This is a genomic window from Paraburkholderia sp. BGA-UO-ETr-F21, from assembly GCF_059567925.1.
This window is the reverse complement of record NZ_JCAQOY010000029.1, coordinates 56,724-109,514: the sequence shown is the minus strand read 5'-3', so window position 1 is coordinate 109,514 and position 52,791 is coordinate 56,724. Positions and strand designations below refer to the sequence as shown.

The following is a 52,791-nucleotide window of genomic DNA, read 5'->3' as shown; positions in this document are numbered from 1 at the left end:
GCGCCGCAGCAATTCCAGCGGCGGCAACTGCGTCTCGCGGATGAAGTAATACGCGCCCGGCAGCAACACGGCCACCATGCCGGCTTCTTTCATCGCGGCCACGCCGGCTTCGTCGAGAAATTCGAGGTGGTCGGCGGACAGCGCATGGTGGCGCGCCGCGAGTGCCGTGCCGCCGCCGTTCGACAGTTGCTCGGCGTGCATTTTCACGGAAAGTTTGTAACGTTCGGCCGCCTCGAAAACGCGCTCGCTTTGTTCCAGCGAAAAACCGATTCGCTCGCAGAACACATCGACTGCGTCGACGAGACCCTCGCCGGCAAGCGCGGGCAGCATGGTATTGCAGACTTCGTCGATATACGCGTCGGCGCGGCCGGCGAATTCGGGCGGCAACGCATGCGCGCCGAGAAACGTCGTGTAGACCGTTACCGGATAGCGCTCGCCCAATTGCCGCGCGACGCGCAGCATCTTGCGCTCACTGGCGAGATCGAGGCCATAACCGGACTTGATCTCGATCGTCGTCACGCCTTCGGCAAGCAAGGGTTCGAGCCGCGCGGCCGACTGACGCAGCAGCGAGGCTTCATCCGCGGCACGCGTGGCGCGCACCGTGGAGACAATGCCGCCGCCCTGGCGCGCGATTTCTTCGTAGCTGACGCCCGCGAGGCGCTGCGCGAATTCGTCCGCGCGCTGCCCGCCGTACACGAGGTGCGTGTGGCAATCGACGAGACCCGGCGTGACCCACGCGCCGTGCAGATCTTCGCGCGGCCATGCGGCGTATTCGGCGGGTAAATCGGGGGCCGCGCCGAGCCACACGATCGTGCCGTTCTCAACGGCGAGCGCGGCATCCGGCAGCGTGTGTTGGGGATCGCCCTGCGGGCAAAGTTTCAGGTGATGCCAGACGGTTTGCTTCATCGCGTGCTCTTTGCAGCTTGTTGCGTGTCTGTGGTGGTTCGCATGCGCGCGCCGTGACGGATCTGGGCGTGCATACGAATCGTCGTCAGCCTTGTGCGTAGCGGATACTGATGGCGAGCAAGGCGCCCTCGCCTTCTACCACGCATGACAGCGCGTTCGGTGTGTCGATACGCAGCGTGTCGCCCGCTTCGAGCGATAGCGGTTGCGCGGCGCCCGGCGTGACCCGCACGGCGCCTTGCGCGCAGTACAGCAGGACCACGTCGGCGCAAAGCGTGCGCCGCGCTGCGCCGCGCCATACTTCCACCTCACCCTGCGCCGCATCGCGACGCACCATCAGGTTGAAGTCGCGCGTCGCGCCGTCGACAAGGCGCGCGTCGATGTGCGCTTCGCCGGCGAAGCGCGCCATGTCGAGCGCTTGCGTCAACGCGTGTGTCTTCTCGCCGCCGGCTTCGTCGAGCAGCATGCCCGCACCGGACAACAACACGAGCGTGCGATCGATACCGGCAAAGCGCGAGAACGGCCCGGCTTGCGCGACATCGGCAACGCTCACCCGCCACACGAACGCGTCGAGCCCCGCGCCTTCTGGAAAAGCCGCCACTTCGCGGGTGACGCCGCCGCCGTTCTTCCACGGCGCCGCCACGAGGTCGGCGCCGCGAATCAGCGTGAGGGTAGCCCCGCTGCCGATTGGCGTGCTGTGAAGCGTGCCATGAAGCGTGCCGTGAAGCGTCACGATCAGCGGCCCAGCATCGGCAGATTGAGACCGGCCTCGCGCGCCGTTTCCTGCGCGAGTTCATAGCCCGCATCCGCGTGACGCATCACGCCGGTTGCCGGATCGTTGAACAGCACGCGGCCGAGGCGCTCTTTCGCGGCATCCGTGCCGTCCGCGACGATCACGACGCCCGAGTGCTGGCTAAAGCCCATGCCCACGCCGCCGCCGTGATGCAGCGACACCCATGAGGCGCCGCCTGCGGTGTTCAGCAGCGCGTTGAGCAGCGGCCAGTCGCTGACCGCGTCAGAACCGTCCTTCATCGATTCGGTTTCGCGATTCGGGCTTGCCACCGAACCGGTGTCGAGGTGATCGCGGCCGATCACGATCGGCGCCTTCAGTTCGCCGTTCCTGACCATTTCGTTGAACGCCTGGCCCAGACGATAGCGGTCCTTCACGCCGACCCAGCAGATCCGCGCCGGCAAGCCCTGGAACGCGATACGTTCGCGCGCCATGTCGAGCCAGTTGTGCAGATGCGGATCGTCGGGAATCAATTCCTTGACCTTGGCATCGGTCTTGTAGATATCCTCGGGATCGCCCGACAGCGCGACCCAGCGGAACGGCCCCTTGCCTTCGCAGAACAGCGGCCGGATATACGCCGGCACGAAGCCCGGGAAATCGAAGGCGTTTTCCACACCCATTTCCAGCGCCATCTGACGGATGTTGTTGCCGTAGTCGAGCGTGGCGGCGCCGCGTTCCTGCAGCGTCAGCATGGCTTGCACCTGTTTGGCCATCGACTGCTTGGCCGGCAGGATGATGCTGTCCGGCGCGGTCTTCATCCGCTCACGCCAGTCTTCAACGCTCCAGCCTTGCGGCAGGTAGCCGTGAATCGGATCGTGCGCGCTGGTCTGGTCGGTCACGCAATCCGGCGTGATGCCGCGCGTCACGCACTCGGCGAAGACGTCGGCGGCATTGCCCAGCAGGCCGATCGACACAGGCTTGCCGGCCTGCTTCGCTTCGTCGAGCATGGCGAGCGCTTCGTCGAGCGTCTTCGCCTTTTTATCGACGTAGCGCGTCTTCAGACGGAAGTCGATGCGCGTCTCGTCGCATTCCACCGCGATCATCGAAAAACCGGCCATGGTGGCCGCGAGCGGTTGCGCGCCGCCCATGCCGCCCAGACCGCCGGTCAGAATCCAGCGGCCCTTCGGCTCGCCGTTGAAGTGCTGGTTCGCTACCGAGAAGAACGTCTCGTAGGTGCCCTGCACGATGCCCTGGCTGCCGATGTAAATCCAGCTGCCCGCCGTCATCTGGCCATACATCATCAGGCCCTTGCGATCGAGTTCGTGGAAGTGTTCCCACGTCGCCCAATGCGGTACCAGATTCGAGTTCGCCAGCAGCACGCGCGGCGCGTCGGCATGCGTGCGGAACACGCCGACCGGCTTGCCCGATTGAATCAGCAGCGTTTCGTTTTCTTCCAGATCCTTCAGCGACTTGAGAATCTGATCGAAGCAATCCCAGTTGCGCGCGGCACGGCCGATCCCGCCGTACACGACGAGCGCATGCGGATGCTCGGCGACTTCCGGGTCCAGATTGTTCTGGATCATCCGGTACGCGGCTTCCGCGATCCAGGTCTTGCAGGTCTTTTCCGCGCCGCGCGGTGCGCGGATCGTGCGGGTGGGATCAAGACGCGGATCGATGTGTTTCGGGTTGTTCATGATGGCCCTCGGAATGCTTGTAGATAGTCGAAAAAGAATCGGATTCGGAAAAGACGGCGTGTTAGAAGTGTCCGGTAAAGCGATAACGGCTGCCGGGATGCCAGAGATTGGCGATCGAAGCGACCTGGCTTTGCGACCATGTGCGCCGATGCAGCACAAGGCACGGTTCGAGTTCGTCCATGGTCAGCAACTCGCGCGTATCGCCGTCAGCGGCGAGCGCTTCGATGCGATACTCGACGCGCTGCAGCGGCGCCACGCGCACGAGATACTGGTTCGGCGTGGTGTTCGTAAAGTCCTGCAACGCGTATTCGGGCGCAACCGCCGGATTGACCCAACGCTCTTCGAGCTGCACCGGCTCGTCGTTTTCAAAATGCAGCACGCGCGAATGAAACACCGGGCTGCCCGCGCTCACCTGCATTTCCTCGGCGAGCGCTTCGTCGGCGATACTCGCGCCGATGTGCAGCACGTTCGCCTGATAGCGATGACCGCGCGCGACGATTTCGTCGGAAATGCTGCGGATCGCCACCAGTGTCGATTCGTACTTGGGACGGGCCACGAAGGTGCCCGAACCTTGGACACGCGTGAGCACCTGCTCCGAAGTCAACTCGCGCAATGCGCGGTTGACCGTCATGCGCGCAACGTTGAATTCGCGCGCCAACTCGTTTTCGGAGGGCACCTGGTCGCCTTCGGCCCATTCGCCCGCATGGATGCGCGCGAGGATGAAGTCCTTGATGCCCTGATAGGCCGGTGCGTTCATTGGCTTGATATGCGTGCTTGAGACTTACTGTTCGGACACGAACGAGAACGGGCTCAGCTTCGAGATCGTGCCGTTCTGCACGAGACGCGTGACCGCCGCGATATCCGGTGCGAAGTAGTGGTCGAGCTCGTAATGCGCGACGTCCTTGCGCACTGCGTCCATCGCCTTCTGCAGGCTCGGGCTGGTCTTGTGCGGCGCGCGCAGATCGACACCTTGCGCGGCGGCGAGCAACTCGATCGACAGAATGTTCGCGGTGTTTTCAGCAATGTCGCCCAGCTTGCGCGCGGCGAACGTTGCCATCGACACGTGGTCTTCCTGATTCGCCGACGTGGGCAGCGAGTCGACCGATGCCGGATGCGCGAGCGTCTTGTTTTCCGAGGCGAGCGCGGCAGCCGTGACGTGAGCGATCATGAAGCCCGAATTCACGCCACCGTCGCGCACGAGGAACGGCGGCAGGCCCGACAGCGTCGCGTCGATCAGCAGCGCGATGCGGCGTTCGGCCAGCGCGCCGATTTCGGCGGCGGCGAGCGCGAGGTTGTCGGCCGCGAAGGCAACCGGCTCCGCGTGGAAGTTACCGCCCGACAGCACTTCGCCGGTGTCGGGGAAAATCAGCGGATTGTCGGAGACGGCGTTCGCTTCGAGCAGCAGCACGTTGGCGGCGTGGCGCATCTGATCCAGACACGCGCCCATGACTTGCGGCTGGCAGCGCAGGCTGTACGGGTCCTGCACCTTGTCGCAATCGGCGTGCGAGACGTTGATGCCCGAGCCTTGCAACAGCGAGCGGTATGCCTCGGCCGCGTCGATCTGGCCTTGATGGCCGCGCAGTTCGTGAATGCGCGCGTCGAACGGCTTGACCGAACCCATGGCCGCATCCACCGACAACGCGCCCGACACCAGCGCGGTGCGGTACAGGTCTTCAATGGCGAACATGTTATAGAGCGCGAGCGCGGTCGAAGCCTGCGTGCCGTTCAGCAGCGCCAGACCTTCCTTGGCTTGCAGCGTGAGCGGCTTGAGGCCGACGAGCGCGAGACCTTCGGTGGCCGCCATGCGCTCGCCCTTCGCGAACACTTCGCCGACGCCGAGCAGCACCGCCGACATATGCGCGAGCGGCGCGAGGTCGCCCGATGCGCCGACCGAACCCTTGACCGGAATCACCGGCAGCACGTCGGCGTTGTACAGCGTGATCAGCGCTTCCATCACTTCACGGCGAATGCCCGAATGGCCGCGGCCGAGGCTCGAGAGCTTCAGCGCGATCAGCAGACGCACGACCGGACGCGACATCGGCTCACCCACGCCAACCGCGTGCGAGAGCACCAGATTGCGCTGCAGCAGTTCGAGCTGGTCGTGCGGAATATGCGTGCTGGCGAGGCGCCCAAAACCCGTGTTGATGCCGTAGGCCGGCTCGCCCTTCGCGGCGATGTCGGCAACGGCTTGCGCGCAGGCGTCGATCGCGGCATGGCTGGCGGGATCGAGTTGCAGCGCGACGTGTTCGCGTGCGATCTGGCGCAGTTGCGGGAGGGTCAGGTGGCCGGGCTTCAGATTCATCATGGTTGTCGTCCTGTCTATACAATTTGAAAGAAGTCTAGCGGCGTCGGCTTGTATATACAACTTGTTTTTGGAGGTTTCGGCCCAGGGGTTTCCATTAGGGCGAGATGCAGGCTTGGCTTGGATCTTGCCTTTGCGATGTCTTCAATTGACCACCCGATGTGTAGCGTCTCTCCGCTTCCAAGATCTCAACTTGTATATACACGTTCAAAAAGCGAGGCGCGAGGCGGACAAAAAGATTCCGGCCTCGACCGGCGACGACTCCGCGGCCATAAGAGCGTTATAGGCGAGGCGGCTCGCGGCGTAAAAAAGCCCGCGGACTCTGGCAAGCCGCGGGCTTCGTATCAGGCGGATGAAGGGAACAACGCGGCTAAAGCTTCACGCGCGCCGCGATAAAGTCCAGAAAGCACTGCACGCGCCCCGCCAGCGACGCGCTCTGGTAATACACCGCACTCACCCGCTGCCGCTCGTCGGCGAGCACGTTGCCGAGAATCGGTACGAGACGCTTCTCGCGCACGTCGGCGGCACTCATGAAGTCGGCCAGACAGGCGATGCCCCATCCCGTCAGCGCCAGTTGCCGCAGTGTCTCGCCACTCGACGCGGTGATCGCCGGTTCGATCTTCAGCGTTTCGGAGCCGCCCTTGCGCCCTTCCCGCAACGGCCAGCGATTCAGATGCTCCGGTGCCGTGAAGCCGATCAGCCGATGTTCCCGCAAGGCTTCCACCGATCTGGGTTCGCCATATTCGGCCAGATACGCCGGGCTCGCGAGCACCCGCAGCTTGCTGGTCCCCAACGCACGCGCATGCAAGGTCGAATCCTGCAACTCGCCGATGCGGATCGCGATATCCACCTTCTGCTCCAGCAGATCCACGATCCGTTCGTTGCTGGTCAATTCCAGCCTGATCTCCGGATACAGGGCCGAAAACGCCGTCATATGCGGCGCCACGCAATGCAGCATGAAGGGCGACGCCGCATCGACACGCAAACGCCCCGAGGGCCGCTCGCGGCCGCGCGTGACGGACTCCTCGGCCTCTTCCATCGCGTGCAGGATGGCCCGGGCGCGCTGCAGGAAAGCTTCGCCCTCTTCGGTAAGCTGCAAACGGCGCGTCGTGCGCCGCACCAGCGCCGTATCCAGCTTCTTCTCCAGGCGCGTGAGCGCGCGGCTCACGCCCGAGACCGTTTGGCCCAGTTTTTCCGCAGCCGCGGTGATCGAGCCGCTGTCGATCACCGTGACGAACACCAGCAACTCGTCAGTCGAAGTTTTCATTGTTGATTTCAAATCAAGGTTGATTTGAGACTAACACGCTTTTTGCGAGAATCAAGTCGGTGGATACTGCCTGCATGTCATCGTGTTTCTCAACAAGGAGAACGACTTGAAGATTTTCATCACTGGTGCAAGCGGTTTTATCGGCGGGTCCATTGCAGCGCATCTTGCGCGCGCCGGCCACTCCGTCCGCGGTCTGATCCGCAACCCCGAACAGCGCGCCGAGCTGCAACGTCTGGGTATCGAACCCGTCATCGGCACGCTCGACGACAGCGCGTCGCTGATCGCCGAAGCAAAAGCCGCCGACGCCGTCATCAATGCCGCGAGCAGCGACCATGAAGGCGCCGTGAAAGCGCTGATCGAAGGACTCGCCGGGTCCGGCAAAACGTTCCTGCACACGAGCGGTTCGAGCATTGTCGGCGATGCATCGGGCGGCGAAGCGGGTCAGGCGCGCATCTATCACGAAGACGCGCTGCCCACGCCGACCGCCGACAAGGCCGCGCGCGTGGCCATCGATCAACTCGTGCTCGACGCCGCGCAGCAGAACATCCGTTCGGCCGTGCTGTGCAACACGCTGATCTACGGCCACGGTGCGGTGTCCGGCAGCGCGAGCGTGCAATTGCCGCGCCTCGTGCGTCAAACGCTGAAGAGCGGCGTGGTGCGCCATGTGGGCAGCGGCGGCAATATCTGGTCGAACGTGCATATCGACGACGTCGCCGAACTGTATCGCCTCGCTCTCGAGAACACGCCCGCGGGCACCTTCTACTTTGTCGAAAGCGGCGAGGCATCGTTCCGCGACATGAGCGCCGCGATTGCGCGCACGATGGAGCTCGGCGAACCGCAAGACTGGCCGCTCGAAGAAGCGCAAAAGGAATGGGGCTACGAAATGGCCTCGTATGGCCTCGGCTCGAACAGCCGCGTGCGCGGTGAGCGCGCCCGCAAGCTGCTTGGCTGGCAACCGAAGAGAACTTCCGTGATCGACTGGATCGAGCACGACATGATGTCCGCGAAGAAGGCTTCTACCGCGGCGTAATCCATGTAAGCGCCGCCGTTGCGAATCCGTAAGCTCAACTCGATAGAATCGCGCTCACCTGATCGCGCGGCTCGACAAACCGGGTCGCGCATGAGCCCGGATTTGATCGATGACTATGGCGCTGAATTTCGATTGGCTGACCAATCTGCTGGCGATTCTTTTCGTCGTGGCGTGTCTCTACGATGCACGCTACGACGAATACGGCACGTTGACGCTGTCGGCGGCTGCGATGGGGCTCGTCGTGATGGCGATCGAAGTTTTCCTCAAGCCCGCTTTCGACATGTCGCTTTGAAGCGACAGCGCTTCGCATGTGACGCCGTGCATCGCGACGTCACACCTGTCGCGGTTGCGCGCACAACGAGCGCGCAACCGTTTCATCACACCGCGACTTCCGGCGGCGCCTGGCGAAAGCAGCGCGTAATCCAGCCGAGATAGCACAAGCCCAACACGAACCACACCGCGCCTAGCACCAGCGCCGTCTTCTCCAGACTCACCAGCAGCCACACGTCGGCGAGCGCGCCGGCCAACGGCAACAGCAGCCCGCCGATCACGCCTATCGCATTCGCACTGCCCCGCGCGTTGAAGAACTGACGGATCACGCACAGATTGACGGCCGTGAACGCAAGGAACGCACCGAAGTTGATGAACGATGTCGAAGTGGCCACATCGAGCTTCAAGGCGACGAGACCGACAGCGCCCGCAATCGCGATGTTCAGCGCCGGCGTCTTGAACTTCGGATGCACGAAACCGAAGATGCGTTTGGGCAGCACTTCGTCACGGCCCATTGCATACAACAGACGTCCCACGCTCGCCTGCGCCGAGATGCCCGAGGCAAACTGCGCGAGAATCAGGCCCGCCAGAAACACCGTGACGAATATATCGCCACCCACTTTGCGCGCGACTTCGAAAGCCGCCGAATCCGGGTCCTTGAACACCGCGCCCGGGTGCGCGAGCTGCACGGTATAGGCCGCGATCACGAAGATCGCGCCGCCGATCAGCGCAATCAGCACGATGGCGCGCGGCATGGTCCTTTCGGGGGCGATGGTTTCTTCAGTCAGCGTCGAGACCGCGTCGAAGCCGAGATACGAATACGCGGCGATCGCCGCGCCCGCCATCGTCGCCGAGAACGGCACGTGCGGTTTGAAGAACGGCTCGGCCGACACGAGACCGCCAGGTCCGGCGGCCGCCGTCACATAGTGGCAGCACAGCACGACGAACAACGCGACGATCGCCAGTTGCACCACCATCAGCACGATGTTGAAACGGTTCGCGAGTTCGATGCCGAGAATGTTCAACGCACTGGTCAGCACGATAAAGGCGACGATCCAGATCCACGCCGGCACGTGCGGGAACGCGGCGCTCAGATACGCCGCGCCGATCAGCCAGATCACCATCGGCAGGAAAAAATAATCGAGCAAGGTGGCCCAGCCGATCATGAAGCCGAGATGCGGGTTGAAGGTCTTGCGCGTGTACGTGTAGGCCGAACCGGCCACCGGAAAGAGCCGCGCCAGTTTGCCGTAACTGAGCGCGGTGAACACGATCGCGATCAACGCGATCAGATAGGCGAGCGCCGCGGTGTCCTGGCTGGCGCTCGCCAGCACGCCATAGGTACCGTAGACGATCAGCGGCGCCATGTAAGCCAGACCGAATAGCAGGACCGACGGCAGGCCGAGTGTGCGCTTCAGGTGCGCGCTGCGTGGGGCCGCGGGTTCGGCGGCGGATGATGAAGTCATACGGTGTCTCCTCTTGCGAATGGGCGAGCATCGTCCCGGGCGCGGCATGGCACGCGCCCCGGTCGAGCCGGGTCGATCGGACTTGCTGGCGGCGCGCGATTCGCGCCGATGGTCTTTGCCTGATGCGCCGGGCAGGTCCGCACCGCCGTTCAGGCGGCATGCCGGCCCGGTCGCGTGTCGGCCTGAACGTTCGCTTCAGCGCGCGCGAATCACGCGCGCACGTTGGCCGTGCGCGCCGTATTCGGTAGCGAGATCGAGCGCAATGCGCGCGTCGTGCAGATAACGATAATGTTCGCGAGCGCCTTCGAGGCGCGCGCGCTCGAGCGTTGCGCGCAGCACGACTTCCTGCCGGCCCGCGTCGCACACCACGTCGCCGAACGGATCGATCAATGCCGACTCGCCGGGGAACGTGAGGTTGTCGTCGCCGGAACCGATGCGATTGACTAGCGCGGCGAACATCTGGTTTTCCATGGCGCGCGCCACGATGGCCCGGCGATGCACCGGCCCGAACGGGTCCATGTTGCCGTTGGTCACAACCAGCAGATCGGCGCCCAGCGACGCGACCGCGCGTGCCGTTTCGGGAAATTCAATGTCGTAGCAGATCAGCAGACCGACCGTCATGCCTTTGAAGCTGCACACTTCGAAACGGTCGCCCGGTTCGAACACGCCGACGTCCGACGCCCACAGGTGAGTCTTGCGATAACGCAGCGCGATCTCGCCGCGTTCGTCGATCAACACGGTGGTGTTGAAAAAGCGGCTGCCGTCGCGCTCGGCGAGGCCCACCGCAACCGCCACACGCGCTTCACGCGCCGCGTCGCGCACGGCGCTCAACGAGGGGCCGTCGATCGGCTCTGCCACTTCGGCAACGTTATGCCGCGTCGGAAAGCCCGACAGCGTGGTTTCGGGAAACACGATCAGATCGGTTTCGGCCGAACGTTGGCCGATGATTTGCAGCACGCGTTGTACATTCGCGCCGCCGACACCTACCGCGCCATCCACGACGGGAATTTGCGCCAGTTCGAGTTGAAGCATTCTGTCTCCTGTCGACCAGAGTTAGCGCTTTAGCACTTACTCTGGTCCCATGCACAGCGGTCGACCAGAGTTAGCGCTTTAGCTGTCGGCCAGAGTTGGCGCTTTAGCGCTTACTCTGGTCCCATGCACAGCTCTTACTCTGGTCCCATGCAATATTGCTATCCATCCCGATTACCTTCGCGTTGAATGACAGCCGTTCTCGACCACCCCGCGATCAGGTTGGGCCTATTATTACCAGACATATTTTTGTCCGTAATTACCCTGCTGGGTTACCCTCATCGGAGCACGCATGGAACTCGAATGGCGCGATCTGGCCTTTCATCGCGAGATCGGCGCGGTTATCGAAGCGCTCGATAGCACGCAATTCTGGACTCGCCTCACGCGCGCGCTCGAACGTTATGTCGCCTTCGACAATTGGGTCGCATTGCGCTTCACAGCGGGCGAGGCGCCGCTCGTGTGCGCCGAATCGCCGATGCCGGACGGCACCGTAGACACGATGTTCCAGGACTATCTGGCCGCGCTCTATCAACTCGATCCGTTTTATATCGCCGCCACCGAGAAACCCGCATCGGGCTTCGTCACGCTGGCCGATGTCGCACCGGACAACTTCTCGATGACCGATTACTACCAGCGGTACTTCAGAAAGAATATCGTCGGCGACGAGGTGCACTTCAACTACATGATCGACGCGCAACACACCCTAGCCTTTTCGCTCGGCGCGACGCATCGTTATGCCGAGCGCGATCTGGCCGTACTCGCGCTGTGCGCGCCGTGGGTGATCGCGCTGCTGCGGCAACGCTTGCCCTACGAGGCATTCGACGCTGCGCAGCCAGCCTCCAACGAAGCAGTCGCCGAGACGGTCACGGAATCGCTCGCCGCCACCGACGCCCCCGCCTACGCGGCGCGCTTCGAGCAGGTCGCGGCGGCGGGCGGCCGCGCCTCGCTCACCGCGCGCGAAGTGGAAGTGGCGATGCTGACCTTGAGCGGATTTTCGACGCGCGCCATCGCGGAGAAACTGGCGATCTCGTTCGAGACCGTGCGCGCGCACAAGAAACACATCTATACGAAACTGAACGTCAATTCACAGTCGGAACTGTTCGCGCTGTTCTATGAAGCGGGACGCCAGCGCGCATAACGTCCCGCTCTTTTCTCGCAAGGTTGCGCTAGCGCTGCGTTCTCCGCGCTCTATCAGGAACCGCACGCAGCGCAGCCGCCTTGCGCCTTTTCTTCATAGCGGTCGTGATGCCTGACCCAGTCGGTCAGATTGCTGTCTTCATTGCGACCCTTCGGCGTGACGTCGAGATGCGCATAGGCATTGATGAAGCGTTCGTCACCGCGTCCATAGCAGGAATATGTGTGATACACGTCGCCGTTCTCGTCCTTGTAGAAGACACTGTGGCCGTGTTGTTCGTCGATGCCGACATCGTCCTCGGTGAAGTTGTAGAACGCTTTCTTGCTCGCCAACTCTTCCGGCGTGAACGACACGTGATAATCGAAGTTGAAATCACTGCCGTTCGAGGACACCCATGGGAAAGTCCAGCCCATGCGTTTCCTGAAGCTCTCGATCTTCGCGAACGGCGCACGCGACACCGTCACGTAAGACACATCGTGATGTTCGAGATGCGTGACGATCCCTGTCATGTGATCCGACAGAAACGAGCAGCCGACGCAGCCCTCCTCCCAATCCGGGCCCAGCATGAAGTGATAGACGATCAACTGGCTGCGCCCGTCGAACAGATCGGCAAGCGTCTTGCGGCCTTGCGGCGTATCGAAGGTATAGGTCTTGTCGATCCTGACCCACGGCAGTGCGCGGCGTTTGCGAGCAAGTTCGTCGCCGGCGCGCATGTGCGCTTTTTCTTCGGCCAGCAATGCCCGGCTGGCAGCCAGCCATTCCTCCTGCGAGCCAATACGGTGTTGCGGTTCCATCTGCGTCTCCTTTGCCTGCATCGTGCAGGTCAAACAGCACACCCCGAAGGAATTCCCCGCGGGGACTTTGGGGACATGCAAACCACTCAGGCCACGTAGCGTTCGAGCGAATCGATCCCGTCTGTCCAGCCGCGGCGATGATCTTCGCGCTGAGCTTCGTCGGCAAGACGTTCATGTGTGAGCGTGAGCCACGTGCCGCCACCGTCCGGTTCCAGCAGCAACGTGACCTGCGATTCATGCTCCGGGCTATAGCGCCATATCCACGAGAAGACCAGCTTGCGGTCGGGCACCACCTCCAGATACTGACCGTTGACCTCGACTTCGTTGCCGTCCGGCTTGCGATACACGATCGCGTAACGCCCGTCGACGCGCACATCCAGTTCCGCGCGCACGACGTCCGCGCCGCCCGGATGCATCCACGTCATGAATTGCGCCGGTTCCGTCCACGCGCGGAAGACTTTGGCGGGCGCGGCGTTGAGACGCCGCTGGAGGGTGAGGCTGGGCTGGGCGGACATGGGCTTTGCTCCTCTTCGACGAAAGCGGCCAGACGATCGAGTGATTCGGACCAGAAGCGCTGATAGCGGCCAAGCCACTCCATGGCTTCCTCCATCGGCCCGGCGCACAGGCGGCACGCGACCGTGCGGCCGGTTTTGCTGCGCGTGATGAGACCCGCCTCGGACAGCACGTCGAGGTGTTTCATCACCGCGGGCAAGGAGATCGCAAACGGCTCGGCGAGTTCGCTGACCGACAGATCTTTCGACGACAGACGCGCGAGCAGCGCCCGCCGAGTCGGATCGGACAGCGCGGCAAAGGTGCGATTCAATAACGCTTCATCAAACTTAACCATGAGGTTAACTATAGAAACGAAGCGACGAATGTCAAGGACAGGTACGCGTTTTCGCAAAAGCGCACCGCAAGCGGCGTGGGGAGTACGATAAAAAAGATACGCGGCGCACCGCAGATGAAGCCTGCCGCACGCCGCGTCAAGGTGGAGAACAACCGACTACAGGCTCGAGCAATGCGGCCGGTATCGCGCCACGTTGCTCTCGCTTTCCAGCACAAATTCAATCGCTTGAAGCGCGGCGTCAAGCAACGCCCCGCTCACTGCCTGCCACGGTCAGATCGCCCAACCGCCGAGATAGAAGCCGACCAGCACGATAGCGATGGCAACCGTGCCCACGTTCAGCTTGCGGTACTCGCCGCTGACCACACGGCCGATCACGAGCGTCGCGAAGCCGAGCATGATGCCTGTCACGATGTTGGCGGTCAGCACGATGAACACCGCGCACATCAGGCCCGACATGGAGTCGACCATGTCGTCCATATGCAGCTTGCTGACGTTCGAGAGCATCAGCAGGCCGACGTACATCAGCGCGGGGGCCGTCGCATACGAAGGCACGAGGCCGGCGAGCGGCGAAAAGAACATCACCACGAGGAACAGCAGACCGACCACCGCGGCCGCCATGCCGGTCTTCGCGCCGGCGGCCACGCCCACCGTCGATTCGATATACGCCGCCGCCGGCGCGCCGCCGAGCAGGCCCGAGAAAATCGAGCTCAGCGAATCGGCCGTCAGCGCGCGGCCACCGTTGATGATGCGGCCGTTTTCATCGAGTTGCCCGGCTTGCCCCGCGACGGCGCGGATCGTACCCGTCGCGTCGAACACCGCGGTCATCACGAGAGCCAGCACGCTCGGCAGCACTGCCATCGACAACGCGCCCTTGATGTCCATCGCGCCGATCAGCGAAGCGTGACCCGGCGCGCTCAGCGACGGCACGGCGAACACGCCGTGGAACGACACGGCCGGATCGATGGCGAGCGCGATCGCCGAAATCGCCACGATCACGATCAGGATCGAGCCCGGTACGCGGCGGCGCACCAGACCGAAGATGGCCGCGAGTCCCGCCACCGACATCAGCGCCGGCAGCGCCGTGATATTGCCGAGCGACACCGGCAGACCCGCGCCGGGATTCTTCACGACGAGACCCACGTCGTTGGCGGCGATCAGAAGCAGGAACAGGCCGATGCCGATCCCCGTGCCGTGCGCGATGCCTGTGGGCAGATTGCGCAGAATCCATGAACGCACGCCCGTCACCGAGATCGCGGTGAATACGACGCCCATCAGGAACACCGCGCCGAGCGCGACGTTCGGCTGCAGCCCCTTGCCGAGCACGAGGCCGAACGCGGTGAAGGCCGTCAGCGAAATCGCGCAGCCGATCGCGATCGGCAGACGCGCCCACACGCCCATCAGCAGCGAGCCGAAGGCCGTGGTCAGACACACGGCGACGAACACCGCACTCGTGTCGAAGCCCGCTTTGCCGAACATGCCCGGCACGACGAACACGGAATAGACCATCGCGAGGAAGGTCGTGATACCCGCGACGATTTCCTGACGCTGCGAACTGCCGCGTGAAGAGATTTCGAAATAGCGGTCGAGAAAGCCCTTTCCGTCGAATGATTCGGCGCCGACTTCAGAAATCGGTTGGGCGTGGGGTTCCATCATGATGAGTGCCTCCTTTATCAGCGTGCTGAAACGGCCGTCGATACGGCCGCCATCAGGTTCGTCTCGTTGCGTTGATTTAATGTGGGATGTGATCTTTTTTTGCTGTCTCGAAATGTAGGGCAACACAAATATGTCTCCCATCGCATGATTGGCATGCCCGACATGTCGCGACGCTTATATCGTTCAGGGGACGGCAAACCCGCTTCATAGCCCGCGCGTTTACACCTACGGTCTGTCACAAAGATATGAAAGGGTTTTGAGAGGTTCGACGCGTCTCAATGGACCGCGACCATGCGACCGTGCGAACAATCGGCCCGGTGCGGCATGAACCATGCTTGGGGCAACCTGTCAGACTGCCTGCAAAACCGGAGCCGCCCAACGTCGCGGGTTACACTCTGGCCCGTACCTGTCTTAACTGCGGCGGCCCACGGGCCGTTCGCACCGGCCCATGGAGTCCTTCTTGATGAGTGGCGGTTTTTCGCGTCCTGCCTGGCGTCTCTTGCTTCTTGCTGTGTTCGCGCTATTCGCGCTGTCCGGTTGCAGCAGCTTGCTGTGGGGTCCGCAGCAGGCGCCGATCGTGGACGCCACGGTGATGCCGGTCGAACCCGCGAGCGCGCCGGTGGCCGCCTCCGCGCCCGAACCGGTCGAGACCGAAGCGGCCGAGCCCGAGCAGCCGAGAAAGCCGAAGAAGCCGGTCGTCAAGCCGCACAAGGTGGAGCCTCCGCCGCCCGTTGTCACGCCCGCGCCACCGCCTCCCCCGCCCGCGCCGCTGATCGTGCTGCGCACCATCGAGCGCAACGAGGCGCGCGCGCTGCTCGACAGCGAAGTGCAGAAGCCGGACGGCAAAGTGGTCGGCCGCGCGGTCGATCTGATCGCGGACGCCGGCGGCAAGCCGCGCGAAATGGTCGTGAATCTGCAGGGTTTCCTGGGTGTCGGCGACCGCAAGGTGAACTTCCCGTGGAGCGCGTTCCGCTTCACGCCGACTGCGAAAACCGCGCCCATCACGCTCAACGCCGCCGCAATTCCGGCGAATGCGGGCAAAGCCGCTGCCGTTTTGCAATTGCCGCTGATCGACGCCACCGTCGAGCGCTCGAACGGCGCCAAGGTCGGCCGCGTGATCGACGTGCTGATCGACGCCAACGCACAGCCGCAGGCGGTCGTGCTCGACGTCAACGGCATGGTCAGCACCGAACGGCGCACGATTGCCGCCAGTTGGTCGGCGCTGCGCTTCGTCACCAAAGACAAGGAGCTGCATCCGCTACTCGAGTTGAGCGATGCGCAGATCAACGCAACGCCGCCTTATGCGAGCGACAAACCGATCCGCGCGGTGTCGCCGGCGCCGCCTCCCGCGCCAGCGCCTGCTCCGGCTTCTGCGCCCGCCGCCATTGCGGCGCCTGCGGCCGCGGCCACGACCACGGCGGTTTCCAACGCACGGGCGGCCCGATGACAGGCCGCACACTGGTAACAGCGCGCAGCTTGCGCGCGCTCGATTGGCTGAATTTTTTCGTGGCCAACGTGCAAACAGGGTTTGGACCGTTCATCGCGTCCTATCTCGCCTCGCATAAGTGGACGCAGGGCGAGATCGGCATGGCGCTTTCGGTGGGCACGATCAGCGCGATGGTGAGCCAGGTGCCTGGCGGCGCCGCCGTCGATGCGTTGCGCAACAAGAAAGGCGCGGCCGCCTGGGCGATTTTCGCGATCATCCTGAGCGCGGTGCTGCTGGCTGTCAGTCCGACGGTGCTGCCGGTGATCGCCGCCGAGGTGTTTCACGGCTTCGCGAGTTGCATGCTGACGCCGGCGCTCGCCGCGATTTCGTTCGCGCTGGTGGGACGGGCGAATCTCGGCGACCGGCTGGGGCGCAATGCGCGCTGGGCGTCGATCGGCAGCGCGGTCGCGGCCGGACTGATGGGTCTGTTCGGCGAGTACTACTCACCGCGCGCGGTGTTCTGGCTGACCGCCGCGCTCGCCGTGCCCGCCCTCTTCGCGCTGACGATGATCCAGCGCACCGACACCGTCGAATTACCGAAGGCCGCGCCGACGCCGCAGCAGATCGAGCGGCGCGAGAGTCTGCGCGAGTTGCTGCGCGACAAGCGGATGCTGCTGTTCGCGGCGTGCATCGTGCTGTTCCATTTGTCGAATGCGGCGATGCTCAATCTTGCCGCCGGCGAAGTGACGGCCGGCATGGGCGACAACGTGCAACTCGTGATTGCGGCGTGCATCATCGTGCCGCAGGCGATCGTGGCGATTATGTCGCCGTGGGTCGGGCGCTCGGCCGAACGTTGGGGACGTCGGCCGATTCTGCTGCTCGGGTTTTCAGCGCTGCCGATACGGGCGTTGCTGTTTGCCGGAATCAGCAGCCCTTATTTGCTCGTGCCGGTGCAGATGCTCGACGGTTTGAGCGCCGCCGTGTTTGGGGTGATGTTGCCGCTGATTGCCGCCGATGTGGCCGGCGATAAGGGACGCTATAACCTGTGTATCGGATTGTTCGGGTTGGCTGCCGGGATTGGGGCTACGTTGAGTACCACTGCGGCTGGGTTCGTGGCGGATCATTTTGGGAATGCCGTGAGCTTTTTTGGTCTCGCCGCAGCTGGGGCGTTGGCTGTTTTGCTCGTGTGGGCTGCCATGCCGGAGACTCGGGAGGCGGCTGCTGATGGGGAGGCGCCTGTGGCGGATGGGGAGAAGTCGGCAGCTCGGTGATAGGGGTGCTTTTTTTTGCCTGGCGGCGGTTTGTTTTTTTGTCGTGGTTTTTTGGGGTGTTGGCCTTTCCTTGCTTTGTTAGTGGTCTATTGGCGTTGCCCCTGTGCGGGGCGGCACCTCCTTTCTTTGCCGCGGCAAAGAAAGGAGGCAAAGAAAGCCGCTTTGAACCGCCAGCGCATAAGCGGGTCCCCCGCACAGCTACGGTAGTGGTGCATCTGGAATCCGTGCCCTCGCACATTCGGCGCTTGTGACAAGGCCGTCATTCTTCCGGCGGCGCTGCGCGCGCCGTCGCGGTAGTTCGACAAAACGTTTGTAGTTCAGGGGTCGGCCTGCGATGCGCGGCCGCGATTTTTTGATCTCTTTCGGTGGCCACGATAGTTAGGAAAACTGAGCGTGAATAGGATTCATCGCTTCTTTCCTAATCGGATTCGCCATGGTGGCTGCCGTCTCCGCGGCAGTCGCCAGCTTGGCAAGAGGATCTGGATTGACGACGCTCGCAAGGAAAACTGACGAGATTCTGGCTGCTTCGCGGGCTGATCCCGGGCCTTCAACCGATGGCGCCTGCATCGGTATAGGCACAAATGACCGCGGCGGCGCGCGCAGCGTCGCCGGAAGAATGACGGCTGTGTCACAAGCGCCGAATGTGCGAGGGCACGGATTCCAGATGCACCACTACCGTAGCTGTGCGGGGGACCCGCTTATGGGCTGGCGGTTCAAAGCGGCTTTCTTTGCCTACTTTCTTTGCCGCGGCAAAGAAAGTAGGTGCCGCCCCGCACAGGGGCAACGCCAATAGACCACTAACAAAGCAAGAAAGGCCAACAAACCAGAAGCCCAAAGCCCCGCAAAACCCCAAAAAAACACTACCCAATATCCCGCCCAGCAGTCTCCCGCATAAACGGCAACGGCAACAAGGAAACCACCCCACACCCAATCAGATACCAAGCCGGCGCGAGATTACTCCCGGAAACCTGAATCAACCAGGTAGCAAAAAACTGCGCAAACCCACCAAAAATAGAAACGCCGAGACAATAAACAATCGACATCCCGGTAGCACGAATCTCACGAGGAAACATTTCCGGCAACATGACGATATTAGGCACCGCGGTAAACGCAACCAGCACACCCAGCAGCGCCACTACCGATAACAAAACCGGCACCGTGGGCGAAGCATTGATAATCATGAACGCTGGATAAACAGCCACGATCAGCAGCACACGAGAAACCCACAACACGCGTTTACGCCCAACACGATCCGACAACGCCCCTGCAAAAGGCGAACAGATCACCGTCACTACCGCAGCAGTCCACGCGGCCCAGAGCGCCGACGACATCGGCAAATGCAGAATCCGGATCGCGTACGTGGACAGATAAAACAGCACGATATAGTTCGCCGCCGTACCGCCGATCGTCGTCAGAACGCCCGTCGTAATCACGCCGGAATGCTCACGAAACAGTTTGCGCACCGGCTGCGAGGCGGGCTGTAAAGCCGCCGCACTCCCGCCTGACTGCGGCGCCGAGCCGTCTTCGATACCCGGCAGCGTCTCATCCAGATGCCGCCGGATATAGATGCCGATCGGCCCCATTGCCATGCCGATCACGAACGGCACGCGCCACCCCCAGCTCTCCAGCGCCGCGGTCGAAAGCGCCGCCGCCAACGCGACACCCAGCAGCGATCCGCACACCGTGTTCAAGCCCTGGCTCACGAACTGCCAACTACCGTAGAAGCCACGCGTTTTATTGCTACCGTATTCCAGCAGCAGCGACGTCGACGCACCAATCTCACCACCCAGCGCAAAGCCCTGAATCAGCCGCGCGAGAATCACCAGCAGCGGCGCGGCGACACCAATCGCCGCATAAGTCGGCGCGAACGCGATGATCGCGGAACCGAGCGTCATCAGCCACAGGGTGAGGCTCATCGCGGCCTTGCGGCCCGCGCGATCGGCATACGCCCCGAGCACGATGCCGCCCACCGGCCGCATGATGAAACCCACGCCGAACGTGCCGACCGCAAGCATCAGTTGCGCAAGTTGCCCTTCCACCGGGAAATACAGCTTGCCGATGATCGTCGCAAAGAAGCTGTAGATCGTGAAGTCGAAAAACTCGAGGCCGTTGCCGAGCGTAATCGCGGCAATCGCTTTAGCGTGGCTCGCGCGCCTCGCCGGTTGCGCTGCCGTCGCACTCTGCATGCTCAACGCTTCGGTGCCCGCGGGTTGCGGTGTGGCGGAATAGTCCATCTGTGTCTCCGTGATGTGCTTCCTGCAGATGCGCGGCTTGACCCGCCCATGCAAACGCTGCTGCGTCAGACCAGAAACGCCTGCGCGAGTCTCACCCAGTAAGCCGCGCCGGTGGCAAGGCAATCGTCGTTGAAGTCGTAGCCGGGGTTGTGGACCATGCAGCCGCCCTCGCCGTCACCATTGCCGATGATGAGGTAGCTGCCGGCGCAACGCTCCAGCAGGAACGCGAAGTCTTCGCTGCCGGTGAGCGGCTGCATATCGGCGATCAGGCCACCTTCGCCGAGCCAGTCGAGCGCGACTTGCCGCGCAAGACCGGTCATTGCCGCGTCGTTGACGAGAACCGGATAGCGGCGCTGATAGTCCACATGCGCCTGCGCGCCGAACACGGCCGCCTGGCCGCACGCCACCGCCGTGATGCGCTCCTGCAAGTAATCACGTACCTCGGGTTTCAACGCGCGCACCGAAAGACGCATCTCGGCCGTCTCCGGAATCACGTTCGGCGCTTCGCCCGCGTGAATCGCGCCGACGGTAATGATCGCCATATCGAGCGGCGCGATGTTGCGCGAGACGATGGACTGCAACGCGAGCACGATTTGCGCGCACACCACCACCGGATCGACCGCCTTATGCGGCACCGCGCCATGACCGCCGCGCCCGGTCACCTTGATGATCACCGTATCCGACGAAGCCATGAAAGACCCGGGCAGGAAGCCGAACTTGCCCGTCGGGAAACCCGGCATGTTGTGCATCGCAAACACAGCGTCGCACGGAAATTTGTCGAACAGGCCGTCTTCGAGCATTTTTTTCGCGCCGGCCAACCCTTCTTCAGCGGGCTGGAAAATCAGATTCAACGTACCGTCGAAGCACTTTTCCTGAGCCAGATGTTTGGCCGCGGCGAGCAGCATGGCCGTGTGACCGTCATGGCCGCATGCGTGCATCTTGCCGGGCACCTTGCTCGCGTACGGCAGTCCGGTGGTCTCGTGAATCGGCAGCGCATCCATGTCGGCGCGCAGCCCCAGTTTGCGCGTGCCGGCGCCGACTTTCAGTTGCCCGACAACACCCGTTTGACCCAGCCCGCGGTGCACGGTGTAGCCCCACTCCTGCAAGCGTTCGGCGACCAGGTCGCCGGTGGCGAACTCTTCGTAAGCCAGCTCGGGCTGCGCGTGAATGCGGCGGCGCAGCGCGATCATTTCGTCTTCGAGTTCGGCGATGCCCGCCGGTATGGCCATGGTGTTCACGTCGTGTCTCCATCAATGAAAGCGTGAACCCAGCATAACGACGCCGATTTTCCAGCGGCAGGCGTAGAATCGTTGCGGCAGCAACCGCTGGTTGCCACCCTATTCGCTCATTGTCAGATGAAACTGCATCAACTCAGCACATTAGCGGCGATTGCCGATACTGGAAGTATCCGGGCCGCCGCCCGTTCGCTCGACCTGTCGCCCGCCGCCGTGACCAAGGCCATGCGCGAACTGGAAGCCGATCTACAGGCGCCGCTGGTGGTGCGCAGCGCAAGCGGCGTCGCGTTTACCGAGTTCGGCCGCGCGCTGGTCGTGCATGCGCGCGTGGTGCTCGGGCAATTGCAGCGGGCGCAAGCCGAGATCGAAGCGCTACGCGGCGCCGCCGCGGGCAAGCTGTCGATCGGCGTCACGCCGTGGGTCGCGCTGACGTTTCTGCCGCCTACCGTGCAGCGGTTCCGCCAGCGCATGCCGGAAGTGCAACTGGAATTCTTCGAAGGCTTGCTCGCGGTCGTGCAGCCGCGTCTGCGCGACGGAAGCCTCGATTTTTCGATTGGTCGGCCGCCGCCCGCGTCGCCGCAATCGGAGTTTCACAACGTGCCGCTGTTCTCCACGCATTCGGCCGTGGTCGCGCGGCGCGATCATCCGAAAGCCGGTTGCCGCACGCTGCTCGAACTGGAAGACGCGGAGTGGGTGTTGAACTGGGACCCGGCAAGCCGCGAGTCAACTGACGACGAATGAAATCGTCGAGGCCGCGCGCAATCTCGTTCGCATTTGACGAGACGCGGATCGCTATTACGCCGGCCACGCGGCCGACCGGATGCTCGCATCCGGCTCTTCTTCGAAGAAAGGCACCAGCGGCACCTGCAGAGTGTCCCGGCCGAGCGGGAATGCCTGCACGGCGATGTCGTTCGAATCGTCCTCATACAGGAAGATCACGATCGCGACGGTCGGTTTCGCGAAGTACGGCGCGCGCACGATGACGCTTTCGCCGAGGCGCGGGCGCGCGATCTTGGACGCAACGCCCTTAGACTTCGGTTTGTTCATCGTGGCACCAACTGGTTGCGGGGCGCGGAATTGAACCGCGTGCATTCGGGTTATGAGCCCGACGGTCTACCGGTGGCGTACACCCGCAATAGGCAACAAAAAAGCCCCGCTTGGAATCAAGTCGGGGCTTTGGAGACACTTATACACAGTGTCAGATTGATGCGTATATTAACGTCGATTTTACGGAAGTCAACTTCTCGTTCCTCACGACCTCACGAAACCGAGCCCGCTAAGCAGCTCATCGGCATGCTTCCGCGCCTTCGATTCGATGCCGTCCACGGCGGTCGCCACCTCGGTCAGCAATTCCGACTCGCCCGGGATGTCGACCGCACCGTTGCCAGCAGCGACCCGCCTACGCTTCGCCTCTTTCGCTTTCCGCGGCTTGGCGGTCCCAAGAAACCAATGCTTGATCACCTCCCAGTGGGAATAGGCGGTGCGCTCGGCAACTCCGCATTTGATCGCCAGCGCCTTGATCTCGATCTTCACGCCGGTCGCTTTCTCGACAAGCCCGCGCCGCAGTTGATAATGCACGATCGTTCCGGGCGGCAGTATCGACATTGCGGCCTGCTCGAGCGTGCGGATCGCATTCTGATACTCGGGGTTCGGCGTATGTCCGCCGCAGCAGGCGCGGCCACATGCACATGGTGACGAGCGTGGAGCGAATCGAGCGACGAGAACTGCGAGTTCGATCGCGGTCAACTGTTCGAGCTCGCGACGGATCATGCCGGCCTGTGCTGCCCCATCGTTGCCGCTCAACCCTTTTCCCGACCTCGGAGAAGGCGCTGCCATTCTGTCCATGGCCGACCGGTCGCGCGTCTGGGTCGAATAATTGAAGGCGAAGATGAGCGCATCCTGCGGGGTGCGGAATAGTGTTTGTTCTGCGTCGATCATGGCGTTTCCTTGTATTGCCGGCAACGCGTGCCGTATTTCCTGCCTTTCCTGCACACCTTGCGCACGCCACCGAACGGATCCGGCTTGTCGACGGCATGCTGACATCCGACACAGCGATTACTCTCCCGCCGTTCGAGCACGTCTGCAGGGTCCCCGTATTCCCACCACCGCATCGGCGCGCTCACGTGTCGCGCGCCGCCATGCCGAACAGCGCGACGGCGGCGGGATCTCGACGCGGCAACTTGCCTTCGCGTTCGAGCCGCTTGAACGTTGTCCGGGCTATACGCGCCGCCGCGAGGTCCGGCCTCTCCCGCTTCATCCGCTTCCAGTACTCGCTGTAGACCTGTGCGCGTGGCTTGTTAGGCCGCTTCGGTTTGTCCTTACCGGCGCCCGCGGCATATATGGGCGCGTCCGGACCATCCGGGCGGGGCTGCCATCCCGAGATATGCATCTGCGAGCGAAAGTGTTGGATGAACGTACCGGCGGTCTGCGGCGAGACGCCAGCACGTTTCGCCAGCTCGACGCGCGTGCCGCGCTTCTTCTTCAGCACGGCCCAAAGCGCCACGAACGCCGGCCGCGTGTCGGAGGTTCCGCGAGCCTGACGTCGACGCGGCAATTTGAGAGTCTCGGCGCGCAACTGCATGCCTCGCTCAGAGCGACCCGGCAGTCTCGCCACCGATACTTTCAGCGGTGTGCGGAGCTTCCACACCTCGAGGAGGATCGCGTCCTCTTCAGGCGACCAGCGCAATGATGCGCCGGCATATTTCGGCTTGTCCTCACCCATCAAGCTCTCCCACTGACTCATCGGGTACGCCGTCGCGCACCGTCGACCATTCCCTATACGCGCGCCGCCACGTCGAGAACTTCAGCAACTGCGGCGCGCCGCCGAAGTCCAGCCAGTAGTGACAGAGGCCGCATGCCGGCACCGTGTATCTGTCGTCGGCCTTGCGTGCGCCCCCCTTGCCATGCGCGCTCTCGTTCGAGTGCGCGGGCACGATCGTCTCTTCCGGGTCGAGCCGGCGGCAAAGCCCGGGTACGCGCAAATAGCAATGTTGGCCGCGGCACGCGTTGAGCATCTTCACGTCGTGTTGGCTTCGCTTCTTACGCGCTTTGCGCTTGATGCCGCCGCTGCGCAATTCGGTGCGCCAGTCTTTCGACTCGATGGGCGAGCTTTTCCAAGGCATGCGGCGCAACGGCGTCTTGCGAGTCAGCATGGTTCGTCCCGCAGTTGGACAACATCCTCGATGCGCACGCGGTTGCTGTCGGGCGGAAATGCGGGAAGCGGCACGCGCTGGTTGAAATGCAGCGGCACGCGTAGTTCGATCTCGCCGGTTTCGAGGCGCGGCCAGTTATCCGGAGGAGTGATCCACGCCGGCGGCCGAACGTACGCCGAGTAGCTGACGCGCACGCCTCGACGCAGGCTGTTACGGAACTTCCACGGTGAATGCGCGAAGCTGCGCACGAGCTCGACGACGTCGCACTGAATCAGGCACGGCGGTCGCTCCTTCTGCGGTACGCCGTATACCGTGAACTGGGCTGGCACGATGAAGGTCATCTTCATGGCCATTTCTCCCACACCGCCGGCCGCAATGGATGCTCGCCCGCTCTCGCCCGTGTGAGACGGATGTCGTTGGGTAATTCTTGTGCGAGCACGTCGAGCAGCTGGCGCCAGCGGCCCAGCATGTCGAGGGTGTGTCGGTGGTTGTGTCGCGTCGCGCTCAACTCCGCTTCAAGTTGGCGTTTCTGATCGACGACCACGCCGAACGCCTCGCTCCCGCCTTCGATCTCTGCGGCCGCCGCGTCGAGCTGCTGCGCCACAATATCGAAACCTTGCCGGCGCATTGCTTCCGCCGATGAGCGCAGCGTGACGGGATCGACCAAATACTTCCGGTCTTTATCGCTGATACTCACCACTGACCCCCGAGGCCGTTCAGCTTCATCAACACGTATGGTGCATTGGCTTCGCTTGCGTCGCGATAGACGCCGCGCGCGATCGCGCCGACGAGGTACAGCAGGTAGATGCGCTGCGTAACGCGCGTCCACTCCTCGAGCTCGCCCTTGCCGCTCGGCACCGGGAGCGCCGGAGCGCAGCTCGGCCGAAGCTTCTCGGGCAGCAATGCGATGAGATCGGCATGGCGGTCCCGGATGCCTACGGTCTCGTCTTGCGCCGGCGGCGCGGTGATGGCGATCGGCTCCGGATCGCCGAACATGTCGAGTTGGCTCATGATTTCGCAGAATCCTCAGCGCGCGAAAGCGCCTCGTGCAACTTGGTCACGTCAAAGTGCTCGCCATTTATCGACAGATGCAAATTAAGACGACGGAACTCTGCATCGCCGGTGTACGTCACTTCGCAGTTCAGGAGAAGCTCCGTCGCTTTCTGAACGGCCATGGCTGTGATCTTCTGATCGATGAGGTTATGCAGCGCACGCGAAATATCGGCTGCGAGTTGGTCGCGAAGCGCAGTTGCGATGTATCCAACTGCCGTTTCAGACGGGATCGAGATGGAAGCCATGTCCATTTTTCCAATGCGATTTGAGGGGCGCGGCACGCGGCCGCGCGAGCGTTCAGGCTTTCGCGAAATCCACGTAGTACTCGCCGCCGAGCTCGAACTGCGCGCCGGCCTCGTCGTTCACGGTCTGCAGGCTGATCGCGCCGCCCGGGGTCGCGGCGTAGAAACCATCGTTCTCCGGCGAGCCACTGACCACCGGCGGCAGTTGAATTTCGTGAATATTTCCTTTCTGCTTGTCCCAGTGCTCACGCTGGGTGGTGGAAATGACCTTGAATTTGGCGCGGACTGACATGTGATGCTCCTAGATGGATAGGTGATCACCAGCTGCGGCTGGTGAGGTCTTCAGAACGCCAGCCGTGTCGGCCGACGCGATGAATTGCGATAAAGCGAAATGGAAATTGCGCCGCGGCGATCTTCGTCTTCGCGCGCGCGGCGTCAGTCCAGCGCCCTTTCACCTCGCGGAATTCGAGTTGACCGGCTGCCGTGATGACGGGGAAATCGATGGTGATGAACGTGTTGTCCGCGAGGCGCAGCTTGATGGCCTCGAAGCGGTAGAAGAGGATCTCGCCGGCGTGCAGCTGCGGTTTGAGCACTTCGTTCTCGTATGCCGTCTCGGTCTTGTTCTGCCGTCCGCGCGGCAAGCGGCCGAGTGCCTGCATGCGCTGCACCGGTGACATGTCGGGTGCGCTGTGCCAGTCGGCCAGCACGCGCTCGGCCTCGACACCTAGCCCAAGCGCAACCACTGAGGCCTGAATGCGCGCCGCCGCGGCTTCAGTACTTTCGTATTGCACCAGACGCTTCAGCGCTCCATCGAGCTGCGACTGTTCCGTCGACGCAAGGCGCGCCGCCGCGCCAGCGATCGTGGCCGCAACGCGGGACGTGCCAATGCGGCCGTCGACGAGCGCGCTCTCCGGGAAGCGGACTGTGCCCTTGCTCATGGCGTGCTCAGCTTTGCCCAAAGGGACTCGAAGGTCGCGCTGCCGTCAGCAAGCGAGAGACCGTGGTACACCACCATCTTCGGGGTGGACCGGATCGCAGCGCCGTACGGAAGATTGTCGTGGCCCCAACGTTCGAGCGCGTACGCTTCAAGCGCTGTCTCTGCGGCAACGTAGAGCGTGCCGTCCTCTTGGATCGTCGCCTTCACGCCGTCACCTCGTCGAGCTGCTCGTCGTGCACCGGCACGCCGCTGATCGGGCGAAGATTGCTATCGTGAATTTGCCCGTCGGTGACCCAACGTCCGGTAGCGGGGCCGCAGTCCACGAGCATCGGCCGACGATGCTTGATATTCCAAATGACGCCATGCGCGTTGGCTCCATGGATACTTTCAATCTCAACGATCACGCCATTGTTGGCCGTCTCAAACATGCCAACGGTGATTGCCAGATCTCCGGGTTTGCAGTTCATTTGAAGATTCTCCCGAGCAAGCGCGCGGCCCGTCGCGCGAATGACGTGCGCGGCGGCGCGATCGCTACCTCCCACAGCGCGCCTTCTGCTCCGCACGGCGCTTCGAATTCGAAGCGCATCCACGAACACGTAGCAAGCCGGCCGTTTATCGGCTCGACCGGCGAGCGCGGGTGGCGGCATACACGCTCCAACCCGCGCGGCACCGGACGGTTACCGAATTTGCATTCCGCGCAGATGCGGACAGGTCCTGCGTTCATACGCCTCCCTTCTTGGCGGCGCGCCGCCGTTCGTCGATCGATTTGTTGATCGCGCTATGGCCGAAGCCGTCGTTCGCGCGAATGCCCTCGCCGCAGTGCGGACACGTCGGCACCATCGTGTGACTGCGCCATGCCCGCTCGACGATCTGCGCGGCGCGCAGATGGACGCCGCGCGACTCCGATTCGGCCTGACGCTGCTCGCGCGCGGCGATCTTCGCGAGCGCGCGGTCGTATTGCTCGAGCATGTAGGTGACGACCCAGAACGGCGAAAGCTGGATGCCGCAGTCGTCGCACTTGATGAACTGCCCTTTCTCGTCGAGCGTCATGTGACGGTGGTTGCATTCGGTCTGCGGCCGCACGATCCGCTTATCGCGCGTGAAGCGCAGATCCTCGATGTCGATGACGTTGCTCATAGCTCGTACACTCCGGGCATTTCGCCGGCGTGATTACGCAACCAGACGTCGAGGCTCTCGAAGATTTCACCGTGGATGGCTAATTCGCATAGTCGCCGGTGGGGTTCGGTACGCAATGCCCGGCGATCGAGATAGAGCGCGCTGGCCGCGCAGCGCATCCTGCTCTGCCGCAGGAGCAGTTCATCGCTAAGCGCGATAAGAGCTGCCGTCGACAGGCAATCCGTGATGTCGTTGTGGATCAAAACGGGATCTCCTTGTCGTCGACGTAGGTCGTGCGGACCATGTTGTCCACGCGCCGCCCGGCGATCGGCTCGAGCACGACGAATAGCTGGCCCGGGTGAGCGCGCGCTAGCCTCTCCGCTTCGGTGACTGCGCTCTGCTTGCTGGCATGGCGGTACCGCGGCGGCGCGCTGCCGGTCGGCGACCACACGAGCCAGAACGGGTTTTCGGTGTTCGTGCTCATGACGCGTAGAAGTCCACGGGCATCAGCTCGTCGCCGAACGTCGCCACCGCGAAGTCGAAGAGCTGCTGTGAGTTGAACCGCCGCGCGTCGCGCAGCACGAAATCCACGGCCGCCTTCTCGCGCGAGGCCTTCACGACCAGGACGCGGTACGACGCGATCGGCTCGTCGGGTTTGCGCGGACGCACGCCGAGCTCGGCACCGCGCGCTTCGATCACTTCGGGCGCGCCCTCGTACCACGGGCCGCCGTCTCCCGAAGCTGCAGGCGCGCCACCGGCGGCGCGATCCTTCGACGGATCGTGGCTGAGTACCCAGTTCTCCCACGTCAGATCCCAATTCGTCCGCAGCGCGCTATCGCCGGGTTTGCTGAGCCAGTGGTTGCGGAATTTGCGTGCCTGCCGCGCCACCTCGGCGGCATCCCACGCCGGTTGATCGGCGATCGCCTGCGCGACCTGCTCGTCGGTCGGCTTCCAGTCCGGATGGATTCGCGTACCCTCGGTTTGGGTTTGCGATTTTTTGTCTGCCGGAGAGGGCGTGTTCGGCGCATCCTCGCCGCCGGCGTTTACTCCCTCACTTAACTCAGAACCTAACTCACTAAAATCGGGTACCAGATTTGGACCCCCTTCAGGGAAATCTGGACCCCCTTGCGCACCGTTTTTGGTACCCCTTGCATCCACATCTGGAGGGGCTCCGTTTTTGGAGGGGCTCCGTTTCTGGTTCCCCTTAGGGGTACCAGATTTGAAGGGGGTCCGTTTTTGGTCCTGTTTCGCGAGATATTCTTCGGCCGAAGGGGGGCTCAGCGAGACCGTCTCACCCGACCGGCGGTCGACTGATTGAACAACCGTCGATCCGGCCGGCGCGACCATCTGGTACACGACAATATTGCCGGTGCCGCCGCTTCGACGCTTTGTCTCGATCAGAAAGCCCAGCTCGACCAGCTTGTCCCGGCACCTACGGATCGTCTTGATGTCCATCTCAAGCGATGCGATCAGCGTCGGGTTGCTGGCCCACGTCGAATAGTCCTCACTGGCCCAGTGCGCGTATTCCTTCAGCAGTGCCTTCGCGTAACCGTCACCGACAAGCTGCGCACGCGCCCACGTCAATGCGTTCCCGCTCATACAACACCTTCCCGGACGTGCAGCGGCATGCGCCCTTCGGCGTGAATGCGCTGGTCCCAATAGCGGTAGTACAGGTTGCGGAGCCACGTGCCCATCACCACCTGCGGCACCTTCTCGCGCCCGAGCACGTGCGGCGGACGCGCGACATTGATTCGATAGCCATCCCCGACCAACCGCGACTCCGTCAACGAGCCAACGAGGTGAGTGAAAGGCGCGACGTGCCAGACGCCGGCATCGGCGGGCACGAATTCGGGGATGCCGAGTTCCTCAGGCACCACGTAGATAAATCGGGTCACCCAAGGCGGCATGCCGATCCATTTCGATTTGCCGAGGTCCGCCTTCCAGTCGGCGCGCGAGACCTTGACCTCGAGCTCCGTGCCGTAGCCAGCACGCGTGATCAACATGAAATCGGCGCGGTACGTGCCGCGGCGCGAACCCATGCCCCACCGGATCTCCGCCTCAGGAATTAGCATGTTGGCGCGGTGGTCAACGTGCCGCCGGATCGCCGCCTCGACGAGGCCGGCGTTCATTGGCGGGCGCGCAGCAGCGCGCTGCTTGTTGAGCTCAGGCATCGCGTGGCGCCACGTTGACGCGGTAGAAGGTCTCGCCGTCGCCCGAGATCTCTTCGACGAGGCCGGCAGCGGCGAGCGCGTCCAGCTTGTCTCGTACCGTGCTGTCGGACATACCGCACATGTATGCGATCTTCTGGACCGTCGGCGCGCACTCGCGAGTGGTCTGCGCGGAGAGATGAGACAGGCAGAGCAACACGATTTTCTGCATGGCGCGGAGCTCGATGTCCCAGGTCTGGTTCGTCAGGTGATGAGACACGTCAGTTGCTCCAGAGAACTGCTGTGGCCGCGAGCGCGACAATGAACGTCACGCCGAACCGCACGCGAGTGCGGGCGAGCGCCGGCACGAAGGCGACTGCGATGCCCGCAAATGCAAAGGCGCGCAACGCCGCGGTGGAAATCAGATGGACATCCATGAATGCACCGGTCAGTGAGGATTCTGTGACTCACAAAGGCGCGCAATCCCGAGCAGCTGGAACGCTTGCTGCAATCCAGCCTCGCGTTGCACCATTCTCAGCAGCTCAGCCTTCACGCCTTCCTCGTTGTCTCCTGCTCGGGCGCGCGCAGTACGCAACGCCTCTTGTGTTCGCCGCTTGGCTTCTCCGTCTGTCACTGGGCGCGCTCCACCGCGAAAAACTCCTCGACCAGCCGCACCGCCATGTCGCGCGCTAGCCATTGGCCGATCGCACAATTGCCGATCTGCTGCTGCACGATCCCGACCTTGTCCGCCGGCAATTGGCGGCGCTTGCGCCCTTTCTCGTCGCGCTCGGCGGCTTGGAAGTACTCGGAGACGTGTTGCTGCGTGAGATCGCACACGGACGCGAGATAGGTCTCGGTCATGCCTTGATGCTGGCGATATTTCCAGGCGAGCACGCATGCGTCGCGGAACGTTTGGCAGCTGTCGATCAGTTCGCGCGGAAGAAACCGCAGCCGCGGCTCTTCGAAGTGCTGGTCGGGGCCAGGTGCGCCGCCCGCCGCACGTTTACGATCTGCGCGATAGAGAAATGTCATCGTTACACCTCTTGATACACCGGTCGGCCGGCGACGAAAATTTTTTGCATGGACACCATGCAAATCCCCGAAAACTTACGCGCCGCCGGCGGCCGGCTCTTTGCGACAGAGAGCCAGTACGAGGCGAGTCAGAAGATTTCCAATCAGATAAACACCAGCGAGGGCGGGATGGGCGATAGCAACAAGCGCAGCGACGCGCATGACGAGCATCATCCAGCCCCATGTGCGCCCGACAGTGCCCTGCTTCGGCGGCAATGTGTCGAAGTTCAGCGACGCCGCGCCAATGAGCGAGAAGAGGAAGAGAAAGAGCTGCGCGATCGCCATGACCCACAGATAAAAAATGAGAATGCGGCCGGCGGCCTCGAGCGCCTGGAATTGCCAGACGTAGAACAAGCCGCACTCAGCGGCGAACAGAACGACAGAGGAGAAACGCTTCATCTAACGTCCCTCCTGCGTATCCGCTTTGTTTTGCGCCTTCGATTTGGCACGCCGATCAGAGCGGCCGCCCGTCGGCGGTTGTGCGTCATCGATAGAGCGCGCAGATTCGATCTGACGCTCGGGCGAACCCTTCAGCTCCGGCCAGATCTTCCACCAGTCGTCCGGCCGACTTTCTTCGCGACGAACTTTGCCGTCAGTTGCGAATTCGAGGCCGACACAGTTTTCTGGGCTCGGCAGCCGGCCGGAATACTTGTGCCGCCATTGCCTCAGTTGCGCATTACTCTTGATTGGATAACCGAGCTCCTCCATGCGCTTGCGCAGCTGGGAGATCGTCGGAGCGCCGGGCGCAGAGAGAAATTGGTCAAGGTCCATGCGCGCATTCTAGTAGCGACAGCTACTAGGTGCAAGAAGCATTTGCTATGCGTAGCTAGTGCTACGCTATCAACATGAATGAACTACAGATTGCGCAACTGCGCGTCGAGGCCCTAAGGGCAGCGATAGACAAGCTTTGCGACGGCAACCGGACCGCCTTTGGGAGGCGGCTGGGCTATAAGGACGGGGCCTTCGTGCGCCAGATGCTTTCTGGCGACCGGCCGATTACTGAAAAGACGATTCGAACGATCGAAGCCATCCCCGGGATGCGCGGGTGGTTCTCAAAACTCATCACCGACGAAGCACACGCTACACACCCCCAAGGAGAGCACAAAAAGAGTGAAGTAGATGCCCCAAACAATGGGAAAAAGGGCAGTCTGATCGCGGGTCTCGCGACGACGCACGGTCTTACGATGGCAAAAACTACCAAGTCGGAGGCGAAAAAAAAGGGAACGTATCCCTTAATTTCATGGCTTCAGGCTGGAACCTGGGAAACCATCGTGGACCACTTTGCTTATGACGACGCCGAGGATTGGCTCGACTCGCCGATTCTAGCTTCAGAGAAGTCGTATTACCTACGGGTGCCTGGAGAGAGCATGTATGACCCCGCCGACCATAAGTCGTTTCGGGAGGGAGAGATCGTGCTCGTCGATCCCAACGGCGTTGTCGACCATCGTAAATTTGTTATCGCACTGTTTGCCGGCGAGGCCGAGCCGACGCTACGTCAGCTGATTTACGAGGGCGAACACGTATACCTCAAGGCCATCAACCCAGCGTGGCCCAACAGAATCGTCGAGGTCGGCGAGAACGTAAAGATCCTCGGCGTTGTGAGAACCAAAATAGTCACGTACGACTGATACGGGCATCGACGACATTGGCGATCTGCTCGACCTGCTACGCAGCGGCCTTTAATTAAATTCCCACTCCATCTTTGCTGAGAGCCCCGCACGACGGGGCTTTTTCTCGACTGTTACAAATTTTCTCGCGACTAGTAGCTTTCGCTACTTGAATTACGTCGTAGCGTTCGCTACTATTCGGTCCATCGCATCGGCACCGGAGAGCACCGTGAACGCGAGAAAGGCCAGCCGCAAAGCAGCACGCCACTCCCTTGATGGTCACGTCCGGTTCGTCGTTGCGGCAGGGAAGTCGATCGAAGTACTCGACCTCCGCGCGGTAGCGATGCGCGGCGCTCGAGTCGACTTCATCGCCGCCTACTCGGCCGGCAAGTGCGTCACGCCGCGCAAACATTGACCAGGGGATTGTGATGTCGAGCGTAAGAAAAGAAGCTGTCGCGCCCTCGCGCGCTACTCGCACCGCAAAGTCGATCTTCCGGATCACGCGCAACGTGCTCGCCGTTCTGGGCGTGTGTTTCGTCTACCTGCTCTACACCGGCTATATGCAGTACCAGGACCGTGAGGCCGCTGGGGATTCGTCGTGCTCGTTCACCCGGTGCCTGTGAGAACGGCCATGCGACCGACTCCGACCCGTCTCCCGGATCACATGCTCGCGCCGGCGTGCCGCACGCTCGGCGTCGAGGGTGAGCCCGACGAGGCCCTCCTCTCGCCCGCGGTGCGCGCCGCCGTTCAGGCAGCCGTCCGCGCTCAACTCCATCCGAACCCGAAGGCACGTCGCAGCTCGCAGCCGCGCCGCCAGTTGGGCGAGCAGCCGTCGCTCGGGTTCGATGATCAATGCGTCGACATCAAACGGCGCGCCGCCAACGACATCGATGAGGACTGACACCATGAATACGCTCGGCTATGTCGGCTCGGCCCTCGTCGCATTCGGGTCTATCGCCTGGACGCTCACCAGCGCCGCCAGTCGCTTCGACCGCACCTTCGACACGGATTTCAACCCGCCCGCCCCCGCGAACGATGACCGGGCATTTCCGGAGGCGCGGTCGCGGCGTGCCTCCGGTTTAGGAAGCGCCATGAGCATGCTTCTTCGTAAGGGTGCGCCGGCATTGCCGGTGCGATTGCGCGCCCTGCCTCCCGCAGCCGATGCGCCGTCGCTCGACATCGCTGCTTGCCATTACTACAAGCGGTGCGCCATCTGCGGTGAGCCACTCGGTCAGTACAAGGCGTTCGTCTTGCGCCCGGTGGCTGCTGTCGGCCGTCGGTGCGTGATCCCGCCCGCCCATCAGGACTGCGCGAAGTTCCGGGCGAAAGAACTTTCACATCGCCGAGGCGGCGTGATGATGGTTTGGGTGACGCGCAGTTACGAGGTACTTCCGGACGGCGACGCGGCCTGGGTGCATATGGGCGACGCCGAGCAGGTCTTCTGGTATCTGGGCGACCGTTGCGCGACGCGCGACGAAGTGCGCGAAAGCTTCGAAGAAGCGTTGCCGCCGCTTTACGACAAGGCGCATGCATCGGGCGAGCAGGCCGTGCTCGAGCTCGACACCATGGTTGCGCGCGCCACCCGCTTCTTCCCCAGGCACAGCGCGGCCGCGCACTTCGGGTGATCGACATGAAGAACGTTCCCCATCCGAGCTGGATTCCCGCTGACGCACCTGAAGCAGTCACCGCGATCGCAGGCGATGCGCCGGTCGTGACTGATGCTGACGTCGGTGGTATCGCGGCGACGCCGGCACCCGCAGATCCCTGGGCCAATCCGCTTTCAGCGTTCAATCGTCAAGCTGCCGCGCCAACCGGCGATCAGAAGCCCAAGCACGCGACACGCGCCGACGAAGCGGTTGCCTTCCTGCGCGAGCACGGACCATCGGCTCCCGGCGAACTCGCCAAAGCGATGGGTATCACGTCGAAAGGCGGTATCACGCCATTCATCCAAAGCGCGCTGAAGGACGGCCGTATCGTCCGAGTCGACGGTAGATACACCCTTCCCGGCGCCGAGGCCGACGCTGAGAAAGCGTGCAAGGCACAGCCGGTCATGAAGTCCGCTGCGCCGACCGTATCGGAAGCGGCCGCCGCGAGCGCCGCGATGCGGCAGCCGCCGGCTGAGCCTGCCGACGCGGAACAGAAACCAGCCGAGCCGACGCCGGCGGCGGTCTCCCATTTCGAAGCTGCCACCGCGATCGTGGCGAAACGCAAACCTCGCGCCGCGCCACCGGCGCCTCCCGAAATTGCGCCGGCAGCCGCGACAGAGGCGACGAAGTCGACCGGACGCAAACCTGAGTCCGTGGTGTTCGCCGGCGACATCCAGCTTCTCTCGTGGCCCAACGGCGACCTCACGCTACAGACGGAAACATGCAGCGTCGACATCGGGCCCCAGCACTTCCGCGCGCTGATGGCGCTCGTCGAACTGCGCAAATGATTTTTCGGTGGTCTCTCGTCGATAACGACCCCTGGTCGGCGAGCTTGGGGGCGGCTCTCTCAGCGCCCATTTTTTTTACAGGATCTGAAATGCGACAGCGCTCGGCCGTACCAAGCCTTTGGCAAGTGCTCGCAGATCTGAAGGCGAACAGCATCACGCTTCGCGATGCACACCGACTCACCCGCGCGTACATCCGCGCCGCCCGCCGTCAGCGCCTGACGCGCCACTCGAAGGGATTCAAGCCATGAAAAGCATCTTCGTCTTTGACGATTCGCGGCCGACCGACGACCTCCGTACGGTCATGGCACTGGGCGAGGACGGCCAGCGTATCGCGCGGATCGGGTTCGACAGCTTCACCTTTCCGCACTGCCAGTTCGCAATGGGCGCGCGGCATTACATCGATTGCGACGACGCGGAAGTAAGCACGCTCGTCTTATCGGCCCGCGCGTCGGTGATCAGGCGCTACGGAGCCGTCTATGGGAGTCACAACTGGATGCCGCTCTGGCTCGACGACCCTCATTCCAATCCGGACTGGCGCGCCGCGATGAGCCGTTGTCGCATGCGCGAGGCGAACTCGGCACGCGCGCGCTCCGTTCCGCCGTTCAGCGACGCGGCACTCGCCAGCATTCTCGGCGCGATCTTCGACGCGCCCGACGCCCTTCCGCACACCACTCACTGATCACACCACCATGAACAAGAAAACCGCTCTCGGGCATGTCATCAGCGTGCCACTCAACAAACTTCACATTTCGCCGCTCAACGTCCGTGCGAACGATACGAGCGATGTCACCGAACTCGCCGCGCTACTCGACTCCCAAAAGCAGCTGCAGAACCTCGTCGTCGTCGAGGAAGACGGCGAGTACGGTGCGGTCGCGGGCGGCCGCCGGTACCGCGCATTCAAGTTGCTTGAGAAAAGCGGCAAGGTGCCGGCGGATCATCCCATCTTCTGCCTGGTCACCACGCCGGATCTCGCGCTTGCCGCGAGCATCGCGGAGAACTCGGGCCGCGATCCGATGCACCCCGCCGACGAGTTCTATGCGTTCAAGGTGCTGTTCGAGGAGGGCACACCGGTCGAAGATATCGCCGCAGAGTTCGGCGTCACGCCGCTGGTCGTGCAGCGACGGCTCACGCTGGCCAAGGTCGCGCCAGAGCTCGTCGATATCTACCGCAACGGCGGGATGAACCTCGAGCAGTTGCAGGCCTTCACGCTCACCGACGATCAAACGCTGCAGTGCAAAGTCTGGCACTCGGCGCCGCAATACCTTCGTCACGCGACATCCCTTCGTCAGGCGCTGACGAAAGGCAAGACGGACGCCACGAGCCTTCGTGCCGCGAAGTTCGTCGGCCTCGACGCATACGAGGCCGCCGGCGGCAATGTGCTGCGCGATCTGTTCGGCGGTCAGAACAGCGGCTATGTCACCAATATGGCGCTCCTTCAAAAGCTGGCCGGCGAAAAACTCGAAGCGGCGGCCGAGTCGCTCCGCGCTGAAGGATGGGCGTTCGTGAAGGTCGTTCCCGAACTCGGCTACAACGATGTTAGCCCTTACGGTCGCAGCAAGCCGAAGGTGCGTGAACTCACTGAAGAAGAGAAGACCGAGATCAGCGCGCTCGAAGAAACGGCCAATGCGGCAAACGAAGCGCTGCGCGCCGACAGCGAGGATGACCTCACCAACGGGGAGATTGCCGAACTCGAGCATAAAGCCGAAAGCGCGGTCGACCGTATCGCTGCGATCAAGAGCTCGCTTGAGACCTTCAGTGATCGTCAGAAGAAGACTACCGGCGCCGTACTCGGCATCAATCACCAAGGGTTGCTCGAGATCCATCGCGGCATGATCGACCCGAAAGCGGCGGCCGCAAAAGAAAAGGCGAAGGCAAAGGCCGACCGCGAGAAGCGCGCGGCCGCCGGCGAGGTCGTCGAAGACGAGAAACCCGGCTATAGCGACACGCTGCTGCGCAAGCTTACGGCGAACCGCTCGGCCGCGATGTCTGCTCACCTCCTGGAGGCCCCACGCGTCGCGCTCGACCTGCTGTGCTCGGCGCTGCTCGCCAAGATTCTGCATGTCGGCTATTACGGATCCAGCGGGCTCTCCATCGTGCCGACCGACCAGCTCAGCAATCTGAGCTCGAACGCCGACGACATCGAAGAGAGCAAGGCGTGGGCAACTCTCTCTGAGCGGCGCGAACAGCTGCTCGCGGAACTGCCCGAGAAGCCGAGCGAGATCTTCGGCTACGTGTCCGGACGGAGCGCCGTCGACGTGATCGATTTGCTCGCATTCTGCACCGCCGCGTGCATCAACACCGTCACCGGCCAGGCAGACGCTCGGCCGCTCGAATATATCGAGCAGGCGATCGGGCTGAACATGGCCGACTGGTGGCAACCGACCCGCAAGTCGTTTCTCGGCCAGGTGGCCAAGCCGGTGATCGTCGACGCGCTCGAATCGATCGGCGTCGGCGAGATCGCGATCAAACAGGCCGACAAGCTGAAAAAGGGCGATCTCGCGCAGAAGGCCGAAGAACTGCTGGCCGGCAGCGGATGGCTCCCATTGCCGCTGCGCTCCAAAGCAACCGTCGCGAAGAAAGACGCGAAGGCGAAATCCGGTCCGGCGAAGAAGACGGATGCCAAGGTTCCGGCCACCAAGGTCCCGCGCGTTCAGACGCCGCCAGTCGGCAAACCCGTCACGCCGACACCTGCGAAGAAGGTTCCGACGGTCAGGAAGACCCCTGCAGTGAAATCCGCTCCGACACCGGCGGGCACGAAGAAAGTTCCTGCGAGGAAGGTTGCGGCGAAGAAAAGCGCTGCCCACATGAAAAACGATATCGAACTGCATCCGGCTGCTGCATGGCCCTTCCCGTCTGGGAGTCGGCCATGACAGATCTCACCGCAGCGGCCCGCGCCGCCGGTCTGACGGTGCTGCTCAACGGCCGCATCGGTCGCGAGGAGTATCACGCCGTCTCCGGCTCGATGGCAGCGCTCCAGCGGTTCGCTGACGCGTACGCCAACGAGCCGATCAACCCCGGCAGCATCGGCGAGCGCCTGCGTAACCGCGCCGCCCTGCAGATCGACGACAGCGACGCACACCTGATGCGCGCCGCCGCGCGCGTGATCGCTCGACTGCATTACGCGAGCCTCGCGCAAGAAGCCTCCGATATCGCGGAGCCCACCGAACCGAGTAGTCCGTCGCGCTGATCCTCTCGTCAGCGTGGCGTGTGTTTGACCGGGCCAGCACCTCGGCCGGCCCGGTCCTTTTTTAGAGGATAGCCATGAGCTTCGATTACATCAGATCCCATTACGGCGTCGTCGCAAGGCGTGGTCAGCGCGTCACCGCCTTCGGCAAGCCCGGAGTCATCACCGGCACCGATGGACAGTACGTGAGCATCCGCCTGGATGGGCAGAAGCACTCGAACCCCTACCACCCCACCGAAGGCATTGACTACAAGCCGGCAGCCGACTAACCAACATGCCCTGCACGCCTTTCCGTCTTCCCGGCGGAGTCTCCGGAATCATCTGCACGCGAGGCCGCCATCGCGCGCCGCGGTGCTTCGTACCCGGATGCGGCGCGCCGAGCAGCTTCCAGTGCGATTACCCGGTCAAGCCCGGCAAGACGTGCGATCGGCACCTTTGCGCGAAGCACGCATGCGAGGTCGGTGTCGACCTCCATCGTTGCCCGGAGCACGTCGACGTGGCAACGCAAAGCGATTTATTTGAGGATCTCAAGTGAGCATGCCAAACAACCGTCTTCCCCAACTGCCCGTGTGTCTCACGTGGTCGGATATGTATGGCCGCCGGCTCTGGGATGAAACCGCGATGGTCGAATATGCGCTCGCGGCTGTTGCAGCGAATGGCGCCACGACGCCGGCGTCGACGCCCGAGGCAGTGCATACCGACGACGATGCAGTCGACCGCTTCGCAGCGGTGATGAAAGAAAAAATGGGTGATGCGCGTGCGAAGGGCCGAAGCGGATGGCGGCAATGTGATCCGGCTGCGTTATCGAACATGCTGCGCGAGCACGTCGAGAAAGGCGACCCGCGCGATGTGGCAAATTTTTGCATGATGCTCTGGCAGCTGGGCCACGAGATCGCCGCGTCGACATCAAGCGCCGACGAGATCCCGAATGCGACGAAGCTGCGCATCGGCACGTCGATTCGTTTTACAAAGACTCTGCGCGAGGGCGCGACTGGAGATCACCCGGCCCTCCTCTACGCCGAGGCTGGGGAGTCTGGAGAAATCACCGGGTACAACGAATTTGAAGGCTACATGGTCAAGACCGACGCATGGCCGAATGCTTTCGGCGCTCGCCATAGCGAATTCGAGGTCGCCACGCCCCTTCCGCGCACCAGCGACGCAGCGCCAATGCCGGATCCGCAGGAGCTGCTTGAGATCGCGCGCGCAACCGGCCTGCGCTCGTTCCTGCACGGTGTGAACGCGGAGAACGCTCGCGAGATCCTCGAAGCGTACCAAATTGCCGTCGATGCGCGGCGCGCCGCGATCGCTGCTCCGCAATCCGTAGCGCAGACGGAGCCAGCGCTAACCTACCCGGCCGAATTCACCGAAGACCTGCAGTGGATCCTCGGCCTGATCTGCTTCCAGTGCATCCAGTATGCGCAGACGTTACGCAAAGCTGGCCGCGAAATCCCGACGAAGGCCGAAGCGGAACAGGCCGCAACGCTCGACTGGATGCTGCGGCACTATCTCCGCGATCCGAAAGACTGGCGCACGACTGCGGCTGCCGAGATGCGCGCCATGAATGCCGATGCATCTGGCAAGGAGCAGGAGGTGGGATCGTGATCGCCAAAACCAAACTTCCGGCACCGCGCCTGCAACTTCGCTGGGCAGAAAGTACACGCGATCACCGGTACGACTGGGAATGCCACTACGAGCTGGTACTGCCCCTCGCCGAGTTCGACATTCGACGCGAGCAGCATGACGCAGAAGGAAATGAACTGCCGCAGGTTAGCGAGCTGACCGTACCGATGAAAGAGCCCAGCCTGCGCGGTAGTTCGCAAACACCGTGCGAAACGGGTCGCGGGGAGCGCTTTTACGATGATCCATATCGCGACGGCGCCCATGCCTCGTGGGACTCCAAGCTGCTAGGCAACCTGCCAATTTTTGTGATTGCCCCAGACGGCATGGCGTTCGCCAGACCGGATCGTGAGGCCGAGCGCGCAGAGGATCGGTCATGACCCCCAACAGGCTCGCCGAAGAGATGACTGTGACCTGCGGCCGCAGCCGCGCTAGCTTAGTCCGCCAGTCTCTGGCCACCGATAAACGGCGCGGATGCTTCCGCGAATCGTCTATGAGCAGCCGTGACCTGGGCAACTTGAGAGAGCAGATGAGCGTCATCCACTGCCTTCTCTCCTCGAACGATTGCTCGTACCTCGGATTCATGACGCTCACGGATCTCCTTATAGGCTTCGTATGCTGCGAAGAATTCGTTGCGTTGTTCGAGGGTCGGCATGTCGATCTCCTTGGTTTTGGAGGAATCCTAGCATGACCGTCTACGTCGACGACATGCGCGCTAGCTACGGCCGGATGGTGATGTGCCACATGCTGGCCGACACCGACGACGAGTTGCACGCCATGGCCGATCTCATCGGCGTGGCTCGGCGCTGGCATCAGGCGCCCCCGGCGCATGACAGCCATTACGACATAGCGTTGGTGAAGCGCGCTGCGGCGGTCGCCGCCGGTGCAGTCGAGATCACATGGCGTCAGGCCGGCGCGATGGCAATGCGTCGACGCATAACCGGCGAACTCGGCTCGCACGCCGATTCGATCGACTGGCAATCGAAACATTTCGCGGCGCGCCGCGAAGCGTCTCATCAGGGCAAAATCACATGAAAACCCCCGACGTCAGTGCTGCGCTTCGCACGCGCTTTTGTGGCCCCGAGTGGGCACTCTTCTTTGAGGTCGGAGACGCTACCGGCGGCCGGCACAACCGATGGGCGGACGCCGTCGCCATCAATCTGTATCCGTCGCGCGGCCTCGAGATCAACGGATTCGAGATCAAGGTGTCGCGCGGCGACTGGCTGCGCGAACTGAAGAATCCCGAAAAATCTGCCCCGGTCCAGCAGTACTGCGATCGCTGGTGGATCATCTGCCCGCCGGCAGTCATCGCGCCCGGCGAACTCCCTCCCACGTGGGGCCACTATGAGATCCAACCAGGAGGAAAAATTCTGCAGAAAGTCGCCGCGCCGAAGCTCAACGCGAGTGCCGTCACGCGCAGTTTCGTCGCCGCAATGTTACGTCGCGCCAGCGAAGCCGATGCCCAATTGGTCGGCGCAGCGGTGCACATCGAGATCGAAAAACTTCGGGCACGCGACGAAAAGCGTATCGCGCGAGAAATCGAGTCGCGCACCTCGCGTAGCACAGAACTCATGGCGCGGATCGACGAGATCGAACGCGTGAGCGGCGTTCAGATCACGAGTTGGTGCAACAGTGAGGAAATCGGGCAGGCCGTGAAGGTGGTGCTGGCGTCGGGCGCGTTAAAGACGTACGGCGGTGTCTCAGCTCTGCGCCAGCATGCCGAGCGCATCGTCAAGCAATGCGACGAGGCCCTCACGCTCTTTCCGGTGGTCGAAACCGGTCAAACCGACGAGGCGCGCCAATGAGCGAGAACAGCAAAATCGAGTGGACTGACCACACCTTCAACCCGTGGGAAGGCTGCCAGAAGGTCGGCCCTGGCTGCGATCACTGCTACGCCGAGGCGCGCAACGCGCGATTCGCCGGCGGTGTCGCGATCAACTGGGGCCCCGGCGCCCCGCGTCGCCGCACGTCGTCGGCAAACTGGCGTAAGCCGCTAGCGTGGAACGCGGCTCATCGCGAATTCGTCGAAACGCACGGGCGGCGCCAGCGAGTGTTCTGTGCGTCGCTCGCCGACGTCTTTGACAATGCGGTCGACGTCGCTTGGCGCGCCGATCTCTTCGATCTCGTCAGGGCAACACCGGACCTTGACTGGCTGCTGCTGACAAAGCGCATTGGCAACGTCATGTGGATGCTCGGCGAGATAGCCGGGTTTCGCTGTGACGCTGCATGGCTCAGCAATCCTCGATTGCCAGACAACGTTTGGCTTGGCGCGACGATCATCAATCAGGAAGAAGCCGATCGCGACATTCCTAAGCTGGTCCAGATCCCGGCACGCGTGCGTTTCCTGAGCATGGAGCCGTTGCTCGGCCCGGTCGATCTCACATCAATTCCGTGGGGCAGCCACCGCGTCAGCATGCTGCAGGGATGGAATAGCCCCGAGCACGGTGTGCATTGGGTAATCGCCGGCGGTGAGAGCGGCCAAAGTGCGCGGCCGATGCATCCAGACTGGGCTAGATCGTTGCGCGATCAGTGCGCCGACGCTGGTGCGCCGTTCCTCTTCAAGCAATGGGGCGAGTACATCGTCCCTGAAGACGGCGACCCTGCATGTCGGGTGTGTGGCTGCACGTGGAACAACGCGTGTAGTGGTGGCTGCTACTGGGCCGAACCTGGCCTCTGCAGCTCGTGCGTCGATTGCGAGAAACCATCCGGCGATAGAGCCGTCAAGTTCGCACGCGTCGGCAAGCGTGCGGCTGGCCGCCAGCTCGACGGCCGCACGCATGATGAATTCCCGCGAGGTGGCGCATGACCTTACCTGACGGAGTAACTGTCGACGCGTACGCAATCCCGGACGACAATGCGGACGTTTTGATCCTGATTCAGCGCGCCCGACAGGTTGATGCACCTGACCGTTGGAAAGTTATCCGAGGGCACTACTGCCTCTCGAAACATGGCGATTGGGTATACGAACCACTCCCCAGCAGCCGCACCGAGGCTTTCCTAAAACGGTGTCGATTTGATACTTCCGGCGAGGCGATCGCCGCCGCCTTGAAGGCGCACGCGAGGGCTAAAGCGTGAACGAATACAAGAAGCTATTCGGCGACACGCGAGATATGAGGGTCAACGGCGAACTCGGATTCCACGTGGTTAGCGACATCGACGACAGCACCTGTTGCGTCAATGTCTTTCGGCTCCCAATCGTATCCGGAAGCCCGCTTCCCGTTTGCACCTTTCGGGACGAGAAACACGTGCGTGCCTGCCTTGTATGCATTGTGCTTCGGAAGTCGGCTGTTGACTTTAGCAACGAATTCTTCAGGCGAGATAACTTGCTTGGCCATGACGGTCTCCGTCGTGATTGTGGAGGCATCCTAGCATGAAGGCACTCTCCATCCGCCAGCCGTGGGCGTGGCTCATCGTGCGCCCCGACCTCACTGGCACCGCGCGCGTCGCCGCGATCGCCGCCGGCGTGCTGAAGGACATCGAGAATCGCAGCTGGCCGACGCGACTCCGCGGCCGCTTCCTCGTCCACGCCTCGAAGGGTATGACGCGCGCCGAGTATGACGACGCCCAGGATCCACTCTGGGCGTCCGGTGGCCCAACGATCGAACTGCCCCCGTTCGAGCAGCTCGAGCGCGGCGGGATCATCGGCGCCGCGACAATCGATGCGTGCATTCATCCCGCCGACCGCGCGTCGAAATGGCATGCCGACGGCCAATACGGTTTCCACCTGACCGACTCGAAGCCGGTGCCTTTCATCGCATGCAAGGGCGCCCTGCAGTTCTTCGACGTGCCGGCCGACGTCGCGACGCAGCTGCGCCAGATGCATGACCTCGGAGCCATCGTATGAGCGAAATCAAATCCCTCGGCGATGCATTGCCCGATGAAATCGCACGCGTCACGGTAATCCTTGGCCATTACATCGAGATCGGCCCCGCCGGCGCTCCGGGCGCGATGATGATCCGCGCCTCGCTCGATCGCGCCACGCGCGCCGCCGCCCGCGGCGACATTGTGGCCATGCTCCAGGCGCTCGAAGACTTGAAGGAATACAAGGAATGATCGCCGCGTATTGGTTTGGAGAATAGACATGTCCGATTCGATGTTTCTATCCAACGACGAGCTCGTCGAACTCACCGGGCGCCGGCAGCGCGGCAGCCAGGCACACACGCTTCTCGCGCTCGGCATTGACCACAAGATCCGTCCGGACGGCCGCGTGATCGTATTGCGCGAGCACGTGAAGCAACAGTTCGGCGCGCGCGCGGACAGACGCGATGAGACGGTAGAAGCCTTTGACTGGAGCGCAGCGTAAGTGCCGAAGAAGCGCAATTCAGAGAACAACGGTCTGCCGGGTCGCTGGCGACGCATGCACGGTGCTTTTTACTATCGCGTGCCACCCGGGCTCGAAGCTTCGTGGGACGGGAAGAAACAGTTCCGTCTTGGCAAGTCGCTGCCCGAAGCATACAAAAAGTGGGCGGAACGACTCAGCACACTCGACGATGCGAAAACCATCGGCGACCTCCTCGATCGCTACTCTCTCGAGGTGGTGCCGAAGAAGGAAGTCACCACGCAGGCTCAAAACGCGGTCGCGATCAAACGTCTGCGCGCCGTGATGGGTGCACACCCGCTCAACGCGCTGAAGCCTCGGCACATCTATCAGTACGTCGACAAGCGGGCAGCGAAGACCTCGGCGCATCGTGAGATCGAGGTGCTGTCGCACGCGTATACAAAAGCCGTCGAATGGGGATACCTCGACCGTCACCCGTTCAAAGGCGAAGTGCGCCTGACCGGCGAGAAGCCGCGCACGCGTTACGTCGAGGATTGGGAGATCGTCGAATGCTTGTCGATCGAAGCGCGACGGAAAGCCGGCAGCGTGCTCGCAATCCAGGCATACATGCGACTCAAACTTCTCACCGGGATGCGCCGAGGCGACCTGCTACGTCTCGGCCCGTCGAACCTTCAGGATGATGGCATCCACGTGATGCCAGGAAAAACCGAAGGGTCGACCGCCAAGCGGATCATCTACGAATGGTCCGAGGCGCTGCGCGAGGCGGTTGCGATGGCAATGGCCGCGCGGCCGGTCCAGATCGCGCCTTGGCTTTTCTGCAATCGGCGCGGCGAGTGTTACTTCAATGAGGAGAGCGGACGCGCCGGCGGATGGGACACGATGTGGCGGAATTTTATGGCGCGCGTGCTCGAGGAAACAAAGGTGAAGGAGCACTTCACTGAGCACGACTTACGCGCCAAGTGCGCGAGCGATGCCGAGACGCTTGAGCATGCGCAGGCACTTCTGGCGCATGCCGACGGCAAGGTAACACAGAGGATTTACCGGAGAAAACCGGAACGCGTGCGGCCCTTGCGTTGAAAATACTATGGCACAACGCCAGTTTTATGGCACAGCGCTGATTTTTCGAATGCCGCAAAGGCATATTGGAAGGGTGGCGGAGAGAGGGGGATTCGAACCCCCGATAGGTTATTAACCTATACACGCTTTCCAGGCGTGCGACTTAAACCGCTCATCCATCTCTCCGGCGGGGAGCCGAATTATAGCAAACTTCGCGCCCTGCGCCAGACCCCTCGCAAAAACCGCTTTAAGGATGCCGGATATAGTCCACCAGCGCCCGCGTATAGGCGTCCGGTTTGCGGTCGATCAGACTCACGCCGATCGCCACCAGAAACCCCGCCGGCACGCCAAATACGCCGGAGCTGATCGGCTCGATCCCGAACCAGCGTGCGCCGGCGAAGCCCGTCATCTGCGTGAAGAACGGGTACGTGGAGACGATGTAATAGATGCACACCACCAGCCCCGCCACCATGCCCGCCACCGCCCCCAGCCGCGTGGTGCGCTTCCAGAACACGCCCAGCACCAGCACCGGAAACAGGCTCGACGCCGCCAGTGAAAACGCCGCACCGACCAGAAACAGAATGTTCCCCGTGTTCAGCGACGCCACATAAGACGCGAACAGCGCCACCCCCAACAATAGAATCTTCGAGATCGTCACGCGCCGCTGACTCGACGCGTTCGGATCGACCATGTGGTAGTACACATCGTGCGACAAGGCATTGGCGATGGTGAGCAGCAAACCGTCCGCAGTGGAAAGCGCCGCCGCCAGCGCGCCCGCCGCGATCAGCCCCGACATCACATAAGGCAGCCCCGCGATCTCCGGCGCGGCAAGCACGACCATGTCGGGCTGCATCTGGATCTCGCTCCAACGCACGATGCCGTCGCCATTAGTATCGGCGAGACTGATCAGGCTCGGCTCAACCTTGCGCCATTGCATGAGCCACTGCGGCAAGTCGGCGAAGTGATGCCCCACCAGGTTGGTCAATATCTCGTACTTGATCAGCACCGCCAGCACCGGCACCGTCAGATAGAACAGCGCGACGAAGAAGAGCGTCCATCCCACGGAGCGCCGCGCGGACGCGACCGAGGTCGTCGTGTTGTAACGCGTCAGGATATGCGGCAGGCTCGCCGTCCCGAGCGACAGGCACAGCAGCAGCGACAGAAAATTGCGCTCATGAATGCGCCGCTCCTGGTCGGTCGCGGCGGGGAACGGCTCATGCATCGGCACCGGTGCGGCCGCGCGCATCAGCATTTCATCGCGTCGCTGGCTCCAGACGATCTGCGCGGCGCCGGCGTCGCGTGGAAACTGCTCGAGCGCCCTCTCGCGCTCCTTGATCTCGCGCAGCGGCCCGTTATGGCGGCGCAGGTCGGCGACTTCCTGCGTGAGACGCTGCTTCTCGTCGACGTACGATTGCGGCAGCGCGTCGAGCCGCACCTGCATGAGCGCGGCACGGCGTCGATAATCGTCGCGCACGGTCTGCTCGAGCGGCGCTTCGCGCACCTGCTTTTCGAGGCCTTCAACCCGCTCCATCAAGCGGCCATAGTCGAATTGCGGCACCCAGCCGAGGCCATCCTTGTGAGCGATCATGGACACGGGAATCAGAATCGCCGCGATCAGGATGATGTACTGCGCAACCTGCGTCCACGTGACGGCGCGCATGCCGCCGAGAAACGAACACACCAGAATGCCCGCGAGGCCGCAGAAAATGCCGACGGCGAAATCCACGCCGATAAAGCGCGTCGCGATCAGGCCGACGCCCTGGATCTGCGCAACCAGATAAACGAACGAGCACAGGATAGCCGCCAGCGCCGCAAGGCCGCGCACGGCATTGCTCGAAAAACGCGTGCCGAGAAAATCGGGAATCGTGTAGCGCGCGAGCTTGCGCACATACGGCGCGAGCAGGAATGCGACCAGGCAATAGCCGCCGGTCCAGCCCATCAGATACGCGAGACCGTCATATCCGGTCGCATAGATCGAACCGGCGAGGCCGATGAACGAGGCCGCCGAAAGCCAGTCCGCGGCCGTCGCCATGCCGTTGAAAGCGGACGGCACACGCCGCCCCGCCACATAGTATTCGACGAGATCGGACGTGCGCGACAGCAGGCCGATCACCGCATACACCGCGATCGGCACGAACAGGAACACGTAGCCGATCCACACTCCCGGACCCGTGGTGCGTTCGATGCGCCACATCACATAAATGAAGAGCAGAAAGCCGAGGGTATAGAGGGCGTAGGAACGGATCAGCCGGTTCGTGAGCTTCATCGGCTCAGTTTCCGCTCGTGGTGGGCACGCGGACGCTGAAGCTTGCGTCCGCAACCAGGGCGCGTTGCAGCCGGCGGTCGGCGCCTTGCATCAGCACGATATACACCACGATCAGCGCCAGGTAGATCAGGATCGCACCCTGCGCGCCGAGGTAGAACGGCAGCCTGAAGCCGCCGACCCGCACCTGCGCCAGAGCCGGCGCCATGAGCGGCAAGACGAACGACACGATGAAGCCCACGGTCATCAACGTCGCGATCAATGCCACGTTGAAGCGCCAGTACTTTTGATGCGCGCGCGCCATCGCCGCCGAGACCGCGGGCGGGTCTGGCGGAGGATTGAACGTAGCGTGAGAGGAATGCTGCGGCGCGGCCATGCGCCTATGTATCAAAAAGCCACCGGGCAGGCAATCGGGATTGTCCGCGCGGTGGCCTTGAAGAACTGGCTTCAGTGCCCGGGAGCTGCCATCGGTCAAGAGCGCACCGCCTTGGACGCCCTTGTCATTTACCCCCGGTTTACACAGGCAAACCCAGGCTCAGAGCGACTCGCCGAGTTGATCGAGAATCGCCGGGTTCTCCAGTGTGGACACGTCCTGGGTGATTTCCTCGCCCTTCGCGAGCGAGCGCAGCAGGCGGCGCATGATTTTGCCCGAACGGGTCTTCGGTAGATTTTCGCCGAAGCGGATGTCCTTGGGCTTGGCGATCGGACCGATCTCCTTGCCGACCCAGTTGCGCAGTTCGTTGGCGAGCTTGACCGCTTCCTCGCCTTCGGGACGCGCACGCTTGAGCACCACGAAGGCACACACGGCTTCGCCAGTTGTCGCATCGGGGCGGCCCACCACGGCCGCTTCGGCGACGAGCGGGTTCGACACCAGCGCCGACTCGATCTCCATCGTGCCGAGCCGGTGGCCCGACACGTTGAGCACGTCGTCGATACGGCCCATGATCGTGAAGTAGGCGGTTTCCTTGTCGCGCACCGCGCCGTCGCCGGCGAGATAGAGCTTGCCGCCGAGTTCTTCGGGGAAGTAGCTCTTCTTGTAGCGGTCCGGATCGCCCCACACGTTACGCAGCATGGACGGCCAGGGGCGCTTCACCACCAGAATGCCGCCCTGCCCGTTCGGCACGTCCTGGCCGGTTTCATCGACCACCGCCGCCATGATGCCCGGCAGCGGCAATGTGCACGAACCCGGCACGAGCGGCGTGGCGCCCGGCAGCGGCGTGATCATGTGGCCGCCGGTTTCGGTCTGCCACCACGTGTCGACGATCGGGCAACGGCTGCCGCCGACGTTCTCGTAATACCAGACCCACGCTTCCGGATTGATCGGCTCGCCGACCGTGCCGATGATACGCAGCGTGGACAGATCGTAGCTCTTCGGATGCACCTTCTCGTCGGCGTCGGCGGCCTTGATCAGCGAGCGGATCGCGGTCGGCGCCGTATAGAACAGCGACACCTTGTGCTTGGCGATCATGTCCCAGAAGCGACCGGCGTTCGGATAGGTCGGCACGCCTTCGAACACGACCTGGGTGCCGCCGAGCGTCAACGGACCATATGTGATGTAGCTATGGCCGGTGATCCAGCCGATGTCGGCGGTACACCAGAACACATCCGTAGGCTTCCAGTCGAAGGTCCACTTCATGGTCTGCGCGGCCCACAGCAGATAGCCGCCGGTGCTGTGTTGCACGCCCTTGGGCTTGCCGGTCGAACCGGAGGTGTACAGGATGAACAGCGGATGCTCGGCGCCGACCCACTCGGGCGCGCATTGATCCGATTCGGCTTGGGTGAGTTCGTGCATCCACAGATCGCGGTCTGCGTTCCATGCGATCTTGCCGCCGGTGCGCTGATACACGATCACGCTCTTGACCGCTTCGCAGCCGCCCATTGCGAGGGCTTCGTCGGCGATGTTCTTCAGCGGCAGCGCCTTGCCGCCTCGCATCTGTTCGTCCGAGGTGACGAGGGCGACCGCGCCCACGTCCACCAGCCGCTCGTTGAGCGATTTCGACGAGAAGCCGCCGAACACGACCGAGTGCGTGGCGCCGATGCGCGCGCAAGCCTGCATCGCGACGATGCCTTCGATCGACATCGGCATATAGATCACCACACGGTCGCCCTTCTTCACGCCGCGCTTCTTCAACGCATTCGCAAAGCGCGACACGCGTTGCAGCAGATCCTGATAGGTGACGTTGGTGACGGTGCCGTCATCCGCTTCGAAAATAATCGCGACGCGCTCGCCATTGCCGGCTTCGACATGACGGTCGATGCTGTTATACGACGCGTTCAACTGGCCGTCTTCGAACCACGTGTAGAACGGCGCGTTCGATTCGTCGAGCACCTTGGTGAAGGGTGTGTTCCAGCTTAGCGTCTCGCGTGCGAGGCGCCCCCAGAAACCTTCGTAATCGCGCTCCGCTTCGGCGGCGAGCGCCCGGTACGCATCCATGCCGGAGATCGTTGCACCCGCCGCTACTTCTGCGGAGGGCGGGAAAACGCGGCGTTCCTGAAGAACCGATTCAATCGCAGACATCGACAACCCCTTGGTGAAGATGAAACGTAAAACCTGGCCGACGCGTCTGGGACACGTCGTATCGTATGGCGCCCGAAAGCTGCGGCGGGTGTCTCCAACCCTCGGCAACTGATCGCCTCTGCCGCACTGCACCATGCGCGATCGCTCACCGACTTTCAAACACGATAAATGCCGCAACTTACCTGCTACTTACGCGCGGCGGTATCGTCGGCAAAGACACGCCCCGCCGCTTCTGATGTTGAATGTTAACCGAAGCCATCTGGCCATGTCATGGCTGGACGGCAAAGACACCTGCCCAGGCGCCACCATGCCCGATCGATACCCAGGGTTACTCCTGGTGCCTATGCGCGTCTTTCGTCGCGAACGGCTAGCGCGCAACTGCAGACTGGCATCCCGCCACGACGCCGCCCGATTGAAACCCGGCGGCCTTCACGCGTTCGAGATCATATCGGCGCCAGTGGAACGACACGGCTGCGATCCCACAAACGCGCACCGTTCTCTGGACACAGGGCGGCCATGCTCACTCGCCGGGTTTCATTTAACTTAGGATTGGCAACTAAACTTCTGGTGAATGACTGGCCGGATTCCCCACGTCTCAGACCATATATCGGTTGGGATCAGTCAGATATACGCTGCCCGTTTTATCGCCGCGATACGCCTGAAGGTCGAGCTTAACCTGCTGTTTGTCCGGGTCCAGAATATTGCCCAAGACGACGAGGTTCTTTCTTCCATCGCCGGTCGTCACGCCTTCGTTCAGAATGGGCAGCCGGAAAACCCCGTCCTGCGCTTTGCCGAAGAACTGATAGCTCACAGAGCCGGATGCTTTCGAATAGGTCATCGCGATCGACCTGTCGAATACACGCATCGGCTGTCCTGTGGACGGCCAGCCGAACATTTGCGGCGCATGCGATACGACAGTCACGGAGTCCGCACCGGCGCCCTCGGCAAGCGCCTTCAGATACGGTGTCGCGGACGTGGCAAGACTGCGCCCGCGTTGCTGCATCGCCTGTCCGTAGTAAGCGAGAACAGTTGGATCGCCGTGGGCGCCGGAACTTATGTCGCCCATCGGCGCCGCGCCGGGCTTGTTCCCTTGCAATAACTCGAAGCTCTCGATGGCGGGCCGCATGGCAGGCGTATAGAACGAGGAAAACCAGTTCACCACCGGCGTCGCATTGAGCGCGGCTTTGTCATACTCCTTGTGCAGGGCGTCGGCCTCTGCATCCCGTCCCTGCGCGCGCAGATCGTCAGCCTGCTTCCTGAGCGCCTCTGCGTGATAGATCTCGGCGAAATTCGGCAGCAGCAACGGCGCGAGCGCCGCCGGCGGGAACGCAAACGACGCAGCCGTCGCAGCGAGACCGGCTACAAGTTGCGCGGAGTCGTTACCTACGTTCCATTTCGCCTGCTCGTTTCCCGGGTTCCGGATCAGTTCCCTGATATCGGACGACAACTGCCCGACAGACGGCGCAAGTCCGATCGCCGTGCCGAGCAGCGACAGTGCCTTTGACGAGAGGCCAAGCAACTTATTGCCGTTGATGTTGACCACGCTGATGGCATCGCCGGTGGTACTGAGCGAGTCAGCGGCCAATGACATCTGGTTCATCGTGCTCGGGTCGTTCTTCACGTTCGCCGAACTCGACGCCAGCGCGAGCATGTCGATCGGCAGCCAGTGACCATTGGCTTTGACGCTGCCGGGCAGCACCTTGCGTGAAGCCTCAGGAACGTTAAGGCTCGCGGGCAAAGGCACAGTCTGGGTCGCACGCGATCGGAATGGCGGCGCCGTCTGGTTGTCGCGGTCGCGCATGATGACCACCGTTTGACTGCCATGGTGATCCGTCATCGCCTGGAACTTTTGCGTGGCATGGTGGCGGCTTTCCACGTTCGCTTGAGATTCGCGATCAGTGAGCGGCCAGCCAGCTTGGGATCCTGCATCCTGCCCAATTTTTCGTTGCTGGACACCCGGCTGCGAAGGTTGTCCGGCGCCGGCTGTAGTTTCCGTCTTCTGCGGCACTGACGGGACAGAGTCCGGCGGCATGGTCTGTACGTCGGCGTCGCGCTTCGCGCTCGCCGTCTGAGTTCCGGCCATGTTCTTCAATGGAGTGGCCTGAATTGCCGTGCTGATTTTCAACCTATCGACTGTCTGCACGGCGCGGTCATGCTGGTGAAGGCTCGTTTGAGTGCCGTTGTGCTCCATATGCGCGGTTGCCTGAACCGATTCATCCAGTCGACTCGGCGAACCCGTTTGCACATTCTGATCTGCCACATGAATGCGAGTCTGATTGCCGGCATCGGCGAACTGCGCTGTCGCCTGATCGCCACTTTCTGTTGTTCTCCGCGAATGCGTCTGGATCTCCGCATCCTGGACGTGTCGCCCTATTTGAGTTTCTTCATGGACGACTTGCTTATCCGTTTGAGTACTGGCGTGATTGCCTGCCGTCGCATACTTGTGCTCACCCGTTGACTCTCCATCTGGCGCATGCGGCGGTTGCTCTTCCGTTTGATTCGAGGTTGTCTGAGTGAAGCGGCTCTGTGTGAAATGCGGCGTTTGAGTCGCCCTACTGACGCCGACACTCTCCGTTTGAGTCGGTCTATCTCGACTCATCGACAGTAAATCGGTCTGCGTTCCGTGCGACCGTTGCAACTGATCAGTCGTTTGCATTTGCGCATTAACGGTTCTGAGTGTGGTCGTCTGAGACTGCTTCGATGCCGAAGTCGGTCGGAAATCGACCAGCGCGATCTCTTCGTGCGGATCGCGACTGGGGAGAAACGAGAACGCTCCCTGTCTCAACGGTCCACGGAGGTAATTACGCAGTGTTGCCCGCTTGTCCTCGACCT

General features: G+C 62.6%; 66 protein-coding genes, 2 tRNA genes and 1 pseudogene (2 of these 69 running past the window's edge). 25 read left to right on the top strand and 44 right to left on the bottom strand.

The features are described from left to right. From hutI to AC57B1_RS16935, 6 genes are all read right to left on the bottom strand, one after another. A protein-coding gene (hutI, locus tag AC57B1_RS16960; protein ID WP_496418109.1) for an imidazolonepropionase crosses the window boundary here: on the bottom strand, positions 1 to 906 show its 5' portion. It extends 318 nt beyond the left edge of the window; 906 of the gene's 1,224 nt are visible here — the first part of the coding sequence; it begins with the start codon at positions 904 to 906; its stop codon lies beyond the left edge, outside the window. A gap of 85 nt (positions 907 to 991) precedes the next feature. After that, on the bottom strand, positions 992 to 1,636 hold the full coding sequence (locus AC57B1_RS16955; RefSeq protein WP_496418108.1) for a HutD/Ves family protein: 645 nt from the start codon (positions 1,634 to 1,636) through the stop codon (positions 992 to 994). A gap of 2 nt (positions 1,637 to 1,638) precedes the next feature. Continuing rightward, entirely contained in the window at positions 1,639 to 3,327 is a 1,689-nt protein-coding gene (hutU, locus tag AC57B1_RS16950) for a urocanate hydratase (RefSeq protein WP_408186214.1), read from the bottom strand. Positions 3,328 to 3,388: 61 nt separating this feature from the next. Further along, positions 3,389 to 4,084, bottom strand: a complete 696-nt coding sequence (hutC, locus tag AC57B1_RS16945; protein ID WP_091795112.1) for a histidine utilization transcriptional repressor HutC — start codon at positions 4,082 to 4,084, stop codon at positions 3,389 to 3,391. Positions 4,085 to 4,108: 24 nt separating this feature from the next. Then, positions 4,109 to 5,632 (bottom strand): histidine ammonia-lyase, encoded by a 1,524-nt coding sequence (hutH, locus tag AC57B1_RS16940; RefSeq protein ID WP_496418107.1) that lies wholly within the window; start codon positions 5,630 to 5,632, stop codon positions 4,109 to 4,111. Between the two features lie 367 nt (positions 5,633 to 5,999). Then, complete coding sequence (locus AC57B1_RS16935) at positions 6,000 to 6,896, bottom strand: LysR substrate-binding domain-containing protein (RefSeq protein ID WP_408186215.1); 897 nt, start codon at positions 6,894 to 6,896, stop codon at positions 6,000 to 6,002. Between the two features lie 106 nt (positions 6,897 to 7,002). On the opposite strand from AC57B1_RS16935, the gene AC57B1_RS16930 reads away from it, so the two are divergent. Then, the gene (locus tag AC57B1_RS16930; protein ID WP_496418106.1) at positions 7,003 to 7,926 is read left to right on the top strand and encodes an NAD-dependent epimerase/dehydratase family protein; all 924 of its coding nucleotides are present in this window, start codon (positions 7,003 to 7,005) and stop codon (positions 7,924 to 7,926) included. Between the two features lie 109 nt (positions 7,927 to 8,035). After that, on the top strand, positions 8,036 to 8,218 hold the full coding sequence (locus AC57B1_RS16925; RefSeq protein WP_091795123.1) for a hypothetical protein: 183 nt from the start codon (positions 8,036 to 8,038) through the stop codon (positions 8,216 to 8,218). Between the two features lie 85 nt (positions 8,219 to 8,303). Here AC57B1_RS16925 and AC57B1_RS16920 read toward each other — a convergent pair whose 3' ends face one another. Next, entirely contained in the window at positions 8,304 to 9,659 is a 1,356-nt protein-coding gene (locus tag AC57B1_RS16920; RefSeq protein WP_091795126.1) for an APC family permease, read from the bottom strand. Positions 9,660 to 9,854: 195 nt separating this feature from the next. Continuing rightward, positions 9,855 to 10,691 carry a carbon-nitrogen hydrolase family protein gene (locus tag AC57B1_RS16915; protein ID WP_496418105.1) on the bottom strand — a complete coding sequence of 279 codons (837 nt, stop codon included), beginning with the start codon at positions 10,689 to 10,691 and terminating at the stop codon, positions 9,855 to 9,857. Between the two features lie 289 nt (positions 10,692 to 10,980). On the opposite strand from AC57B1_RS16915, the gene AC57B1_RS16910 reads away from it, so the two are divergent. Further along, entirely contained in the window at positions 10,981 to 11,826 is an 846-nt protein-coding gene (locus AC57B1_RS16910; RefSeq protein WP_496418104.1) for a helix-turn-helix transcriptional regulator, read from the top strand. A 53-nt stretch (positions 11,827 to 11,879) separates the two neighbouring features. Here the strand turns inward: AC57B1_RS16910 and AC57B1_RS16905 are convergent, their stop codons facing one another. The 4 genes from AC57B1_RS16905 to AC57B1_RS16890 form a co-directional block, all read right to left on the bottom strand. Continuing rightward, positions 11,880 to 12,617: a DUF899 domain-containing protein gene (locus AC57B1_RS16905; protein ID WP_496418103.1), complete on the bottom strand. Its 738-nt coding sequence runs from the start codon at positions 12,615 to 12,617 to the stop codon at positions 11,880 to 11,882. Between the two features lie 86 nt (positions 12,618 to 12,703). Continuing rightward, a complete protein-coding gene (locus AC57B1_RS16900; protein ID WP_496418102.1) occupies positions 12,704 to 13,042 on the bottom strand; it encodes an SRPBCC family protein in 339 nt (112 codons plus the stop codon). Next, entirely contained in the window at positions 13,039 to 13,521 is a 483-nt protein-coding gene (locus AC57B1_RS16895) for an ArsR/SmtB family transcription factor (protein WP_408296908.1), read from the bottom strand. The genes AC57B1_RS16900 and AC57B1_RS16895 overlap by 4 nt, the downstream gene beginning before the upstream one ends. A 213-nt stretch (positions 13,522 to 13,734) precedes the next feature. Then, a complete protein-coding gene (locus AC57B1_RS16890; RefSeq protein ID WP_408296906.1) occupies positions 13,735 to 15,117 on the bottom strand; it encodes an NCS2 family permease in 1,383 nt (460 codons plus the stop codon). Between the two features lie 463 nt (positions 15,118 to 15,580). Here AC57B1_RS16890 and AC57B1_RS16885 point away from each other — a divergent pair, with 463 nt between their 5' ends. Both AC57B1_RS16885 and AC57B1_RS16880 read left to right on the top strand, forming a co-directional pair. Next, positions 15,581 to 16,564, top strand: coding sequence for a PRC-barrel domain-containing protein (locus AC57B1_RS16885; protein ID WP_408343068.1), 984 nt, complete (start codon positions 15,581 to 15,583; stop codon positions 16,562 to 16,564). Next, positions 16,561 to 17,814: an MFS transporter gene (locus AC57B1_RS16880; protein WP_091795149.1), complete on the top strand. Its 1,254-nt coding sequence runs from the start codon at positions 16,561 to 16,563 to the stop codon at positions 17,812 to 17,814. Before AC57B1_RS16885 ends, AC57B1_RS16880 begins: the two co-directional genes overlap by 4 nt. A gap of 860 nt (positions 17,815 to 18,674) precedes the next feature. On the opposite strand, the gene AC57B1_RS16875 is transcribed toward AC57B1_RS16880, so the two are convergent. Next, positions 18,675 to 20,048, bottom strand: coding sequence for an MFS transporter (locus AC57B1_RS16875; RefSeq protein ID WP_496418101.1), 1,374 nt, complete (start codon positions 20,046 to 20,048; stop codon positions 18,675 to 18,677). A 65-nt stretch (positions 20,049 to 20,113) separates the two neighbouring features. After that, positions 20,114 to 21,286: a M20 aminoacylase family protein gene (locus AC57B1_RS16870; protein WP_408343064.1), complete on the bottom strand. Its 1,173-nt coding sequence runs from the start codon at positions 21,284 to 21,286 to the stop codon at positions 20,114 to 20,116. A gap of 117 nt (positions 21,287 to 21,403) precedes the next feature. Here AC57B1_RS16870 and AC57B1_RS16865 point away from each other — a divergent pair. Continuing rightward, positions 21,404 to 22,018, top strand: a pseudogene (locus AC57B1_RS16865) (LysR family transcriptional regulator); the annotation flags it as partial. Positions 22,019 to 22,078: 60 nt separating this feature from the next. Here AC57B1_RS16865 and AC57B1_RS16860 read toward each other — a convergent pair. The 23 genes from AC57B1_RS16860 to AC57B1_RS16750 form a co-directional block, all read right to left on the bottom strand. After that, complete coding sequence (locus AC57B1_RS16860; RefSeq protein WP_496418100.1) at positions 22,079 to 22,330, bottom strand: hypothetical protein; 252 nt, start codon at positions 22,328 to 22,330, stop codon at positions 22,079 to 22,081. Positions 22,331 to 22,342: 12 nt separating this feature from the next. Continuing rightward, positions 22,343 to 22,418, bottom strand: a tRNA-Met gene (locus tag AC57B1_RS16855). A 116-nt stretch (positions 22,419 to 22,534) separates the two neighbouring features. Next, positions 22,535 to 23,221: a DNA-binding protein gene (locus AC57B1_RS16850; RefSeq protein WP_496418099.1), complete on the bottom strand. Its 687-nt coding sequence runs from the start codon at positions 23,219 to 23,221 to the stop codon at positions 22,535 to 22,537. 181 nt (positions 23,222 to 23,402) lie between these two features. After that, entirely contained in the window at positions 23,403 to 23,864 is a 462-nt protein-coding gene (locus AC57B1_RS16845; RefSeq protein WP_496418098.1) for a hypothetical protein, read from the bottom strand. A gap of 133 nt (positions 23,865 to 23,997) precedes the next feature. Further along, a complete protein-coding gene (locus tag AC57B1_RS16840; protein ID WP_496418097.1) occupies positions 23,998 to 24,435 on the bottom strand; it encodes a nuclease domain-containing protein in 438 nt (145 codons plus the stop codon). Next, complete coding sequence (locus AC57B1_RS16835; RefSeq protein ID WP_496418096.1) at positions 24,429 to 24,782, bottom strand: hypothetical protein; 354 nt, start codon at positions 24,780 to 24,782, stop codon at positions 24,429 to 24,431. The genes AC57B1_RS16840 and AC57B1_RS16835 overlap by 7 nt, the downstream gene beginning before the upstream one ends. Further along, the gene (locus tag AC57B1_RS16830) at positions 24,779 to 25,132 is read right to left on the bottom strand and encodes a hypothetical protein (RefSeq protein WP_496418095.1); all 354 of its coding nucleotides are present in this window, start codon (positions 25,130 to 25,132) and stop codon (positions 24,779 to 24,781) included. The genes AC57B1_RS16835 and AC57B1_RS16830 overlap by 4 nt, the downstream gene beginning before the upstream one ends. Beyond that, on the bottom strand, positions 25,129 to 25,446 hold the full coding sequence (locus AC57B1_RS16825) for a hypothetical protein (RefSeq protein ID WP_496418094.1): 318 nt from the start codon (positions 25,444 to 25,446) through the stop codon (positions 25,129 to 25,131). The genes AC57B1_RS16830 and AC57B1_RS16825 overlap by 4 nt, the downstream gene beginning before the upstream one ends. After that, positions 25,443 to 25,733 carry a hypothetical protein gene (locus tag AC57B1_RS16820; RefSeq protein WP_496418093.1) on the bottom strand — a complete coding sequence of 97 codons (291 nt, stop codon included), beginning with the start codon at positions 25,731 to 25,733 and terminating at the stop codon, positions 25,443 to 25,445. Before AC57B1_RS16820 ends, AC57B1_RS16825 begins: the two co-directional genes overlap by 4 nt. 52 nt (positions 25,734 to 25,785) lie before the next feature. Next, positions 25,786 to 26,022, bottom strand: a complete 237-nt coding sequence (locus tag AC57B1_RS16815) for a hypothetical protein (protein ID WP_496418092.1) — start codon at positions 26,020 to 26,022, stop codon at positions 25,786 to 25,788. Positions 26,023 to 26,047: 25 nt separating this feature from the next. Then, positions 26,048 to 26,668: a hypothetical protein gene (locus AC57B1_RS16810; protein ID WP_496418091.1), complete on the bottom strand. Its 621-nt coding sequence runs from the start codon at positions 26,666 to 26,668 to the stop codon at positions 26,048 to 26,050. Then, a complete protein-coding gene (locus AC57B1_RS16805; protein ID WP_496418090.1) occupies positions 26,665 to 26,874 on the bottom strand; it encodes a hypothetical protein in 210 nt (69 codons plus the stop codon). The genes AC57B1_RS16810 and AC57B1_RS16805 overlap by 4 nt, the downstream gene beginning before the upstream one ends. Continuing rightward, positions 26,871 to 27,134, bottom strand: coding sequence for a hypothetical protein (locus AC57B1_RS16800; protein WP_496418089.1), 264 nt, complete (start codon positions 27,132 to 27,134; stop codon positions 26,871 to 26,873). Before AC57B1_RS16800 ends, AC57B1_RS16805 begins: the two co-directional genes overlap by 4 nt. Before the next feature lie 253 nt (positions 27,135 to 27,387). Beyond that, a complete protein-coding gene (locus tag AC57B1_RS16795; protein WP_496418088.1) occupies positions 27,388 to 27,804 on the bottom strand; it encodes a hypothetical protein in 417 nt (138 codons plus the stop codon). Beyond that, entirely contained in the window at positions 27,801 to 28,046 is a 246-nt protein-coding gene (locus AC57B1_RS16790; protein ID WP_496418087.1) for a hypothetical protein, read from the bottom strand. Before AC57B1_RS16790 ends, AC57B1_RS16795 begins: the two co-directional genes overlap by 4 nt. Beyond that, entirely contained in the window at positions 28,043 to 28,267 is a 225-nt protein-coding gene (locus AC57B1_RS16785) for a hypothetical protein (RefSeq protein WP_496418086.1), read from the bottom strand. Before AC57B1_RS16785 ends, AC57B1_RS16790 begins: the two co-directional genes overlap by 4 nt. Beyond that, positions 28,264 to 29,382, bottom strand: coding sequence for a hypothetical protein (locus AC57B1_RS16780; RefSeq protein WP_496418085.1), 1,119 nt, complete (start codon positions 29,380 to 29,382; stop codon positions 28,264 to 28,266). The genes AC57B1_RS16785 and AC57B1_RS16780 overlap by 4 nt, the downstream gene beginning before the upstream one ends. Further along, the gene (locus AC57B1_RS16775; RefSeq protein ID WP_496418084.1) at positions 29,379 to 29,954 is read right to left on the bottom strand and encodes a hypothetical protein; all 576 of its coding nucleotides are present in this window, start codon (positions 29,952 to 29,954) and stop codon (positions 29,379 to 29,381) included. The genes AC57B1_RS16780 and AC57B1_RS16775 overlap by 4 nt, the downstream gene beginning before the upstream one ends. Next, positions 29,947 to 30,210 (bottom strand): helix-turn-helix domain-containing protein, encoded by a 264-nt coding sequence (locus AC57B1_RS16770; RefSeq protein ID WP_496418083.1) that lies wholly within the window; start codon positions 30,208 to 30,210, stop codon positions 29,947 to 29,949. The genes AC57B1_RS16775 and AC57B1_RS16770 overlap by 8 nt, the downstream gene beginning before the upstream one ends. A 1-nt stretch (position 30,211) precedes the next feature. Further along, positions 30,212 to 30,367, bottom strand: a complete 156-nt coding sequence (locus AC57B1_RS16765) for a hypothetical protein (RefSeq protein ID WP_496418082.1) — start codon at positions 30,365 to 30,367, stop codon at positions 30,212 to 30,214. A 193-nt stretch (positions 30,368 to 30,560) separates the two neighbouring features. Then, positions 30,561 to 30,962, bottom strand: coding sequence for a hypothetical protein (locus AC57B1_RS16760; RefSeq protein WP_496418081.1), 402 nt, complete (start codon positions 30,960 to 30,962; stop codon positions 30,561 to 30,563). Between the two features lie 75 nt (positions 30,963 to 31,037). Beyond that, positions 31,038 to 31,400, bottom strand: coding sequence for a hypothetical protein (locus AC57B1_RS16755; RefSeq protein WP_496418080.1), 363 nt, complete (start codon positions 31,398 to 31,400; stop codon positions 31,038 to 31,040). Further along, a complete protein-coding gene (locus AC57B1_RS16750) occupies positions 31,401 to 31,772 on the bottom strand; it encodes a transcriptional regulator (RefSeq protein ID WP_496418079.1) in 372 nt (123 codons plus the stop codon). 74 nt (positions 31,773 to 31,846) lie between these two features. Here AC57B1_RS16750 and AC57B1_RS16745 point away from each other — a divergent pair, with 74 nt between their 5' ends. The 12 genes from AC57B1_RS16745 to AC57B1_RS16690 all read left to right on the top strand — a co-directional run bounded on the left by AC57B1_RS16745 (position 31,847) and on the right by AC57B1_RS16690 (position 40,223). Beyond that, a complete protein-coding gene (locus tag AC57B1_RS16745) occupies positions 31,847 to 32,629 on the top strand; it encodes a LexA family protein (protein WP_496418078.1) in 783 nt (260 codons plus the stop codon). Between the two features lie 208 nt (positions 32,630 to 32,837). Continuing rightward, complete coding sequence (locus AC57B1_RS16740; RefSeq protein ID WP_496418077.1) at positions 32,838 to 33,023, top strand: hypothetical protein; 186 nt, start codon at positions 32,838 to 32,840, stop codon at positions 33,021 to 33,023. 13 nt (positions 33,024 to 33,036) lie between these two features. After that, complete coding sequence (locus AC57B1_RS16735) at positions 33,037 to 33,231, top strand: hypothetical protein (protein WP_496418076.1); 195 nt, start codon at positions 33,037 to 33,039, stop codon at positions 33,229 to 33,231. Between the two features lie 41 nt (positions 33,232 to 33,272). Further along, complete coding sequence (locus tag AC57B1_RS16730) at positions 33,273 to 33,509, top strand: hypothetical protein (RefSeq protein ID WP_496418075.1); 237 nt, start codon at positions 33,273 to 33,275, stop codon at positions 33,507 to 33,509. 4 nt (positions 33,510 to 33,513) lie between these two features. Continuing rightward, positions 33,514 to 34,233: a hypothetical protein gene (locus AC57B1_RS16725; RefSeq protein ID WP_496418074.1), complete on the top strand. Its 720-nt coding sequence runs from the start codon at positions 33,514 to 33,516 to the stop codon at positions 34,231 to 34,233. 5 nt (positions 34,234 to 34,238) lie between these two features. After that, positions 34,239 to 35,042 carry a hypothetical protein gene (locus AC57B1_RS16720; RefSeq protein ID WP_496418073.1) on the top strand — a complete coding sequence of 268 codons (804 nt, stop codon included), beginning with the start codon at positions 34,239 to 34,241 and terminating at the stop codon, positions 35,040 to 35,042. A 244-nt stretch (positions 35,043 to 35,286) separates the two neighbouring features. After that, the gene (locus AC57B1_RS16715) at positions 35,287 to 35,721 is read left to right on the top strand and encodes a hypothetical protein (protein WP_496418072.1); all 435 of its coding nucleotides are present in this window, start codon (positions 35,287 to 35,289) and stop codon (positions 35,719 to 35,721) included. A 10-nt stretch (positions 35,722 to 35,731) separates the two neighbouring features. Then, positions 35,732 to 37,912, top strand: a complete 2,181-nt coding sequence (locus AC57B1_RS16710) for a ParB N-terminal domain-containing protein (RefSeq protein ID WP_496418071.1) — start codon at positions 35,732 to 35,734, stop codon at positions 37,910 to 37,912. After that, positions 37,909 to 38,229 (top strand): hypothetical protein, encoded by a 321-nt coding sequence (locus tag AC57B1_RS16705; RefSeq protein ID WP_496418070.1) that lies wholly within the window; start codon positions 37,909 to 37,911, stop codon positions 38,227 to 38,229. The genes AC57B1_RS16710 and AC57B1_RS16705 overlap by 4 nt, the downstream gene beginning before the upstream one ends. A 74-nt stretch (positions 38,230 to 38,303) precedes the next feature. Then, the gene (locus AC57B1_RS16700; RefSeq protein WP_496418069.1) at positions 38,304 to 38,495 is read left to right on the top strand and encodes a hypothetical protein; all 192 of its coding nucleotides are present in this window, start codon (positions 38,304 to 38,306) and stop codon (positions 38,493 to 38,495) included. Between the two features lie 319 nt (positions 38,496 to 38,814). After that, entirely contained in the window at positions 38,815 to 39,828 is a 1,014-nt protein-coding gene (locus tag AC57B1_RS16695; protein WP_496418068.1) for a hypothetical protein, read from the top strand. Continuing rightward, positions 39,825 to 40,223 (top strand): hypothetical protein, encoded by a 399-nt coding sequence (locus tag AC57B1_RS16690; RefSeq protein ID WP_496418067.1) that lies wholly within the window; start codon positions 39,825 to 39,827, stop codon positions 40,221 to 40,223. Before AC57B1_RS16695 ends, AC57B1_RS16690 begins: the two co-directional genes overlap by 4 nt. Before the next feature lie 56 nt (positions 40,224 to 40,279). Here AC57B1_RS16690 and AC57B1_RS16685 read toward each other — a convergent pair whose 3' ends face one another. Next, entirely contained in the window at positions 40,280 to 40,498 is a 219-nt protein-coding gene (locus AC57B1_RS16685) for a hypothetical protein (RefSeq protein ID WP_496418066.1), read from the bottom strand. A gap of 32 nt (positions 40,499 to 40,530) precedes the next feature. On the opposite strand from AC57B1_RS16685, the gene AC57B1_RS16680 reads away from it, so the two are divergent. From AC57B1_RS16680 to AC57B1_RS16670, 3 genes are read left to right on the top strand one after another with little or no spacing between them, the layout of a single operon-like run. Next, positions 40,531 to 40,878, top strand: coding sequence for a DUF4031 domain-containing protein (locus tag AC57B1_RS16680; protein WP_496418065.1), 348 nt, complete (start codon positions 40,531 to 40,533; stop codon positions 40,876 to 40,878). Beyond that, positions 40,875 to 41,648, top strand: coding sequence for a hypothetical protein (locus AC57B1_RS16675; protein ID WP_496418064.1), 774 nt, complete (start codon positions 40,875 to 40,877; stop codon positions 41,646 to 41,648). Before AC57B1_RS16680 ends, AC57B1_RS16675 begins: the two co-directional genes overlap by 4 nt. Continuing rightward, complete coding sequence (locus tag AC57B1_RS16670) at positions 41,645 to 42,649, top strand: phage Gp37/Gp68 family protein (RefSeq protein ID WP_496418063.1); 1,005 nt, start codon at positions 41,645 to 41,647, stop codon at positions 42,647 to 42,649. The genes AC57B1_RS16675 and AC57B1_RS16670 overlap by 4 nt, the downstream gene beginning before the upstream one ends. A gap of 283 nt (positions 42,650 to 42,932) precedes the next feature. Here AC57B1_RS16670 and AC57B1_RS16665 read toward each other — a convergent pair whose 3' ends face one another. Then, the gene (locus AC57B1_RS16665) at positions 42,933 to 43,178 is read right to left on the bottom strand and encodes a hypothetical protein (RefSeq protein ID WP_496418062.1); all 246 of its coding nucleotides are present in this window, start codon (positions 43,176 to 43,178) and stop codon (positions 42,933 to 42,935) included. Between the two features lie 35 nt (positions 43,179 to 43,213). On the opposite strand from AC57B1_RS16665, the gene AC57B1_RS16660 reads away from it, so the two are divergent. The 4 genes from AC57B1_RS16660 to AC57B1_RS16645 are packed head-to-tail and all read left to right on the top strand — an operon-like array spanning position 43,214 to position 45,199. Then, positions 43,214 to 43,687 carry an ASCH domain-containing protein gene (locus tag AC57B1_RS16660; protein WP_496418061.1) on the top strand — a complete coding sequence of 158 codons (474 nt, stop codon included), beginning with the start codon at positions 43,214 to 43,216 and terminating at the stop codon, positions 43,685 to 43,687. Next, the gene (locus AC57B1_RS16655) at positions 43,684 to 43,896 is read left to right on the top strand and encodes a hypothetical protein (RefSeq protein ID WP_496418060.1); all 213 of its coding nucleotides are present in this window, start codon (positions 43,684 to 43,686) and stop codon (positions 43,894 to 43,896) included. Before AC57B1_RS16660 ends, AC57B1_RS16655 begins: the two co-directional genes overlap by 4 nt. 28 nt (positions 43,897 to 43,924) lie before the next feature. Then, positions 43,925 to 44,146 (top strand): DUF4224 domain-containing protein, encoded by a 222-nt coding sequence (locus AC57B1_RS16650; protein ID WP_496418059.1) that lies wholly within the window; start codon positions 43,925 to 43,927, stop codon positions 44,144 to 44,146. Further along, positions 44,147 to 45,199 carry a tyrosine-type recombinase/integrase gene (locus AC57B1_RS16645; protein WP_496418058.1) on the top strand — a complete coding sequence of 351 codons (1,053 nt, stop codon included), beginning with the start codon at positions 44,147 to 44,149 and terminating at the stop codon, positions 45,197 to 45,199. Between the two features lie 74 nt (positions 45,200 to 45,273). Here the strand turns inward: AC57B1_RS16645 and AC57B1_RS16640 are convergent. The 5 genes from AC57B1_RS16640 to AC57B1_RS16620 form a co-directional block, all read right to left on the bottom strand. Further along, positions 45,274 to 45,364, bottom strand: a tRNA-Ser gene (locus tag AC57B1_RS16640). Positions 45,365 to 45,425: 61 nt separating this feature from the next. Further along, on the bottom strand, positions 45,426 to 47,444 hold the full coding sequence (locus AC57B1_RS16635; protein ID WP_408342840.1) for a sodium:solute symporter family protein: 2,019 nt from the start codon (positions 47,442 to 47,444) through the stop codon (positions 45,426 to 45,428). A 4-nt stretch (positions 47,445 to 47,448) separates the two neighbouring features. Then, a complete protein-coding gene (locus AC57B1_RS16630) occupies positions 47,449 to 47,817 on the bottom strand; it encodes a DUF4212 domain-containing protein (protein WP_408296607.1) in 369 nt (122 codons plus the stop codon). A 159-nt stretch (positions 47,818 to 47,976) separates the two neighbouring features. Then, complete coding sequence (gene acs / locus AC57B1_RS16625; RefSeq protein ID WP_496418057.1) at positions 47,977 to 49,959, bottom strand: acetate--CoA ligase; 1,983 nt, start codon at positions 49,957 to 49,959, stop codon at positions 47,977 to 47,979. 595 nt (positions 49,960 to 50,554) lie between these two features. Continuing rightward, positions 50,555 to 52,791, bottom strand: partial view of a hypothetical protein gene (locus tag AC57B1_RS16620; RefSeq protein ID WP_496418056.1) — the 3' portion only. 442 nt of this gene lie beyond the right edge of the window; only the last 2,237 of its 2,679 coding nucleotides appear in the window; the start codon falls outside the window, past its right edge; the stop codon is at positions 50,555 to 50,557.

What these genes read in the sequence shown, in the direction of transcription:
- hutU (WP_408186214.1), bottom strand. Translation starts at nt 3,327, where the DNA reads ATGAACAACCCGAAACACATCGATCCGCGTCTTGATCCCACCCGCACG.
- hutC (WP_091795112.1), bottom strand. Translation starts at nt 4,084, where the DNA reads ATGAACGCACCGGCCTATCAGGGCATCAAGGACTTCATCCTCGCGCGC.
- hutH (WP_496418107.1), bottom strand. Translation starts at nt 5,632, where the DNA reads ATGATGAATCTGAAGCCCGGCCACCTGACCCTCCCGCAACTGCGCCAG.
- AC57B1_RS16935 (WP_408186215.1), bottom strand. Translation starts at nt 6,896, where the DNA reads ATGAAAACTTCGACTGACGAGTTGCTGGTGTTCGTCACGGTGATCGAC.
- AC57B1_RS16925 (WP_091795123.1), top strand. Translation starts at nt 8,036, where the DNA reads ATGACTATGGCGCTGAATTTCGATTGGCTGACCAATCTGCTGGCGATT.
- AC57B1_RS16920 (WP_091795126.1), bottom strand. Translation starts at nt 9,659, where the DNA reads ATGACTTCATCATCCGCCGCCGAACCCGCGGCCCCACGCAGCGCGCAC.
- AC57B1_RS16915 (WP_496418105.1), bottom strand. Translation starts at nt 10,691, where the DNA reads ATGCTTCAACTCGAACTGGCGCAAATTCCCGTCGTGGATGGCGCGGTA.
- AC57B1_RS16910 (WP_496418104.1), top strand. Translation starts at nt 10,981, where the DNA reads ATGGAACTCGAATGGCGCGATCTGGCCTTTCATCGCGAGATCGGCGCG.
- AC57B1_RS16905 (WP_496418103.1), bottom strand. Translation starts at nt 12,617, where the DNA reads ATGGAACCGCAACACCGTATTGGCTCGCAGGAGGAATGGCTGGCTGCC.
- AC57B1_RS16900 (WP_496418102.1), bottom strand. Translation starts at nt 13,042, where the DNA reads ATGACGTGGATGCATCCGGGCGGCGCGGACGTCGTGCGCGCGGAACTG.
- AC57B1_RS16890 (WP_408296906.1), bottom strand. Translation starts at nt 15,117, where the DNA reads ATGATGGAACCCCACGCCCAACCGATTTCTGAAGTCGGCGCCGAATCA.
- AC57B1_RS16885 (WP_408343068.1), top strand. Translation starts at nt 15,581, where the DNA reads ATGAGTGGCGGTTTTTCGCGTCCTGCCTGGCGTCTCTTGCTTCTTGCT.
- AC57B1_RS16880 (WP_091795149.1), top strand. Translation starts at nt 16,561, where the DNA reads ATGACAGGCCGCACACTGGTAACAGCGCGCAGCTTGCGCGCGCTCGAT.
- AC57B1_RS16875 (WP_496418101.1), bottom strand. Translation starts at nt 20,048, where the DNA reads ATGGACTATTCCGCCACACCGCAACCCGCGGGCACCGAAGCGTTGAGC.
- AC57B1_RS16860 (WP_496418100.1), bottom strand. Translation starts at nt 22,330, where the DNA reads ATGAACAAACCGAAGTCTAAGGGCGTTGCGTCCAAGATCGCGCGCCCG.
- AC57B1_RS16850 (WP_496418099.1), bottom strand. Translation starts at nt 23,221, where the DNA reads ATGATCGACGCAGAACAAACACTATTCCGCACCCCGCAGGATGCGCTC.
- AC57B1_RS16845 (WP_496418098.1), bottom strand. Translation starts at nt 23,864, where the DNA reads ATGCAGTTGCGCGCCGAGACTCTCAAATTGCCGCGTCGACGTCAGGCT.
- AC57B1_RS16840 (WP_496418097.1), bottom strand. Translation starts at nt 24,435, where the DNA reads ATGCTGACTCGCAAGACGCCGTTGCGCCGCATGCCTTGGAAAAGCTCG.
- AC57B1_RS16835 (WP_496418096.1), bottom strand. Translation starts at nt 24,782, where the DNA reads ATGAAGATGACCTTCATCGTGCCAGCCCAGTTCACGGTATACGGCGTA.
- AC57B1_RS16825 (WP_496418094.1), bottom strand. Translation starts at nt 25,446, where the DNA reads ATGAGCCAACTCGACATGTTCGGCGATCCGGAGCCGATCGCCATCACC.
- AC57B1_RS16820 (WP_496418093.1), bottom strand. Translation starts at nt 25,733, where the DNA reads ATGGCTTCCATCTCGATCCCGTCTGAAACGGCAGTTGGATACATCGCA.
- AC57B1_RS16815 (WP_496418092.1), bottom strand. Translation starts at nt 26,022, where the DNA reads ATGTCAGTCCGCGCCAAATTCAAGGTCATTTCCACCACCCAGCGTGAG.
- AC57B1_RS16810 (WP_496418091.1), bottom strand. Translation starts at nt 26,668, where the DNA reads ATGAGCAAGGGCACAGTCCGCTTCCCGGAGAGCGCGCTCGTCGACGGC.
- AC57B1_RS16800 (WP_496418089.1), bottom strand. Translation starts at nt 27,134, where the DNA reads ATGAACTGCAAACCCGGAGATCTGGCAATCACCGTTGGCATGTTTGAG.
- AC57B1_RS16795 (WP_496418088.1), bottom strand. Translation starts at nt 27,804, where the DNA reads ATGAGCAACGTCATCGACATCGAGGATCTGCGCTTCACGCGCGATAAG.
- AC57B1_RS16785 (WP_496418086.1), bottom strand. Translation starts at nt 28,267, where the DNA reads ATGAGCACGAACACCGAAAACCCGTTCTGGCTCGTGTGGTCGCCGACC.
- AC57B1_RS16780 (WP_496418085.1), bottom strand. Translation starts at nt 29,382, where the DNA reads ATGAGCGGGAACGCATTGACGTGGGCGCGTGCGCAGCTTGTCGGTGAC.
- AC57B1_RS16775 (WP_496418084.1), bottom strand. Translation starts at nt 29,954, where the DNA reads ATGCCTGAGCTCAACAAGCAGCGCGCTGCTGCGCGCCCGCCAATGAAC.
- AC57B1_RS16765 (WP_496418082.1), bottom strand. Translation starts at nt 30,367, where the DNA reads ATGGATGTCCATCTGATTTCCACCGCGGCGTTGCGCGCCTTTGCATTT.
- AC57B1_RS16760 (WP_496418081.1), bottom strand. Translation starts at nt 30,962, where the DNA reads ATGACATTTCTCTATCGCGCAGATCGTAAACGTGCGGCGGGCGGCGCA.
- AC57B1_RS16755 (WP_496418080.1), bottom strand. Translation starts at nt 31,400, where the DNA reads ATGAAGCGTTTCTCCTCTGTCGTTCTGTTCGCCGCTGAGTGCGGCTTG.
- AC57B1_RS16750 (WP_496418079.1), bottom strand. Translation starts at nt 31,772, where the DNA reads ATGGACCTTGACCAATTTCTCTCTGCGCCCGGCGCTCCGACGATCTCC.
- AC57B1_RS16745 (WP_496418078.1), top strand. Translation starts at nt 31,847, where the DNA reads ATGAATGAACTACAGATTGCGCAACTGCGCGTCGAGGCCCTAAGGGCA.
- AC57B1_RS16735 (WP_496418076.1), top strand. Translation starts at nt 33,037, where the DNA reads ATGTCGAGCGTAAGAAAAGAAGCTGTCGCGCCCTCGCGCGCTACTCGC.
- AC57B1_RS16730 (WP_496418075.1), top strand. Translation starts at nt 33,273, where the DNA reads ATGCTCGCGCCGGCGTGCCGCACGCTCGGCGTCGAGGGTGAGCCCGAC.
- AC57B1_RS16725 (WP_496418074.1), top strand. Translation starts at nt 33,514, where the DNA reads ATGAATACGCTCGGCTATGTCGGCTCGGCCCTCGTCGCATTCGGGTCT.
- AC57B1_RS16720 (WP_496418073.1), top strand. Translation starts at nt 34,239, where the DNA reads ATGAAGAACGTTCCCCATCCGAGCTGGATTCCCGCTGACGCACCTGAA.
- AC57B1_RS16715 (WP_496418072.1), top strand. Translation starts at nt 35,287, where the DNA reads ATGAAAAGCATCTTCGTCTTTGACGATTCGCGGCCGACCGACGACCTC.
- AC57B1_RS16710 (WP_496418071.1), top strand. Translation starts at nt 35,732, where the DNA reads ATGAACAAGAAAACCGCTCTCGGGCATGTCATCAGCGTGCCACTCAAC.
- AC57B1_RS16705 (WP_496418070.1), top strand. Translation starts at nt 37,909, where the DNA reads ATGACAGATCTCACCGCAGCGGCCCGCGCCGCCGGTCTGACGGTGCTG.
- AC57B1_RS16700 (WP_496418069.1), top strand. Translation starts at nt 38,304, where the DNA reads ATGAGCTTCGATTACATCAGATCCCATTACGGCGTCGTCGCAAGGCGT.
- AC57B1_RS16695 (WP_496418068.1), top strand. Translation starts at nt 38,815, where the DNA reads ATGTATGGCCGCCGGCTCTGGGATGAAACCGCGATGGTCGAATATGCG.
- AC57B1_RS16685 (WP_496418066.1), bottom strand. Translation starts at nt 40,498, where the DNA reads ATGCCGACCCTCGAACAACGCAACGAATTCTTCGCAGCATACGAAGCC.
- AC57B1_RS16680 (WP_496418065.1), top strand. Translation starts at nt 40,531, where the DNA reads ATGACCGTCTACGTCGACGACATGCGCGCTAGCTACGGCCGGATGGTG.
- AC57B1_RS16675 (WP_496418064.1), top strand. Translation starts at nt 40,875, where the DNA reads ATGAAAACCCCCGACGTCAGTGCTGCGCTTCGCACGCGCTTTTGTGGC.
- AC57B1_RS16670 (WP_496418063.1), top strand. Translation starts at nt 41,645, where the DNA reads ATGAGCGAGAACAGCAAAATCGAGTGGACTGACCACACCTTCAACCCG.
- AC57B1_RS16665 (WP_496418062.1), bottom strand. Translation starts at nt 43,178, where the DNA reads ATGGCCAAGCAAGTTATCTCGCCTGAAGAATTCGTTGCTAAAGTCAAC.
- AC57B1_RS16660 (WP_496418061.1), top strand. Translation starts at nt 43,214, where the DNA reads ATGAAGGCACTCTCCATCCGCCAGCCGTGGGCGTGGCTCATCGTGCGC.
- AC57B1_RS16655 (WP_496418060.1), top strand. Translation starts at nt 43,684, where the DNA reads ATGAGCGAAATCAAATCCCTCGGCGATGCATTGCCCGATGAAATCGCA.
- AC57B1_RS16650 (WP_496418059.1), top strand. Translation starts at nt 43,925, where the DNA reads ATGTCCGATTCGATGTTTCTATCCAACGACGAGCTCGTCGAACTCACC.
- AC57B1_RS16635 (WP_408342840.1), bottom strand. Translation starts at nt 47,444, where the DNA reads ATGAAGCTCACGAACCGGCTGATCCGTTCCTACGCCCTCTATACCCTC.
- AC57B1_RS16630 (WP_408296607.1), bottom strand. Translation starts at nt 47,817, where the DNA reads ATGGCCGCGCCGCAGCATTCCTCTCACGCTACGTTCAATCCTCCGCCA.
- acs (WP_496418057.1), bottom strand. Translation starts at nt 49,959, where the DNA reads ATGTCTGCGATTGAATCGGTTCTTCAGGAACGCCGCGTTTTCCCGCCC.